We start from the raw sequence: 54,732 nt of genomic DNA on the forward strand, positions 1-54,732 counted from the left end.
GAGAGGAGGAAGAGGAAAAAGGAGAAGAGAGAAAGAAGAAAGAGGAGAAGAAGGGGAAGGGAAGAAGGGAGGAGAAGGAAAGAAGAGGGAAGAGAAGGGGGGGGGGGGGGGGGCGCCCCCCCAACGGGCCCCCCCCCGCCGGCATCCCCCATGACCTCTCCTCTCCTCACATCGACACCGCGATCGTCCGCACGGCTGTTCGATCCGAAGCTGCTCATCGGCGTCCTCGTCGTGGCGGCACTCCTGGTGATGTCTCTCTTCACCGGCGTGTACGACATCGCCGGCGCCGACGACGGCGCGCAGATGTTCCAGATCACCCGCGTTCCCCGCACGATCGCGCTCGTGCTCGCCGGCGCGGCGATGGCGATGGCCGGCCTCGTCATGCAGCTGCTCACGCAGAACCGCTTCGTCGAGCCGACCACCACCGGGACCACGGAGTGGGCGGGACTCGGGCTCCTCGCCGTGATGGTGCTCGTGCCGCAGCCCTCGCTTCCGCTGCGCATGGCCGGAGCCGTGCTCGCCGCGTTCGTCGGCACGATGGTGTTCTTCGCGTTCCTCCGCCGCGTCGCGTTGAAGTCGTCGCTCATCGTGCCCATCGTCGGCATCATGCTGGGCGCGGTGGTCGGCGCCATCACGACCTACTTCGCCCTCGCCACGAACTCGCTGCAGATCATCGGCGTCTGGTTCGCGGGCAGCTTCACGTCGGTCATGCGCGGCCAGTACGAGATGCTGTGGATCGTAGCCATCATCGGCGTCATCGTCTTCCTCGTGGCCGACCGGCTGACCATCGCCGGGCTGGGGGAGGAGATCGCCACCAACGTCGGGGTGAACTACAACCGGATGATCCTGCTCGGCACCGCGCTGATCGCGGTGACGACCGGCGTGGTGACCGTCGTCGTCGGCAACCTCCCCTTCCTGGGGCTCATCGTCCCGAACATCGTCTCGATGGTCCGTGGTGACGACCTGCGCAGCAATCTGCCGTGGGTGTGTCTTCTCGGCATCGCGATCGTCACCGTCTGCGACATCATCGGGCGGACGATCATCATGCCGTTCGAGGTGCCGGTGTCGCTGATCCTCGGTGTCGTCGGCGCGGTCGTGTTCGTGCTCCTCCTCCTTCGGCAGCGTCGTCGTGGCTGAGGCGACGATGACGGCGACCACGGCCCCGCGGACGACGCGGTCGGCCGGGGCGTTCACGACCGCACGGGCGCGCCGCCGCTACATCGTCGTGCTGGTGGTGCTCGGCGTGATCGCCCTCGGTTCCGCCTTCGGTCTCCTCGCCTGGGACAACCCGCTCCCCGTCGGCACCCCCGGCTTCTGGCGCATCGCGCAGCACCGCGCGACCGCCGTGGTCGTGATGGCGCTCGTCGCGGTCGCCCAGGCCGTCGCCACGGTGAGCTTCCAGACGGTCACGAACAACCGGATCATCACTCCCTCGATCATGGGCTTCGAGTCGTTGTACCGCGTCGTGCAGACCACGACCGTGTACCTCTTCGGGGTGGCGGGTCTGGTGGCGATCCAGGGCGTCGGCCAGTTCGCCCTCCAGGTGCTCGTCATGGTCGGGCTCGCCGTCGTGCTCTACGGGTGGCTGCTGTCGGGCCGATACGGCAACCTCCAGATCATGCTGCTCGTGGGCATCGTGATCGGGGGAGGCCTCGGGGCGATCGCCACCTTCATGCAGCGGCTGCTCACCCCCAGCGAGTTCGATGTGCTCGCCGCCCGGCTGTTCGGCAACGTCTCCAACGCCGACCCTTCGTACCTCCCGCTCGCGGTCCCGCTCGTGATCGCGGCGTCCGCCCTGCTGTGGCTGCGGTCCCGGCGGTTGAACGTGCTCGCGCTCGGTCCCGATGCCGCGCGATCGCTGGGGCTCGACCACCGCAGGGAGCAGTTCCTCGTCCTGACGCTCGTCGCGGTGCTGATGGCCACCTCCACCGCCCTGGTCGGACCGATGACCTTCCTGGGCTTCCTCGTGGCGACGCTCGCCTACCAGTTCGCCGACACGCACGACCATCGGCTGATCTTCCCGGTCGCCGTCCTCACCGCGTTCTCGATCCTGGCGGGGGCGTACTTCGTCATGAAGAACGTCTTCTACGCGCAGGGCATGGTGTCGATCCTCATCGAGATCGTGGGCGGCACCGTGTTCCTCATCGTCATCCTCCGAAAGGGCAGACTGTGATCGCACTCGACGGCGTCCGCCGTGACTACAGCAGCGAGGTGGCGATCGGCCCCGTCGACCTCCGGATCCCGACCGGCGGCATCACCGCCCTCATCGGGCCGAACGGTGCCGGCAAATCGACGCTCCTGACCATGATCGGCCGGCTGAACGGGATGGACGCCGGAGCCATCGAGATCGCCGGGCTCGACGTCGCCTCCACGAAGTCGAAGGATCTGGCCAAGGTGGTCTCGATCCTCCGCCAGGAGAACCACTTCGTGACCAGGCTCACCGTGCGGCAGCTCGTGGGTTGCGGCCGCTTCCCGCACTCCCAGGGCCGGTTGACGAGGGCCGACGAGGAGGTCATCAGTCAGGCGATCGACTTCCTCGATCTAGGGGCGCTCGAGGGGCGCTACCTCGACGAGCTCTCGGGCGGGCAGCGGCAGCGGGCCTACGTGGCCATGGTCCTCGCGCAGGACACGGAGTTCGTGCTGCTGGACGAGCCCCTCAACAACCTCGACATGCGGCACGCCGTGCAGATGATGAAGCACCTGCGGCGGGCGGCGGAGGAGCTCGGGCGCACGATCGTCATCGTGCTGCACGACATCAACTTCGCCGGGCACTACGCCGACCACATCTGCGCCATGAAGGACGGCCGGGTGGTGGAGTTCGGCCCGCCGGCGGAGATCATGACGGACGACGTGCTGAGCCGGGTGTTCGACACCCCGGTACAGGTCGTGGAGGGCCCGTCCGGCCCCCTCGCCGTCTACTACTGACGGGCGTCAGAGCTCGACGCCGTGGTCCTCGTCGTTCACGCCCGCGTTGTGGCCGCGGCGGGACTCGTAGCCGAGGAACCAGCCGAACCACACGATCGCGGCGAGCAGCACGCCCAGCCAGACGTTCTGGAAGATGAGGCCGAGGACGACACCGGCGATCAGCAGGCCGACCGTGACGAAGATGCGCAGGGCGGTACGGGACATGCGCTCAGCATACGTCGGTCGCTGCGATCACAGACCGATCAGCGTCGGCGGTGGTCCCCCGGGGCGAGCCGGGGTCCGCGCCGCGCCTCGGCGACGCCGCTCGCGAAGATGAGCCGGATGACGCGCTGCCGGTGGCCGGCCCAGGGTGCGAGCAGTTCGACCATTCCGGCATCGTCCGTGCGGTGCCCGGTCAGGGCATGCCCGACCTCGTGCGCCAGGTGGTAGTCGCCCACGCTGACGGCATCGGGGTCGCCCAGCGCGCGGATCCGGGTCTCCGCAGCGGTCCAGACGCCGACTCCGGGCAGGCTCGTGAGCACGCGGTCACGGTCAGGGCCGGTCGTGGCCGCTCGGACGGCATCGGCGATGCGATCGCCGCGCTCCGCGGCCCGCACGATGGTCTTCGACTGCGGCGGCTCCACGCCCGCGCGATGCCATGCCCAGGACGGGATGCGTCGCCACTGCGCCGCCGTGGGAGCGACGGCCATAGGTCGAGGCGTCGGCCCCGGTGCCGGGTCGCCGTACCGCGAGACGAGGTACCTCCAGGCGCCGAAGGCCTGCATGGAGGTGACCTTCTGCTCGAGGATGCCGCAGGCGAGGGCATCGAAGACCTCGTCCGTGCGTGCGAGCCGGATGCCGGGGTGTCGCCGGGCCGCCTCGGCGATGAGGGGGTGCAGGGAGGGGTCGAAGCCGGTCGGGTCGTCGCCGGCACCGCACAGCGCCGGCACGAGGGCGAGGGCGTGCTCGGCACCCGGGCCCCAGGCGGTCGCCTTGACCTCGTTCCCCGACATCCGCAGGGCGAGGGTCGACGGACCCTGCGGCGTGCGGACCGCGCGCCAGATGACCGGGCCGTCGAAGACCGTCGTCGGATCGGTGCCGCCGCGGCGCAGCATGCCGACGGTGCGCCGGAGATCGAGCGGATGCGGCGGGCGGTACGTCGTCTCCCGCGGAGAGTCCGCGCGGACGGCGCCCGCCGTCGCGGGGGCGGCGGCGAGGGTCATGCGCCCACCCTACGCGCGGCTCCTGACACCGGCCTCCCGGCGACGGGAGCGCGTCAGAAGCGGTCGGGCGACGGGGTTCCGTGGCCGTAGCGGATGACGACGTCGGCGTGACGGTCGAACCGGTAGCCGATGCCGCGCACGGTACGGACGATGTCCTCGTAGCGGCCGAGCTTCGCCCGCAGCCGGCGCACGTGCACGTCGATCGTGCGCTCGCCCGGCGTCTCGTCGTCCTGGGCCTGCCAGAGGGCGGCGACCAGCTCGCTGCGCTCGATCGTGCGGCCCTCGCGGAGGACGAGGTACTGCAGCAGCTCGAACTCCTTGTAGGTGAAGGCGGCGGATTCGCCGTCGATGAGCACGCGCTTGCGGGAGATGTCGACGGTGACACCGGACTCCTCGGGCGTGGTCTCCTCCTCGGCGGCGGCCTTGGTGCGGGCGATCGCGCCGGGCTCCTGCAGGGCGAGACGCACGACGTCGAGGTCTCGGCCGCCGGAGCCGTGCGGGGCGAGGGCGACGGTGGCGTGGGTCTCGGCGCCGGGCGCGAGCTCGGCCAGCGTGCGGCGGAGGGCGTCGACGAGCAGCGGAAGGCTCACACCGGCTTCGGCGGCCTTGATCTCGTCCAGGCCGACGTAGAGGGCGAAGCCGCGGGGCGAACGGACGGCGGGGAGGTCGGCGCCGGCCGGGCCCAGCGGGGCCGACGGCTCGGCGGGTCGGACGGTGCGGTTGGGGGCGGTGACGGCGGGACGCTCGAGAAGGGCGGAGTTCGACATGATGATGGGTCCTCAGGACGTGAGCCCGACGGGAGGGGGCTCGGATGCGTTGCACGAATGACCGGCGGAGCCGGGGAAGCGAGCACGGGTGTGTGCTCGGGACGCTGCTCTCGCAGATGGCGAGGAGTCAGGTCAGGCGAGGTGGCTGTTCGTTCAGCGACACATTCGGCAACACATGTCAACGCGACCGGGCATCATCATCCCGGCAGTCCCGTTCGCCTCCTGGGCGGACAAAGGGCGTGCGTTGATGGTCATGAGGGGATTATGTCCGATCGTGACGGGACATGTCAAAACGCCCGGGCGCGTCGCAAGAGGCGTAACGTGACACGGATGACGATCTCGCACACCGTCGGCGGCTTCATCCTGACCGACGAGAAGGACGCATCGCGGTACAGCCTCACGCGCGACGGGAAGCTCGTCAGCGTGCTCGACTACCGGGACGACGGCCACACGGTCGCCCTCACCCGGGCCTACACGGTCCCGGCATTCCGCGGGAACGGGTACGCCGGGAAGGTGGTCGAGGGGGCCGTGGCCGACATCGCGGAGCGCGGCGACCGCAAGGTGGACGCCGTCTGCTGGTACGTGGCGGAGTGGTTCGCCGCGCACCCCGAGCAGTCGGGTCTTCTCCGCACGCGCTGATCTTCCGGCTGTATGACGAACTGTTACGGCCGCCGCCTGCGAGGATGAGGGCATGAGACTCGCCGAAGCCCTCGCCGCCCGCGCCGACCTGCAGCGCCGCATCGAGCAGCTGCGGGCGCGCATCGTCGCGAACGCCCGGTACCAGGAGGGCGAGGAGCCCGCCGAGGACGCGACGGCGTTGATCGAGGAGGCGGATGCTGCGCTGACCCGGCTGCAGAGCCTCATCCGCCGCATCAACGTCACGAACGCCCGGCTCGACCTCGGCCCGGACGGGACGATGACCGATGCGCTGGCCGCGCGGGACGTGCTGCGCCTGCGTCACGCCGTGCTCACGGATGCGGCGGCCGCGGCCTCGGGGGCGAACGAGCAGTACCTGCGGCAGATGCGCTCGGAGCTGCGGCAGGTGTCCGCGCTGCCCGTCGCCGCGCTGCGTGCGCGGGCGGATGCGGTCGCCCAGGAGCTCCGAGAGCTCGACAACCGGATCCAGCAGGCGAACTGGTCGCACGACCTCGAGGAGGAGAGCGGAAGTCGGTAGTCGCGACGGAGCGGGCACAACCCTCAGCCGGCGGGGCAAGCCCGGCTCCTGTGGGCGGAGGGCAGCCCTGATCTCGCATCGCGCAGCCCCGCACGCCGCACAGGTGAAGGTGCACAGCGCATTTCGCATCACCGCGTGCCGGCCGCCGCGACGAGGGTGGGTCAGGGGACCTTCCGCTTCCTCCTCGTGACTCGGGAGATGGCGCTCCCGGCACGCCTCGGAGGGAATGTCCGAGGGTCTTCGTACCGTGGGGGTATGCGGATCCTGCACACCTCGGACTGGCACATCGGCCGGACGTTCCATGGCAACTCCACCATGGATGCGCTCGCCGAGGTGCTCGCCGCCCTGACCACGCAGGTCAGGGAGCACGAGGTGGACGTCGTCATCGTCGCGGGCGACGTGTTCGACTCCGCCACGCCCTCGGCCGCCGCCTACACCCTGCTCGGAGACGCTCTCGTCGGTCTGCACGAGACGGGAGCGCGGGTGGTCGTCACCAGTGGCAACCACGACTCCGCCGCGCGGCTGGGGTTCCAGGCCCGACTGCTGCGCGACGGCATCCACGTGCTCACCGATCCCCTCGCGGTCGGCACGCCCGTCACGATCGACGATGCCCACGGTCCCGTGCACTTCTTCGGTATCCCGTACCTGGAGCCCGCGATCGTCCGCCAGCACTGGCCGGAGGGCGACGCCGAGGGGCGGCAGCTGCGCACGCAGGCGCAGACCATGACGCACGCGATGACGCTCGTCCGCGCGGGCATGCAGGAGCACGAGGGCCGGTCGGTCGCCATCGCCCACTGCTTCGCCGCGGGCGTGGAGCCGACGGAGGGTCTCGAGCGCGAGGTGCGGCAGGGCGGCCTCGACGTCGTCCCCCTCCGCGCGTTCGACGGCCCCGACTACGTCGCACTGGGCCACATCCACGGTCGCCAGCAGGTGAGCGAGCGGGTGCGGTACGCCGGCGCTCCGCTGCACTACAGCTTCGGCGAACAGCACAAGCCGCGCGGCTCCTGGCTGGTCGACCTGGATGCCGACGGCCTTGCGGGCGTCGAGTGGCTGGAGCTTCCGGTTCCGCGGCGACTGGTCACGCTGACCGGCACCTTCGAGGAGATCCTCTGCGCAGAGAGCGTGGCCGCGCACGCCGACGCCTGGGTGTGCGCCGTCTATACCGACGACGTGCCGCAGACCGAGCCCATACGACGGCTCCGCGAGGCGTACCCGCACTGTGCCATGGTGCAGCATCAGCCCGCTGCGACGGGAGAGGAGCGCGAGCGCTCGTACGGTGAGCGGCTGCGGTCCGCGGTGACCGATGCCGACCGGATCGAGGCGTTCCTCGAGCACGTGCGCGCCGGCCAGGGAGCCACCGAGGTCGAACGCGAGCTGATCCGCGAGGTGCTCGACGACCGCGTCCGCGCGGAAGCCCTCGTCTAGTGCGGCTGCATCGTCTGGAGGTCGAGGGGTTCGGGCCGTTCCGTGCGCGGCAGACCGTGGACTTCGACGCCTTCGCCGACGACGGGATCTTCCTCATCGCCGGCCGCACCGGAGCGGGGAAGTCGAGCATCCTCGATGCGGTCTGCTTCGGGCTGTACGGCGGGGTGCCGCGGTACGACGGCCGGGAGAAGAGGCTCCGCAGCGACCACAGCGAACCGGACGACCCCTCCGAGGTCGTCGTCGAGTTCAGCACGCCGTCCGGCCGTTACCGGGTCACGCGTTCCCCCGAGTACCTCCGGCCGGCCCGGCGGGGAGGAGGCCTGACGAAGCAGGCGGCGGCGGTCTCCCTGGAGGAGCTCACGGACGACGGCTGGGTCGGTCGCGCGGCGCGGGCCGTCGACGTGGCGCACGAGCTCGACGACATCCTTCAGCTCAGCCGCGAGCAGTTCCTGCAGGTGATCCTGCTGGCCCAGAACCGGTTCTCGGAGTTCCTGCTCGCAGGCAGCAGAGACCGGCAGGCGCTGCTGCGCCGGCTCTTCGGCACCGAGCGTTTCGAAGACGTGCAGGCGCGGTTCGACGAGCGGCGGCGCCACGCCGAGCAGAGCCTCGGGGCGCGTCTCGCCACGGTGTCCGCCCGGCTGGACGAGGCCGAGCGCCTCGTGGCGGATGCCGACCTCGGGCGCGACGCCGGCGACGCCGACGGCGAGGTCGGACCGGAGGCGCAGGGGGAGGGCCTCACGACGGCCGATCGCCTGGCGGAGCTGGAACGGGCGCAGGCTCGCGCTGCGTACCGGGCGGAACGGCGCGCTGCCGAGCGTCAGGAGGCGGAGAAGCGGTTCGAGGCCGCCGATGCTGTTCTGGCCGCCGCACGGGAGGATCAACGCGCGCAGAGCGAGCGCGACCGTGCCCGTGCGGCGATGGCGCGTCTGGACGCCGAGGAGGAAGCCATCGCCGAGGCGAAGGCGGAGCTCGCCAGGGCGCGGGCGGCCGAGGTGCTGCGGTCCTCGATCACCGCGGCCGACCGTGCCGTGACGGCGGCTGATGACGCGGTGGCTGCGGAGAAGCGCGCACGCGCGGACTGGGATCAGCTCGGTGTCGAGACCGACGACCTCGATGCGTGGATCGCCGACCGGACACGGGCCTCCGGGGTCTGGGAGCGCGCCGTCGTGCTGGAGGCCGAGGCGCCGCGCCGCGCCGCCGAGCGCGTCACCGCAGAGGAGGCCGTCGCCAACGCCGAGCGCCGGTGCGCCGACGGCGAGGCGGAGCGCGCGGCGCTGCCCGGACGGATCGCCGCCGTCACCGCGGAGCGGGATGACGCCCGTCGGCTCGGCGACCGGCTCCCCGCCATGGAGAGCGCGCGCGTCGCTGCCGAGCTCCGCCGGGAGGCGGCGGAAGAGGCGGCACGTCTGCAGCAGGAGTGCGCCGCGGCCGACCTGGTCCTCGCCGAGGCGACGTCCGCACAGGCCGCCGCGCAGTCGGCTCTGGCCGAGCTGCGCCAGCGCCGGATCGACGGCATGGCCGGGGAGCTGGCGTCCGCTCTGATCGAGGGCCACCCCTGCCCGGTGTGCGGGGCGCGGGAGCATCCGACGCCGGCAGACCACAGCGCCGCGGTCTCCGTGGAGGACATCGCGGCTGCGGAGACTCGGAGGGACGAGGCGGCGCGCCGCGAGCAGCAGGCGAGCTCGACCTGCACGTCGCTGCAGGTCGAGCTCGCTGCGGCTCTGGCGCGCGCGGACGGACGAGACGTCGAGACGGCGAAGGCCGAGCTCGATGCCGCCGTGGCCGCCGAGAAGGAGGCGCTCGCCGCGGCCGAGGCCGCGGGGCTGCGCGACGGCGAGCTCGTCGAACTCAGCGCCCAGCAGAGCGCGCTCGAGGAGCGGCGCGTCCAGGACGAGGCGGCCCTCGCCGAAGCCCGCGAGCAGCTCGCCCTGGTCGTCCAGCGCGACGAGGCCGCCCGTACGGCGATCGACGAGGCGCGAGGGAGCTACGCGTCGGTGGCTGAGCGCATGACGGAGGCCACCACCCACCTCGCCGTCGCACGCCGCCTCCTCGACGCCGAAGCCGAACGGGCGCGGAGGCAGCAGGCGGCCGCGGAGGCGGCTGCCGAGAGGGATGCCGCCCTCGACGCCTCCGAGTTCTCCGACGTCGAGGCCGCCACCGCGGCGCTGCGTCCGCCGGCGGTGCAGACGGAGCTGGACGAGCGGGTGACGACGCACGCCGTGCAACGGGAGAAGGAGCGCGCCCTGCTCTTCGACCTCGAGCTGCGCACGCTGCCGGATGAGCCGATCGACCTCGCGCCCCATGAGCAGGCGGCGCTCGACGCCAGAGCGGCATGGTCCGCCGCCGTCGACGAGGCCACCAGGGCGGCAGGCGACGCGGTGCGGCTGGCCGGCCTCATCGACGCTGCGAAGGACGAACATGCCCGCACGGCGGAGGATGCCGCGGCGTTCGAGGTGCTCCAGGCCCTCGCCGACACGATCGCCGGACGAGGGGCGAACACCCGCAAGATGACGCTGGAGACCTTCGTGCTGGCGGCGGAGCTCGAGGAGATCGTCGACGCCGCGAACCGCCGGCTCCACGACATGTCCGAAGGACGCTACCGCCTGCAGCACTCCGACGCCCTGGCTGCGCGCGGTGCGGCGTCCGGGCTGGGCATCGTGGTCGCCGACGCCTTCACCGGGCAGACCCGTCCGCCGCAGTCGCTCTCGGGCGGCGAGACCTTCCTCACCTCCCTCGCGCTCGCCCTCGGACTGGCCGAGGTCGTGACGGCCCGCGCCGGAGGCATCCGCCTGGACACGCTGTTCATCGACGAGGGATTCGGGTCGCTCGACGGCGACACGCTCGACGTCGCGATGCGCACGCTCGACGAGCTGCGGCAGGGCGGTCGCACGGTCGGCGTCATCAGCCACGTCGAGGCGATGCAGGAGCAGATCCCCGCGCAGCTCACGGTCCGTGCGCTGCCGAACGGACCGAGCGTCATCGAGACGCGCTGAGGTCAGACCCCGTATTCGGCGCGGATCACCTCGCGCAGCTCGATGCTGCACCGGGCGATGGCCTCGCGGAAGTCGGCCAGGGCGCCGTCCTCCGCCTGGTCGGAAACGGCGCGGAAGGCGCGGATCGGCACGCCGAACTGCCCCGCCACCCAGATGTAGGCGTAGGTCTCCATGTCCACCAGGGCGGCACCCATCGGCCGGATCACGGCGGTGACCTCGGCGTCGTTCACGAAGTGATCACCCGTGGCGATCACGACGCCCTCGCGGCCTGTGGTCACCTGCGGCGGAAGCGAGACGTGCCGTCCGACGACGCCGTCCAGGTCGATCACGTCGTGCTGAACCGCGGTCGCGATCTCGTGCACCGCGTACGCACGCCCCTTCTCGATGGAGCCCGCGGTGCCGACCACGACGACCTCGTCGTAGCTCTTCGCGTCGAGGGCGCGGGTCAGGGCGTACGTCGCCGGCAGCTTTCCGGGGCCGGTGACCAGCCGGTCGAAGCCGTCGAGCTCCTCGGGGAAGGCGGACAGTTCGGACTCGAGGGCGGCGACGAGGAGCTTCACCGCTTCAGTCTCTCAGGTCGCGGCCGGATACCGCGTCCCGGCGCAGTGGCGTGACCCGCACGAAACACGGAAGGGGGATACTGGAGCCGAACCGATGAGCGGAGGACAACGTGTCGTTGCAGAAGCAGATCGCGGAAGACCTGGGCGCCCGGCCCGACATCGATCCCGAAGCGGAGGTGGAGCGTCGCGTCGGCTTCCTCGCGGACTACCTGCGCACGACCGGCGCGAAGGGCTTCGTCCTCGGCATCTCCGGCGGACAGGACTCGACGCTCGCGGGGCGCCTCGCCCAGCTCGCGGTGGAGCGCGTGCGTGCGGAGGGCGGGGAGGCCACCTTCCTCGCGGTGCGCCTGCCCTATCGCGTCCAGCACGACGCCGACGACGCGCAGGCCGCGCTGGACTTCATCGCGCCGGACTCCTCGATCGAGGTGAACATCCAGAACGGCGTCGAGGGCGTCGAGAAGGACATCGAGTCCGCCGTCTCCAGCGACATCTCCGACTTCAACCGCGGCAACATCAAGGCGCGCCTCCGCATGGTCACGCAGTACGCGCTCGCCGGGCATGAGGGGCTGATCGTCATCGGCACCGACCACGCCGCCGAGGCCGTCACGGGGTTCTACACGAAGTTCGGCGACGGGGCCGCTGACGTCCTCCCGCTGGCCGGTCTCACGAAGCGACAGGGGCGGGCCCTGCTCCAGTTCCTGGACGCTCCGGAGCGCCTGGCCTTCAAGGTCCCCACCGCCGACCTCCTCGACGACCAGCCGGGGCGAACGGACGAGGACGAGCTGGGGCTGACGTACGAGCAGATCGACGACTTCCTCGAGGGCCGGGAGGTCGATCCCGAGGTCGCCGGCCGCATCGAGGCGCGGTACCTCGCGACCCAGCACAAGCGTCATCTCCCGGTGACCCCCGACGACACCTGGTGGCGCTGACCGGTTCCCCCTGTGCGGGACCGCCCGCTTTTCGCCGTGTCGGATGCCGCGGATAGTGTCGAAGCAGCCGACAGAACGGGAGAATCGTGCGGATCGACACAGAGGCGCAGCGGGTCATCTGGAGCGCGAGCGACCTCAAGGCGGCCGCCGAGTGCGAGTTCGCGTGGTCGCGGGCGATCGACGCGAAACTGGGTCGGGTCCCCGCGGTCGAGGAGCCGGAGGACGCGACGCTCCTCCGCGCCGCCCAGCTGGGAGACGTGCACGAGCAGAACGTGCTCGACCGCTACATCCGGGAGCTCGGCGACGAACGGGTGCACCGGATCGCCAAGGTCTCCTCGAGCGATCCTGAGGCCCTCGCGGCCGCCGTCGACGAGACGCTGAGCGCTCTGCGGTCCGACGCGCTGGTCGTCTTCCAGGCGGCCTTCGCCACCGACGAGTTCGTCGGGTTCGCCGACTTCCTCCGCCGCGATGCGGACGGACGCTGGCGGGTGCAGGACTCGAAGCTCGCCCGAAAGGCCCGCGTGACCGCCCTCATGCAGCTCGCGGCATATGTCGATCAGCTCGACCGGCTCGGCATCCCTCGAGCCGACGAGGTCGACCTCATCCACGGGGACAACAGCGTCAGCACGCACGCCGTCGACGACCTCCTTCCGCTGTTCCGTGTGCGTCGGTCGCGGCTGCGCGCTCTCATCGCGGACCGCGCCGTGCCCGATGGCGCCGCCGGGGCGCCCCTCGCGTGGGGTGACGACCGCGGCGACCTGCGCGTGGTCGCCTGCGGGCGCTGCGCCACCTGCGAGGAGCAGGTGCTGGCCCACCGGGACCTCCTCATGGTCGCCCGCATGCGTCCGGTGCAGCGGGCCCGTCTCCGCGCCGCCGGGATCCTCACGATCGACGACCTGGCTGCGGCGACGCAAGCCCCCGAGGGCATGAACGTCGACACTTTCGAGAACCTCCGCGCCCAGGCCCGGGTGCAGCTGCGGGCGGATGCCGAGGGCGCAGCGACGTACGACGTGCACTACGCCGCGGCGATCCACACCCTCCCGGTGCCCAGCCACGGCGACATCTTCTTCGACTTCGAGGGCGATCCGCTGTACACCGAGCCCGCCCCCGACGGCGAGGCGGAGTGGGGCATCGACTACCTGTTCGGCTGGGTCGACAACGCCGACCAGTACACCGCTCTCTGGGCGCACTCGTTCGCGGAGGAACGCCGGGCGCTGGAGACCTTCCTCGACTTCGTGAAGGTGCGCCGCGCCGCGCACCCCGGCATGCACATCTACCACTACGCCCCCTACGAGACCTCGCATCTGGTCGCGATGGCCGCCCGCCACGGCGTGCGCGAGGGCGAGGTGGACCGCCTCCTCCGTGAAGGCGTGTTCGTCGACCTGTACCCGCTGGTGCTGCGCACCGTGCGGGTCGGGTCGCGGTCCTACTCCATCAAGAAGCTCGAGCCGCTCTACATGGGGGAGGACGTGCGCACGAGCGATGTCCAGAAGGGCGACGACTCCATCGTGCAGTACGTCGCCGCGCGGGAGCTCGCGGCAGCGGGCGCGCAGGCCGAGGCCGACGCCGTGCTCGCCGACCTCGCCGACTACAACCGCTACGACTGCGTCTCGACCCGCCGGCTGCGCAACTGGCTCATCGACATCGCCCGGGCGGAGGGCGTCACGCCGGCCCCGCCGGACGATGCGGACGAGGTCATCTACGAGCCGTCCCCGCGTTCGCTCGCTCTGCTCGGCGACGCGGAGCGTGCGGTGGAGGCCGGTGACGACGGGCTCGTGCACCGGATCGCGGCGGCCGCCATCGACTACTTCCCGCGCGAGGCGAAGAGCTTCTGGGTCGCGCACTTCCAGCGGCTGCGGGAGCCGGTCACCATGTGGGACGGCACGCGCGACGTGGTGAAGGTCGATGCGACCCGCTCGCGGGTGCGCCGCGACTGGAGCATCGGCGAAGGCCGCCGAGTGCTGTCGCGGGAGCTCGAGATCCGCGGCGAGGTGTCCCCGGGCACGACGCTCGGCCCCGGCGCGCAGCCGTTCGCGCTCTACGACGTCCCGGCCCCGTTCGACACCGACGTCCCGTCGCGGGCCGTGCACGTGCCGCACGGGGTCACAGTCGTCGAGGTGCTGGACGACGGGTACCTCGTGGTCGAGTCCGCCGTGCAGGGACAGACCTGGGACGACCTCCCCGTCGCGCTGACCCCTGTGGCGCCGCCTCGCGTGGTGTCGCTGCAGCAGGCGATCGACGAGTGGGCGGACGCGGTGCACGCGGCCGCCCCGGACTTCCCTGAGGACGCGGCCACCGACATCCTCCGCCGCCTGCCTCCGCGCACGGTGTCGGGGAACGCGCTTCCGGCCGCAGGCGACGATCCGATCGACGCGATCGTCCGCGGAGTCCTCGACCTCGACCACAGCTACCTTGCGGTGCAGGGGCCTCCGGGCACGGGGAAGACCTACACGGGCTCCCAGGTGATCGCCCGGCTCGTCAACGAGCACGGCTTCCGCATCGGCGTCGTCGCGCAGTCCCACGCGATCATCGAGACGCTCCTGGAGCGCGTGGTCGCCGACGGCGTCGCCCCGGCTCAGGTGGCGAAGTGCCCCAAGGATGCCGACGCCGATCCCGGCTACACGGTGATCCCGAAGACCGGGATGGCCGCCTTCCTCGCCGAGCATGAGAACGAGGGTGCCGTCGTGGGCGGCACCGCGTGGGACTTCAGCAACACGCAGCGGGTCGCCAGGGGAGAGCTCGACCTGCTCGTGATCGACGAGGCCGGACAGTTCTCGCTCGCCTCCACCATCGCGGTGGCCGCCGGTGCGCAGCGGCTCCTGCTCCTCGGCGACCCTCAGCAGCTGCCCCAGGTCAGCCAGGGCGCCCACCCGGAGCCGGTGGACACCTCTGCGCTCGGCTGGGTGATGGACGGCGATCCCGTCGTGCGTCCGGAGTACGGCTACTTCCTCGCCCGCTCCTGGCGCATGCACCCGTATGTCGCGGCTCCGGTGTCGAAGCTCGCCTACGCCGGGAAGCTCGCGTCCGCTCCCGGTACCGAGCGGCGCGCGGTCGAGGGCATCGACCCGGGCCTGCACGTGGTGCCGCTGCGGCACCGCGGCAACGCGACCCAGTCCCCGGAGGAAGCCGCCGAGGTGGTGCGTATCGTCCGCGACCTCGTCGGCCGCACCTTCCACGACAACGACGCGGAGGGCAGCGTCCGCCCGCTGACGCCGGAGGACATCATCGTGGTGGCGCCGTACAACGCGCAGCGGCAGCTCGTGCACGATGCGCTCGCGGCGGCCGGTTTCGGCGGGGTCCCGGTGGGGACCGTCGACAACTTCCAGGGCAAGGAGGCGGTCGTCTCTATCACGACGCTCGCCGCGTCGAGCGGTCGGGATGCCCCGCGGGGCCCGGAGTTCCTGCTGCTGCAGAACCGGCTCAACGTGGCGATCTCCCGCGCGCAGGTCGTGGCCTACCTCATCCACTCGCCGGCGCTGCTCGACGATCTGCCGTACACGCCCGAGGGCGTCGCGAGGCTCAGCGCCTTCGCCCGCCTGGTGGGTGCGGCCGAAGAGGAGGAATCATGATGTCGTGCGTTCCCGGGCCTGCTGCCGTCGAGACGCCGACGGTCGATGAGGTCCTGCGCGCCGCCGCCGCATGGGCGTGGTTTCCTCGCGGCAGCGAGGACGTCCGCGACAATCTGCTGCTCGTGCGCTACCCGGAGCGGTTCGGAGGCGGCGTCCGCGGCTCCCAGGTGACGTCGACGCGGCCCGCCGCCGAGGTGCTGGACGGAGCGCTGGAACGCACCAGAGCCTGGGGCGAGAACGTCTTCACGTTCTGGACCAACCCCGCGGACGACCCGGACCTCGAGGACGAGCTCCAGCGCCGCGGTGCGGTGCACTTCGACACCGTCACGGTGTTCGCGCGTCCGACCATCGGAGTCGCGGTCGACGTGCCGCCCGGGGTCACCGCTGAGGTCGTGTGCACGAGGGACCAGCTCCGCGAGGTCGACGCGATCAACGTCCCCGTCTGGGAGCAGCAGCCGCTGAACGAGGACGGTCTGGACGCCGAGTTCGCCGAACTCACCGCAGCCCTGTCCACGGGGGAGGGTTTCCGGGTGCTCGGCCGCATCGACGGTCGCGCGGTGAGCACCGGCGGCTGCACGATCGTCGACGGGTTCACCCGGCTGTGGGGAGCGGCGACACTCGCCGCCGACCGCGGGCGCGGTGTCTATCGGGCCGTCCTCGCGGAGCGCCTGCGACAGAGCGCCGCGCGCGGGGCCGCAACGGCGCTCGTCAAGGGCCGCGTCTCGACCTCGGCGCCGATCCTCGCGAGGGCCGGCTTCACGCGTTACGGCGAGGAGCGCGGCTACCGCCTGACCCTCTGACGCGAGTCGAGAGCGCGAGCGAGGTCAGACGGTGCCGTAGAGGCGGTCGCCCGCATCGCCGAGGCCGGGCACGATGTAGCCCTTCTCGTCGAGGCGCTCGTCGAGCGCTCCGAGGACGAGGGTCACATCGCGGTCGCCCGCCATCGCCTCGATCGCTGCCACGCCCTCCGGGGTGCCCAGCAGGCAGATCGCGGTGACGTCCTTCGCGCCGCGGTCGAACAGGAACTGGATGGCCGCGGCCAGCGAGCCGCCGGTCGCCAACATCGGGTCGATCGCGAAGCACTGACGGTCGGAGAGGTCGTCCGGAAGCCGCTCGGCGTAGGTGGTGGGCTCGAAGGTCTCCTCGTCGCGGACCATGCCGAGGAAACCGACCTCCGCGGTGGGGAGGAGCTTGACGAGGCCTTCGAGCATGCCGAGACCGGCGCGCAGGATCGGCACGACGATGGGCCGCGGCTCGGAGATCTTCACGCCCGTGGTCGTGGTGACCGGCGTCGTGATCTCGATCGGCGTGACCTTCACATTCCGCGTCGCCTCGTACGCGAGGAGCGTCACGAGCTCCTCGGTCAGCTGGCGGAAGACCGGCGACGGGGTGCGCGCGTCGCGCAGCACCGAGAGCTTGTGGGTGATGAGAGGGTGGTCGGCGACGTGAACACGCATGGATACAGGCTAATGCGCGCCGCGTCCGCGCACGACATCGGGTGCCGTGGCGGCCGCCTCGTGCTGCCGTAGGCTCGGGGCATGACCGCCGCCGACCGCCTCGCGATGCAGCGGGCGCTCGAGCTCGCCGCCGAGGCCGCCACCGCCGCGGAGATCCCCGTCGGCGCCGTCGTGCTCGACGCGGACGGCCGTGTCGTGGCCGAAGGGCGGAACACCCGGGAGGCTACGCACGACCCGACCGGGCACGCCGAGATCGAGGCGATCCGCGCCGCGGCGTCGGCCCGCGGGTCGTGGAACCTCGACGGCTGCACACTCGTCGTCACCCTCGAGCCCTGCGTGATGTGCGCCGGCGCGATCCTCCAGGCACGCATCGGCCGCGTGGTCTTCGGCGCGTGGGACGACAAGGCGGGAGCGGCCGGCTCGATGTACGACGTGCTGCGCGACCGCCGCCTGCCCTATCGCGCGGAGGTGATCGGCGGCGTGGACGAGCACGCGTCCATCGCTCTGCTCCGCGCCTTCTTCGAGGACCGTCGCTGAACGCTCAGTCCGAGGACTTGAGGACGAACACGTCCGTCGAGGGCTCCGGATCGATCGCGGGACGGTAGACGTCCGGCTCGATGTAGACGACCCGGGCGACCGGCACGGCGGCGCGGATGCGGGCCTCGATCTCGTCGATGTCGTCCGCGACCTCGCGCAGCGGCTTGTCGGCGCTGAGCGCGATCTTCGCGGCGACCATCAGCTCGTCCGGCCCGAGGTAGAGGGTCTTCATGTGGATGATCTTCTCGATCTCCGGACCGTCGTTGATCGCGTCCACGATGCGGTCGTAATCGGCGGGGGTCGCGCCCTCGCCGACGAGCAGGCTCTTGGTCTCCACACCCAGCACGATCGCGATGAGCACGAGCAGAACGCCGATCATCACCGTGCCCAGGGCGTCGAAGACGGGGTTGCCGGTGAGGAGCGTGAGGCCGACGCCGAGCAGGGCGAAGGTGAGGCCGGTGAGGGCCCCGACATCTTCCAGGAGGACCACGGGGAGCTCCGGCGCCTTGGACCGCCGGACGAAGGAGAACCAGGACTGGCCCTTCTCGCGGACGACGTTGCTCTCGCGCACGGCGGTGCGCAGGGAGAACGACTCCAGGCCGATCGCGATGAACAGCACGACGAGCGGGAGCCACCACCAGGTCTGGTCGATCTCATGCGGGTGGGTGAGCTTCTCCACGCCCTCGTAGATCGCGAAGAGCCCGCCGACGGAGAAGAGGATGATCGACACGACGAACGCGTAGACGTAGCGCTCGCGGCCGTAGCCGAACGGGTGCGCGCGGTCCGCGTGACGCTTCGCCTTGCGGCCGCCGAGCATCAGCAGGAGCTGGTTCCCCGAGTCGGCGACGGAGTGGATCGCCTCGGCGAGCATCGAGGCCGAGCCGGAGAGGGCCCACGCGAGGAACTTCGCGAGAGCGATGCCCAGGTTCGCCAGGAACGCCGCGACGATGGCCTTGCTGCCTCCGGATGCACTCATGCGACGAGTCTAGGACGGGAGTCCGAGCGGCACAGGAGCGCCCGCCGTAGGATGACGACATGGCTGATGCGCTCCCGTCCCTCGCGTTCCTCGGTGCCGGATCCATGGGGGGAGCGATCCTCCGCGGGGTGCTCGCCTCTGGCGTCCCGGTGGACGGAGGGATCACCGCGACGAACCGCACGCCGGAGAAGGCGGAGGCGTTCGCGGGCCTCGACGGCGTCACCAGCATCGCGCTGTCCGAGCGGCCGGAGGGCAATGCCGACGCCGTGGCCGGCGCACGGGTGGTCCTGGTCGGGGTGAAGCCGGCGATGGTCCCCGACCTGCTCCGCGAGATCGCGCCGCACCTCAGCCCGGCGACCGTCGTGGTGAGCCTCGCCGCGGGGGTCACGCTGCAGACCTTCGCGGATGTCCTCGGCCCGGAGGCCCGCGTCATCCGCTCGATGCCGAACACCCCGTCGACGATCCGCAAGGGGGTCACGGGGCTCGCGGCCGGCGCCGCGGCGACTCCCGACGACCTCGCGCTCGTGCGCCGTCTGTTCGAGACGGTGGGGGCGGTGGTGGAGGTCCCCGAGTCGCAGATCGATGCGCTCTCGACGATCTCGGGCTCCGGTCCCGCCTACGTGTTCCTCCTCATCGAGGAGTTCACCGCGGCCGCGCGGGAGATGGGCTTCGCCGACGCGGACGCCCGGCTGCTGGCCGAGCAGACCTTCATCGGTGCAACCGCGCTGCTGGATTCGACGGGGGAGGACCCCGCCGAGCTGCGCCGCCGGGTGACGAGCCCGAAGGGGACGACGGAGCGCGCCGTCGCCGTGCTCCAGGACGCGCATCTGTCCGACACCTTCGCCGCCGCTGCCGCCGCCGCCCTCGCTCGCGCAAAGGAGCTCGCCGCCGGCGCCTGATCCCACCCTCGCGGGAACAGGCGATCACGCGAGTTCAGGCGGCCAGCGCCCCTGGAGCCTGAACGCGCGCGAGTGCCTGTTGCGGCGAGGTGCGGCTAGGCCTCGCTGGCGACCTCGGCGAGCACCTCGGGCCAGCGCCGCTGCAGGGTGCGACCGCCGAGCACCGTGCCGCCCCACAGCGCGACCCCACCGAGGACGACGGCGGCTGCGAGGCTCGCCCAGCCCAGGGGCGGGATCCAGATCGACGCGATCGCGAAGCCGAGGGCGGGGCCGCCGAGCAGCAGGGTGATCGGCGACATGATGAGCATCGCGAGGAAGGACTGCGCGCCCCCGGAGGAGCCGCGTCCGAACGGGTTGGCCTCCGGTGCCGGAGCTCGCCCCGGAAGGAACGCGCCCACCCAGGAGCCCGCGCCCGCCGACACCGCCATGAGCCCGAGAGCAGCGCCCAGGCTGCCCGGAAGCAGATCCGGACGCCCGGCCAGCAGACAGGTCACGACGCACAGGAGGATCGTGATCGGCACCGCCACCAGCGCGAACCCGAGCAGGCGTCCGACGCGATCGGCCGTCCCGCTCACCCCGGTCAGGATGTGCAGTGCGACGGCGTCGTTGTCGTAGGCGATCGCCATCTGCACGATGCTGCCGGCGAGGAGGGCGTTGATCGCGGGGATGAGGGTGATCGCGGGCGCGAAGCCGGTACTGTCCTGCTGCAGTCCGTTCATGAGCGCGAGCCCGAGGAAGATCGCGGGGAGCAGCAGGAGCATCACGATGTTGACGACCTGACGCGGGTCGCGACGGAAGTAGCGGAGCGTCCGTCCCGCGATGGCGCCGACGGGCCCCGCGGGAAGAAGACGGTCGAGCACGCCTCCCGAGCGCACGCGTCCGCCCCCGCTCGACTGCAGGGGGGCGACGAGGCGCGCAGCGAGCATCCGGCGCGCGGCGACCCAGAAGACGACAAGGGTGGCGGCGGCGATGAGCAGCCGCAGGGCGGCGGTGACGACGTCGCCCTGTGCCACCGCGGCGGGGACTCCGAACACGGCGGCGACCGGCGTCCACGCGGCGATCTCGGCGACCGCGGTGAAGGCGCCCCCGACGTCGCGCACGGTCGACAGCGCCTGCAGCCCGATGTTCAGGAGGAGGCCGGAGGAGGCCAGCAGCACCACGCCGAGGGTGAGGACGAGGTCGCGCGTCCGCCGACGGGCGAGCCATCCCGCGAGCAGCCCGCTGACGACGCGGGCGCCGAGGACGCAGGTCGCGAGGGCCACGGGGACCATGAGCACCGCGACGAGGAGGGCCGGCACGCTGACCGACCATCCCACGAGCATCAGCAGCAGGGCCAGGGCGGTGCCGATGCCGCCGATCGTCGTCATCCCCGCCACGACCAGTCCGGGGAGGAGAGCGCGGGCGGTCACCGGGAGCAGGGCGAAGCGCTCGGGGGCCAGCGAGTCGTCCGCGCTGACGAGGATCGACCCGATCCACCATCCGAGCACGATGATGGCGCCGGTGAGCACCATCGCGGTCACGGCGGCGTCCGGGGCGCCCACCCGCAGGGCGATCAGCCCCACGGTCAGAAGCCCCAGCATGCTCAGCGCGATGAGACCCACGATCACGAGGGTCACGATCATCCAGGGGTTGCGCCTGAGCTGATGTCCGAGCTGTCGCAGCCGCAGGCCTACGAGGAGCGCAACCACGCGAGCGTCTCCGTTCCGAGGTCGTGCGCGCCCACGAGGGTGAGGAAGCGCTCCTGCAGTGTGAGCCCGGCCCGCACCTCGTCGAGGGCGCCGTGGGCGAGCAGACGCCCCTCGGCGACGATGGCGACGCGGTCGCACAGCGACTCGACGAGCTCCATGACGTGGCTGGAGAGGACGACCGTGCCGCCACCGTCCACGAAGGAGCGCAGGATCTGCCGGATCGTCTGTCCGGAGACCGGGTCGACGGCTTCGAGGGGTTCGTCGAGGATCAACAGCCGGGGCGCGTGGATGAGCGCGCAGGCCAGGCCGATCTTCTTCTTCATGCCCGCCGAGTAGTCGACGACGAGGGTGTCGCCCGCCTCCGTCAGGCCGAGCGCGTCGAGGAGCTCACCGGAGCGGGAGACGACCTCTGTCTCCGGCATGCCGCGCAGCAGGCCGGTGTAGCGCAGCAGCTCGGCGCCGCTGAGCCGGTCGAGCATCCGGATGCCGTCGGGGAGCACGCCCATCCGCGCCTTCGCGGCGGCAGGGTCCTGCCAGACGTCGGCGCCGAGCACCCAGGCCGTCCCGGCGTCCGGGCGCAGGAGCCCGGTGGTCATCGCGAGCGTTGTCGTCTTGCCGGCACCGTTCGGGCCGAGCAGCCCCAGCATCGAGCCCGCGGGGACGTCCAGCGACAGCGCGTCGACGGCGACCTTCTGGCCGAACTGCTTGCGGAGCCCGCGGAGGGCGAGGACGGGCGGTGCGGGGGCGTGATCGCTCATGCCCCCATCCCACCACGCCTGCCGCGACCGGCGCATCCGCCGCGGGGAGGACCCGGCTCAGCGGTCGAGGGCGGCGAAGCGCTCGATGTCGCTGTTCGTCCCGGAGACGATGATGAGGTCGTGGTTGGTCACGATCGTGTTGGCCTCCGCGTAGCGGAACGGCTTGCCCGGGCTCTTCACCCCGACGACGGTGACCTTGTACTTCGAGCGCACGCCGGACTCGTTCAGGCCGACGCCGCGGATGAACTTCGGCGGGTACATCTTGGCCAGGACGAAGTCGTCGTCGAAGCGGATGAAGTCGAGCATGCGCCCGCTCACGAGGTGGGCCACGCGCTCGCCGGCCTCGCGCTCGGGGTAGATGACGTGGTTGGCGCCCACGCGGGCCAGGATCTTGCCGTGCGACTGGGAGACCGCCTTCGCCCAGATCTGCGGCACCTTGAGGTCGACGAGGTTCGCCGTGATGAGCACGGACGCCTCGATCGAGGAGCCGACGGCGACGACCGCGACCTGGAAGTCCTGGGCGCCGATCTGGCGGAGGGCGTCGATGTTCCGGGCGTCGGCCTGCACCGTGTGCGTGACGCGGTCCGACCACTTCTGCACGAGCTCGAGGTTGTCGTCGATCGCGAGCACCTCGCGGTCGAGGCGGTCGAGCTCGCCGGCGCAGGCGGCGCCGAACCGGCCGAGACCGATGACGAGGACGGGAGCGTCCCCCCGAAGGACTTCAACCAACGATCGGCCTTTCCACGGGCAGTGAGTAGTACTGCGTGCGCGATGTCGCGGCGACTGCCGCAGCGAGAGTCACTGTACCAACGCGGCCCATGAAGATCGTCGCGGCCATGACGTACGAGGCGGAATCCGGAAGCTCCCCGGTGAGGCCCGTCGAGAGCCCGACCGTGCCGAACGCGGAGATGACGTCGAAGAGCACGTGGCTGATGTCGGCCTTGGTGATCTGCGCGATCACGATGGTCGACAGCGCGACGATGGTGGCGCCCCAGGCGACGACGCTGAGGGCGACCCGCTGCACGTCGCTGGGGATGCGGCGGCCGAACGCCTCGACGGACTGGCGGCCCTTCGCCTCGGACCAGACGGCGATCGCGAGGACCGCGAGGGTCGTCACCTTGATGCCGCCCGCCGTCGACGCCGACCCGCCGCCGACGAACATGAGCATGCTGGCGGCGAGCAGCGACGAGCCGTTGAGGTCGTCCATCTCGATGACGTTGAAGCCGCCGGAGCGGGTCATCGCGGAGAGGAAGAACGCCTGGAAAGTCGTGTCCGCCGCGTCCATCGACCCGAAGGTCTTGGGATTGTCGTATTCGAGGATGAGGAAGGCGGCCGCGCCGAGGATGAACAGCAGCACCGTGGTGACGATGGTCAGCTTCGAGTGCAGCGACCACCGCTTGACGTGCCAGACGTGCTTCGCGAGCGTGTAGATCACCGGGAAGCCGATGCTCCCGAGGAACACGCCGACCATGAGCAGCGACAGCACGAGGTAGTCGTCGGCGAAGACGGCCACTCCGCCGTCGTTCGGGGCGAAGCCGGTGTTGGTGAACGCCATCGCCGAGAAGTACGGGGCCTCCCAGAGCGCGGCGATCGGGTCCACCCCCGCCATCACCAGCGCCGGATACAGGAGGGCGGCGAGGGCCGCTTCGATGAAGAGGGCGGAGAGGGCGACCGTGGTGAGCAGCTGGCCCACCTCGCCGAGGCGCACCGTCTGGCTCTCGTTGACCACGCCGCCGTGCGCGCGGAGCGGGTTCGTGTCGCCGGCCGCCATGAGCTTGGCCCGCAGCCCGAGGCGCTTCGAGATGAGCATCCCCATGAGGGAGGCGAGGGTCAGCACACCGAGGGCGCCGATGTTGACGCCGATGAACACGACGACGTGCCCGAACGGCGACCAGTGGTTGGCCATGTCGACGGTCGCGAGGCCCGTCACGCAGATCGTGGAGACGGCGGTGAAGAGCGCGTCGCTGAGCGGTGTCACCGTGCCGCTGGCGGACGCGATCGGCAGCGAGAACAGCACCGTGAACACGAGGATCAGCAGCGCGAAGACGGCGATGGCGAACCGGGACGGCGACGAGGTGATGAGGTGCTTCACCCGGCCGGCGGCTCCGGGAAGACCGGTGCGAGGAGACGACGCCGAAACGATGCCCGACATCGCTGCCCCCTTCTTCCGCGCCGTCCGTTCCACGGCCGCAGCACGGCGCCTCTCGCCGAGCCTTCGTCATGGTACTCCGTGCCGGGGCGCACTACCCTGATCACATGACGGACATCTTCGACGTGATCGCAGACGGTACGAGGCGCGACATCCTCCAGCTCCTGCTCCGACGCACGTCCGAAGGCGAGTCCGGCACGAGCGTGAGCCAGATCGTGGCCGACCTCGGCATCAGTCAGCCCACCGTCTCGAAGCACCTCAAGGTGCTCCGCGACGCCGATCTCGTCACCGTCCGCGAAGACGGGCAGCGCCGCTTCTACAGCCTGTCCGTCGCGCCGCTGGAGGCCGTCGACGACTGGCTGGTCCCGTTCCTCGTCGATGCGTTCGGCGATGCGGCACCGGACATCGCCTATCCGGGCGCCCCGATTCCCGACGGCGCCGCGCACGCGGCCGAGGTCGTCGGGCGTGCGGCCGCCTCCGCCAAGCACGTGGTCACGAACGCGCTGAAGCGTCTCGGCGCCTGATCCCGCGCCCCGCACAGACGGAGAACCGCCCCCGACGGCAGGGGGGATGCCGTCGGGGGCGGTGTGCGGACCCCAGATCCGCGCGGACTCGGCAGGTGCCGGCACGGGTCCTGCAGCCGACCCTGGCAGGGCTGTCTGAGCGATCGGGCAATGCGGGCTATGCGCGGGCTGGGCGTCGGCTCATCGTCGTCCGGCCTTTCGTCGAAACAGCCACGCGCCCCACAGCGCCGCCACGAGGAGGATCGCCACGCACCAGCCGATCGCCCACCATGCCTCCGCCTGCATCGGGGTGTCCATCAGGAGAGCGCGGATGGTCTCCACGATGGGCGTGATCGGCTGGTGGGCGGCGATCGCCTGGAGCCAGTCGGGCATGCTCGCGACGGGGACGAAGGCACTGGAGAGGTACGGCAGGAACAGCAGGACGAAGCCATAGCCGTTCGCTGCTTCGGGGCTGCCGGCGGCGAGGCCGATCGCGGCGAACAGGTAGGTGATCGCGAGGATGTAGAGCGCGATCATGCCGGCCAGGGCGACCCACTCGAGCGGAGTGGCCGATGGGCGGAATCCGACCAGTACCCCGACGCCGATCACGACGGCGGTCGCCACGAGGTTGCGGAGGACACTGGCGACGACATGCCCGGTGAGCACGGCGCCGGCGCGCAGGGGCATGGTACGGAACCGGTCGATGATCCCCGTGCGCATGTCGTTCGCGACGTACACGGCGGTGGAGGAGGCGCCGAAACCGGCGCACGTCAGGATGATGCCGGGGACCACGTAGTCGACGTAGGCGCCGGAGGGATCGATGGCCCCGCCGAACACCCACGTGAACATCAGCATCAGCATGACGGGGAGCAGGATCGCCATGAGGAGGGACTCGCCGTCCCGGAGGGAGTGGCGGAGGCTGCGCCCGACGAGGACGGTCTCGGCGGTGAGGCCGCGGAGGGGTGGCCGCGGGGCGGGGGCCGCCGCGGGCCCGGAGGTTCCGGGCACAGTGGCGTGGGCGATGTTCATGCGGGCTCCTTCCGGGGCGCGGCGCCTGCGGTCGCGGCGTCGGGGGCGGTGACGGCGAGGAAGACGTCGTCCAGGGTGGGGCGACGGAGCGTGACGGTGCCGGCGCCGCCGTCCTCGTCCAGGAGGTCGAGCGCTCGGCGGAGACCGCTCACCGAGCCGTCGGTCGGGATCTCCCGCTGAAGCTCCCCGCGGTCGTCGCGGAGCTCCACCGTGTCGCCGCCGACCCGGGCCTTCAGCGCCGCGGCCGTTCCGAGCGCCGCGATGCGACCGTCGTGAAGCACGGCGATGCGGTCGGCGAGCTGATCGGCCTCCTCGAGGTACTGCGTCGTGAGGAACACCGTCGTGCCGCTGTCCGCGAGGACCCGGATGATGTCCCAGAGGTCGCGCCGACTGCGGGTGTCGAGCCCTGTCGTCGGCTCGTCGAGGAAGAGGACCTCTGGGGCCACGACGAAGCTGAGGGCGAGATCGAGACGCCGACGCATGCCGCCGGAGTAAGTGCGGACGGCGCGGCCGGCGGCCTCGCCGAGATGGAAGCGATCGATGAGATCCGCGGCGCGACGCCGCGCGCCGGCACGACCGAGCCCGGACAGACGGGCGAACATCACCACGTTCTCGGTCGCGCTGAGGGCGTCGTCCACGGCGGCCGACTGACCGGTGAGGCTGATCCGTCGCTGCACCTCCCGCGGGTGAGTCCGCACATCCCAGCCGGCGACGCGCGCCGTGCCTCGATCCGCCGCAGTGAGGGTGGTGAGGATGTTGATCGTCGTCGTCTTGCCGGCGCCGTTGGGCCCGAGCAGAGCGAACACCTCGCCACGGGCGACGGTGAGGTCGAGATCACGAATGACGGTCTTCGCGCCGAAAGCCTTGTGCAGGTCGTGGACGTCGATGGCTCTGTCCATCAGGGTTCCCTTCTGTGTATCTCCAAAACTGTGTATGTGCAACGCAATCGTGTATGACCGTAACACACTGTTTAAGTAATAAACAGAAGTAGGATGAAAGCCATGACCGAGAAGGAGCCGCCCGAGCTGCCGCGCGGGATCGCGCTTGCCTGGGGTGTCGCGGCCGATCCGCAGCGCGGCCCGAAGCGGGAGATGAGCGTCGAGAAGATCGTGGAGGCGGCGGTCGCCCTCGCCGACGCCGACGGGCTCGGTGCCGTCTCGATGGCTGCGGTCGCCGCGCGTCTGGGATTCACGCCCATGTCGCTCTACCGGTACGTCTCCGCCAAGGACGACCTCCTGCTCCTCATGCAGGAGGAGGCGACGGGCCTGCCGCCGGAGAGCCACCTCGAGGTCGAGGGGTGGCGCGAGCGGCTGCTCGCCTTGTACGAGGCGCAGATCCTCGTGTATCTGCGGCATCCCTGGATGCTCTCGCTGCCGATCTCGGGCTCGCCGATCACACCGAACAGCTCCGCCTGGCTGGATGCCGGCCTCGCCGCCCTCGATGGCACCCCGCTCACGGCAGAGGAGCGGATCGCCGTCGCACTCGCCGTCACCGGCCATGCCCGCTGGTGCGGGATCGTGCAGGCCGGATACACCGAGCAGTCGCGGTCGTCCGGTCTGAGTCCGGACGAGGTCGCGGCCCGTGAGGCCTCGCTGTTCGACCGGGTCATCACCGCTGACGAGTTCCCCGCCCTGCGGCGGGCTATCGAAGACGGAGTCTTCCTGTCGTCGGCCGACCCGTTCCGCTTCGCGGTGGAACGCACCCTCGACGGCGTCGCCGCGTACATGACGGGCCTCGAACGCGGGGAGCGGCACATCGTCGCGGAGGAGTGGGTCGATCTCGACGTCGCCGAGCTTGCTGGAGACAAGCGGCTCAAAGAGGCGCAGAAGGCCAGCCGTGAGGCGGAGAAGGCCCTTCGCGCCGCGCGCAAGGTCGAGCGGCAGGCCCTACGGGATGCGCGCGAGCGGATCGCCAAGGCGAAGAGATCCGCCTGAGTCCTCCGGTCCGGCAGGATGGGCGCATGACGGACGAGTACCGCGCGCATTTCGACTTCGCGATCACCTTCGCCAACGGCGGCGGGCTGCAGGGGCAGGGGTTCCGACTCGATCTGCCACGGGAGGACGTGACCGCGGACGAGGTCGCAGCCCTGCTCATCGCTCATCTCGGTCTGGCGCTCGTGGGCGAGGTCGAGCTCAGTGATCTGCGGATCGTCGCCGAGCCGCACCGGGGCAGCCGAGGCGTCGCGGCTCCGGCTCGTGGAGACCGCACCGAACGGGTCGTGGACCTGAGCCACCCGATCGCGGAAGGCATGGTCACCTATCCCGGGCTGCCGGCGCCGACCATCACCCCGCACCTCACCCGCGCGGCGTCGCGCGAGCGCTATGCGCCGGGGACGGAGTTCGCGATGGACGTGATCACGATGATCGGCAACACGGGTACTTACCTCGACGCGCCGTTCCACCGCTATGCGGACGGGGCCGACCTGGCGTCGCTAAACCTCGACACCCTCGTTGACCTGCCTGCCGAGGTCTTCCACCTCCGCGACGCGTGGACGCCCGAACGGCGGGGTATCAGGGCGGCGACGCTCGCCGATCGCGAGCTCCGCGGCAGCGCGGTGCTCCTGGACACCGGCTGGAGCCGGCTGTTCGGCACGCCCGCCTACGGCACCGGCTCGCCCTTCCTCACCGACGACGCGGCGCGCTTCCTCGTGGACGCCGGGGTGCGCCTCGTCGGCATCGACGCGCTCAACATCGACGACACGGAGAGCGGCGGGGAGCGACCGGCGCACAGCATCCTCCTCGCGGCGGGCGTGCACGTCGTCGAGCACCTCACCGCTCTGGATCGCCTCCCCGCGCGCGGGGCGCGGTTCACCGCGGCCCCTCCCGCGATCCGCGGGTTCGGGACGTTCCCGGTCCGGGCGTTCGCGACCGTGCCGACATCCCACTGATCACAACAGCCACGCGGGTTTACACGCGTCCCAGCGACCCCATAGAGTGTGCTCATCGAGAAAGGGGTACGTGGGATGCCCGAGGTTCCAGACGTCCGATTCCTGACGGTGGCCGAAGTCGCCGAGCTCATGCGCGTGTCCAAGATGACCGTGTACCGGCTCGTGCACGCCGGTGACCTCCCCGCCATCCGATTCGGACGGAGCTACCGCGTGCCGGAGTCCGCCGTCGCGGAGGCTCTGCAGCGGCCCATCGCCGACGCCGGCTGACGGAGGGGCGCGGGGCACCCTCCTGAGTTTGCTAGGATGATCCGAGGCATTTTTCGTGCTCGTACCCGGGTGTCCGATTCCGGCGACACCCAGCCCCTGACTTAGTGAGGTTTCCGTGGGTTCTGTCATCAAGAAGCGCCGCAAGCGCATGGCGAAGAAGAAGCACCGCAAGCTGCTTCGCAAGACTCGCCACCAGCGCCGCAACAAGAAGTAAGCGGCCAGACACCGAGCGCCTGTCTTCGGACGGGCGCTTTGTGTCTCTGCGCGCCGTTCCGCACCGCCGAGAGGATGTCATGAAGTCGATCACCGTCGCCGAACTCGCCGAGCGCTCCGGCACGCCCCTCATCGATGTCCGGGAGGTGCACGAGTTCCAGGCCGGCCACGTCCCCGGCGCCGTGAACATCCCGATGTCCGAGATCGGCAACCGCCTGGGCGAGCTCCCGGCCGAGTCGTTCGACGTGATCTGCCAGGCCGGCGGCCGCTCGGCTCGCGTGGTCGAGGCGCTCGAGGCCCGCGGCTACGACGCCACCAACGTCGAGGGCGGAACCGGCGAGTGGATCGCCCAGGGACGCGAGGTGGAGGTCCCGTCGTCGTGACGACGCTGACCCTCATCGGCAAGCCCGACTGCCATCTGTGCGCCGTGGCCTCCGAGGTCGTCGACGCGGTCGTCGCCGAACTGCCGGACGCCGCCGCGGAGCGCATCCAGATCGTCGAGGCGTCGATCCAGGACGACCCCGCCCTGTACGAGCAGTGGTGGGAGAAGATCCCTGTCGTCCTCATCGACGGACGACTGCATGCGCACTGGCGCGTGTCCCCCGACCGGCTGCGCGAGGCGCTGGAGGAAGCCGTCGACGCGGAGGCCCGTGCCGACCAGAAGGAGCTGCGATGACCATCCGCCATGTCGTGACCTGGAAGCTCGCCGCGGAGGACGCGGGGGAGCGGCAGGCCCAGGCGGCCGAGGTCGCCCGTCGGCTCAACGCCCTCGACGGCGTCGTGCCGCAGCTGCGCAGCATCTGGGCCGGTGCGAACGACGTGTACCCCGACGCGAACTGGGACGTGACCCTGGTCGCGGACTTCGACTCCATCGCCGACCTCGAGCAGTACCAGGTGCACCCTGCGCACGAGGAGGTCGCCGGGTACATCCGCTCGGTCGTCTCCGGCCGTGTGGCGGTCGACGCCGAGCTCTGAGCGTCGAGCGTCGTCCCCGCGGCACCGAAACACAAACGTGATGCGGCGCGAGGGGATGTCATTGGTCACGCGACGAGCCGCATGTTTAGATGAACTCCTACCCGTCCGTGGGCTCACCCGCCCCCCGACTCCCAGGAGCCGACATGTCCCGTCGTAACCTCTTCGCCGGCCTCGCGATCGCGGCCACCGCCACCCTCGCGCTCGCCGGATGCGCCGCCGGCTCCTCCGATGCGGGCAGCGGCGGCGAGCCCGCCGCCGGCGACGAGTACGGCCTCGTCGAGGCGGGCACGCTCACCGTCTGCTCCGACATCCCCTACCCGCCGTTCGAGTTCGAGGGCGACGACGGCGAGTACACGGGCTTCGACATCGACCTCCTCGGCGCGATCGCCGAGCAGCTCGACCTCAAGCTCTCCGTGCAGGACGTCGGCTTCGATGCGCTGCAGTCGGGGACGACCCTCGCCGCCGGCACCTGCGACGTCGGCGCCTCGGCCATGACGATCACCGACGAGCGCAAGGCCAACATCGACTTCTCCGACCCGTACTACGACTCGCTGCAGTCGCTGCTCGTGCGCACCGACTCGGGCATCGAGTCCATCGACGACCTCGACGGCAAGAACGTCGGCGTGCAGCAGGGCACCACGGGCGAGGCGTACGCGACCGAGAACGCGAAGGGCGCGCAGCTCGTGCAGTACCCCTCCGACGGCGAGCTGTGGCCGGCCATCCAGGCGGGGCAGATCGACGCGATCCTGCAGGACCAGCCCGTCAACCTCGAGCACGAGAAGGCCGACTCCTCCTACGAGATCGTCGAGACCTACGAGACCGACGAGTCCTACGGCTTCGCCTTCGCGAAGGGCGAGAAGGACGAGCTCCTGGACGCCGTGAACGGTGCGCTCGCGGAGCTGAGGGACAACGGCGAGTACCAGAAGATCTACGACCAGTACTTCACGGCGAACTGAGCCGGGGAACACGGAGGTCGGGAGGACCTTGACAATGGCGTTGAGGCGCACCACCAAGCAGAAGCTCTACCGGTACACCGTCTATGCGGTGCTGATCGCGATCGCCGTCTGGATCGCGTTCAGCACCGACTGGGCCCGGCTCGGGCAGCTCTTCTTCAACCCCGAGGTCGCAGCCAAGATGCTGCCGGGGATCATCACGACCGCGCTCGTCAACACGCTGTGGTTCACGGCGGTGGCGTTCACGGGCGGCCTGCTCCTCGGCGTGATCCTCGCGCTGATGAAGCTGTCCGAGATCGGTCCGTTCCGGTGGATCGCGACCGTCTGGATCGAGCTGTTCCGCGGACTCCCCGCCCTGCTCACGATCTTCGCCATCGGGTTCATCGTGCCGATCGCGCTCGGTGTGCGGGCGCAGGAGCTCGGCGGTCCCGTGGTGCTCGGCCTGATCGGGCTCGTGCTCGTGGCATCGGCCTACATGGCCGAGACCATCCGCGCGGGACTCCAGGCCGTGCCGAAGGGACAGACCGAGGCGGCGCGTTCGCTCGGCATGTCGCCCATGAAGACGACCTTCTGGATCGTGGTCCCGCAGGGCTTCCGGATCATCATCCCGCCGCTGACGAACGAGTTCGTGCTGCTGCTGAAGGACACGTCGCTGCTGTTCGTCGTCGGCACGTTCGTCTGGTCGAAGGAGCTCACCACCTTCGCCCGTGACGCCAGTACGCAGAACGCCAACGGAACGCCGCTCATCATGGCGGCGATCCTCTACCTGATCGTGACGATCCCGCTCACGCGTTTCAGCGCGTGGCTGGAGCGTCGGATGGCGAGGACACGATGAGCACCGACCTGATCGACGTCCAGGCCCCCGCGATCGCGATCCAGGACCTGCACAAGAGCTTCGGCGACAACGAGGTGCTCAAGGGCATCGATCTGACGGTGCTCGCCGGCGAGGTCGTCTGTGTGATCGGCCCGTCCGGTTCCGGGAAGTCGACGCTGCTCCGCTCGGTGAACCTCCTGGAGGAGCCCACGGGCGGCAAGGTGCTCATCGAGGGCATCGACATCACCGATCCCGACATCGACATCGACCGCGTGCGCACCCGCATCGGGATGGTGTTCCAGAGCTTCAACCTCTTCCCGCACCTCAGCGTGCTCGGCAACCTCACGATCGCGCAGCAGCGGGTGAAGAAGCGCTCGAAGGCCGAGGCCGACAAGGTCGCCCGCGCCATGCTCGAGCGCGTCGGTCTCGCGGAGAAGGCCGACGCGTACCCCGGGCACCTCTCGGGTGGGCAGCAGCAGCGCGTGGCCATCGCCCGGGCGCTGTGCATGAACCCCGACATGATGCTGTTCGACGAGCCGACGTCGGCCCTCGACCCGGAGCTCGTCGGCGAGGTGCTGCAGGTCATGCGGTCGCTGGCCGACGAGGGCATGACGATGCTCGTCGTCACGCATGAGATGGGCTTCGCGCGCGAGGTCGGTTCGCGGCTGATCTTCATGGACGGCGGACACATCGTCGAGGAGGGCGACCCCCGCGAGGTGCTCGCCAATCCGCAGCATCAGCGCACGAAGGACTTCCTCTCCCGCGTCCTGTAACTCTCCCCGCCCCGGTGTCGCCGAGACCCCGGGCATTCGTCGAGACCCCCGGCTGCCGACGTCTGCAGCCGGGGGTCTCGACGTGAACCCGGGGTCTCGGTCAGCCGCGGGGGCGCGCGACCACCGGGGCGGGGGTCACCGCGATGCGGACGCGGTCGCCGAACGACGGGTGCACGGCGGGATCGTGCTGCACGCGGACGAGCTCGCCCGACTCCGTGCGCACGAGGGTCCGCCGCATGCTGCCGAGGAACGTGCTCTCCTCCACGAGGGCATCGGTGGCGGCATCCTCCGCGGAGGTGAAGCGGACGTTCTCCGGACGGAGGTACACGTCGACGGGGCCGTCGGCGGGGGTCTGCAAGGGGAGACGCTGCCCCCACACGACGACGTGCTCGCCGTCCGCGACGCCGGACACGACGCTGGAGAGGCCGACGAACGAGGCGACCTCGGCGGTCGCGGGAGTCGTGTACAGCTCTTCCGGGGACCCGATCTGCTCGATGCGACCGGAGTTCATGACCGCGATCCGGTCCGACACCGCGAGGGCCTCCTCCTGGTCGTGCGTGACGAAGACGGTCGTGATGCCCAGCCGCAGCTGAATGCGCCGGATCTCGTCGCGGAGCTGCACGCGCACCTTGGCGTCGAGCGCCGACAGGGGCTCGTCGAGCAGCAGCACCCGGGGTTCCGTGACGAGGGCGCGAGCCAGGGCGACCCGCTGCTGCTGTCCGCCGGAGAGCTGATGCGGGAACCGGTCGGCGAGGTCGGCGAGGCCCACGAGGGCGAGCGCATCGAGGGCACGCCGCGCCGCCTCGGTCGTGCCGACACCCCGACGACGGAGCCCGAAGGCCGTGTTGTCGAGGACGCGGAGGTGCGGGAAGAGCGAGTACGACTGGAACACCATCCCGATGTCGCGCCGGTTCGTCGGCACCCGCGAGACGTCTCCGCCGCCGAGGAGCACCGTCCCCTCCTCGGCGCTCTCGAGTCCCGCGAGCACGCGGAGCAGCGTCGTCTTGCCGCAGCCGGAGGGGCCGAGCAGCGAGACGAACTCCCCGGGGGCGATGTCGAGGTCCACGCCGTGCAGCACCCTCGTGCCGCCGTACCTCTTGACGATGCCGTGGAGCTCGACCCGCGTGCCGTCGCCGGCCTGGGCGAGCAGCAGGTTGTCCTTGGTGCGCGGGAGTGCGTGATCGAGGGTCATGAGCGGGCCTTTCGCGGACCGCGGGCGACGCGGCCGATGAGCAGGAGCAGGAGGAAGACGAACGACAGGGCGAGCAGCGTGAAGATCGCGGGGGCATACGGGTCCTGCTTCTGCACCACGACCATAGCCGTCTGGAAGACCTGCCGGTTGAGGAGGGACGCGATCGTGAACTCCCCGAGCACCACCGCGATGGAGATCAGCGAGGCGGCGAGCAGGCCCTGGCGGAGGTTCGGCGCGAGCACGCGGAGCACGACCGTCGGCCAGCCCGCCCCGAGCGAGCGCGCGGCCTCGGACAGCGTGCGCAGGTCCGCGGCATCGATCGACGCCTGGATCGAGCGGAAGGCGAAGGGGAGGACCGTGACACCGTAGGCGAAGGCGAGGGTCCAGGTGCCGGTGCCCACGGTCCGACCGATCTGCAGGTAGATCGGCGCGAGCCCCACGACGAGCACGATGGCGGGGATCGAGATCGGCAGGAGCGCGACGAACTCGAAGGCCGCCTTGAGCCGCGGGAAGCGGAGGTTCACGAGGATCATCGTGGGGGCCAGGAGGAACAGCACGATCGCCACGGTCACCACCGCGAGGATCAGCGAGTTCCCGAGCCCCGTCCAGAGGGGCTTCAGGGCCGCCGACGCCGCGGGGTCGAAGAGGGCGGTCCAGTGCGCGAACGAGAGGCCGTCGGTGTCGCGCAGCGTGAAGAGGAACGTCGACACGAGGGGCACCGCGAAGAACGCCCCGACGACGATGCCGATCACCGCACGGGTCGCGCGGGACGGGGCGAGGCCGTTCATGCCTGCCACCGCGAAGCCCGTCGCTGGATCAGGGAGTACAGCGCCATCACGACCCCGACCACGATGATCATGCCGAGGGCGAGAGCGCCGGCGAGGTTCTCCCGACCGAGCAGGGTCTCGCTGGTGATCGCCGTGCGGATCTGCAGCGGGACGATCTGCGAGCCCTGACTCGCGAGCGCCGCGGCCGTGGCGTACGAGGAGAACGCGTTCGCGAAGAGCAGCAGCAGGCTGGCGAGGAACGACGGCGCCAGCACCGGAAGGCCGATCCGCAGCCAGAAGCTCGCCCTGCTGCCCCCGAGGGTGAGGTTCGCCTCGACCCACTGCGGCTTCAGTGCAGCGAGGGCGGGCAGGAAGGTGATGACCATGAGCGGCACCTGGAAGTAGATGTACGGGAGGATGAGGCCGGGCAGCTCGTACAGCCAGGTGCCTTGGGCGAAGATGTCGATGCCGAACGTGTCGCGGAGGACGACCGTGACCACGCCCTGGATGCCGATCGTGGCGATGAAGGCGAAGGCGAGCATGACGCCGCCGAACTGCGCGAGGACCCCGGCGGCCGCGTCCACGGAGCGCCGCACGACGCCGTCCGGGTTCATGCCGAGCAGAGCGTAGGAGACGAGGGCGCCGACGAGGGCGCCGACCGCTGCGGTGAGCAGCGACAGCCCCGCCGAGTTCGCGAAGGTCGTGAGCACGACGGGGTCGCCGAGGGCGGCGACGTTCGTCCAGGTGAAAGCACCGTCGCCGTCGAAGAACCCGGAGCCGATCGCGAGCACGGTCGGCACGGCGAGGAAGAGCAGCACGTAGGCGGCGAACGGTACGAGCCCCAGCCATGCCACGGACGGCGCCGACCGCCGGGCCCGCGTGTGCGACGCGGGTCCGGCGGCGGTGGCGGGGGCGGACGCCGCGGCCTCCACCCCCGGTGCGACGACGGTGGTCACTGGACCGCCGCTGCCCACTTCTCGCCGAGCAGCGTGCCGGCGTTCTCGGACTGCTCCTCGGTCGGCACGACGGTCTCCTCCGGGGCCTCGGGGAGAGCGGCCGCGAGCTTCTCGTCGATCGTGCCGGCCTCGGTCATCGCCTCCATGCGCACCGGACGGGCGCCGCCCTTCAGCCACAGGTTCTGCACCTCGTCGCTGTAGAGGAACTCCTGCCACAGACGCGCGGCGGCCGGGTTCGGAGCGTCGACGTTGATGGCCTGGTTGTAGTAGCCCGCGTAGCCGGTGCCGTCGAAGACCACCACCTTCCAGTCCGGGTTGTCGGCCGTGTGCGCCGCGTTCAGGTAGTCCCAGTCGAAGACGACGGGGGTCTCGCCGCTGGCGACGGTCGCGGTCGTGACGTCGACCTTGAGGAGGTTCCCGGCCTTCTGCAGCTCGGAGAAGAAGTCGATGCCCGGCTGGAAGTCGTCGAGCGTGCCGTCCGACTGCACCGTCGCCAGGCCCACGGCGGCGAAGGCCGCTCCGGCCTGCGTCGGGTCGCCGTTGATGGCCACGGCGCCCTTGTAGTCGGCGGAGAGGAGATCGGACAGCTCGGCCGGCGCCTCGAAGGCCGAGGAGTCGTAGCCGATCGACATGTAGCCGCCGTAGTCGCCGACGAAGAGACCGGTGGGCTCCTTCAGCTCGTCGGGGATGTCGTCCCAGGTCTGGACCTTGTACGGGGCGAAGGCGTCGGTGTTCTGCAGGGCGACGGTCAGGCCGAGGTCGAAGACGTCGGGAGCGGTGTCGAGGCCCTTGTTCGTCTCGGCCGCCTGGATCTCCTCGGCGCTGGAGACGTCGGGCGAGGCCTCGTTGATGGTGATCTCGGGGTACTTCTCCGCGAACAGGTCGAGGATCTCGCCGTAGTTCGCCCAGTCGCGGGGGAGGGCGATGACGTTGAGCTGACCCTCCTCCTTCGCGGCCGCCTCCAGGTCGGCGAACGAGCCGAAGTCCTCGACGGAGGTCGCGCTCGCCGCGTCCACGGCGTCGTCACCGGCGGCCGGGGTGTCGGTCGCGGAGGCGCAGGAGGTCAGAGCGATGACGGCCGTGGTGGCCAGGGCGATGCCGGCGCCGATGCGTGCGCGGCGGATGGAGCGTGCCATGAGTGTCCTCTCGGTGTCCGGCGCTGTGAGCCGGTATCGGGTTGCGAGAGGACACTACGAGTCCGAGGTGGCCACGCGGAGCGGTGCGGGTGAACGGTCGGTGTCGGGCGGGTGGCGCGGGGATGCGCTCCGGATTCAGCGCTGCGGGACGGTGTACTTGAAGCCGCGGTGCGAGCCCACGTAGCCGAGGCGCTCATAGAACCGGTGCGCGTCGGTGCGGGCGGCGTCGGAGGTGAGCTGCACCATGGCCGCACCGAGGGCGGGCGCCGCGGTGTCGCCGACCCAGCGCATGACCGCGGAGCCGATGCCCGAGGACCGGAGGTCGCTGCGCACCCGGACCGCCTCGACGAGCAGCCGCCGAGCGCCGCGGCGCGCCATGCCGGGGATCGAGGTGAGCTGGAGAGTGCCGACCACGGCGCCCTCGAGCTTCACCACGAGGAGGTCGTTCGAGGGGTCGGCCAGGATCTCGCGGAGGCCGCGCTCGTACGCCGGACGGTCCTCGTCGGACGCCACATCTCCGCGGGCGGCGCTGATCGGGTCGTCGGCGAGCAGCGCGATGACGGCGTCGGCGTCGGCCTCGGTCGCCCGCCGGAGCACGGCGTCCCCGCTCCTCGACGCGAACGGATGCGGAAGCGGGAGAGCGGCGAGCATGAGCCCAGTCTGCCAGCGGTGGATGCGGGACGGCGCCCGCGGGTCTGGAATCATGGCGGAGTGGATATCGGCAGCCTCCTCGGACTCGAGCAGCTCACCTGGGGGATGCTGATCCTCATCATCGTGGCGGCGTTCAGTGCCGGGTGGATCGACGCGGTCGTCGGCGGCGGAGGGCTGCTGCAGCTCCCGGCGCTGCTCCTCATCCCCGGCATCGCCCCGGTCCAGGCGCTCGCGACGAACAAGCTCGCCTCCGTGTTCGGGACCGCGACCAGCAGCATCACCTACTACCGCCGCGCCAAGCCCGACCTCCGCACAGCTCTGCCGATGGCGGTGATCGCGTTGATCGGCTCGTTCGGGGGCGCGGCGGTCGCCACGGTGCTGCCCCCGGCCGCCTTCAAGCCCATCATCGTGATCGCGCTGCTGGCGGTGGCCCTGTTCACGGCGCTCCGGCCGCAGCTCGGGGCCGCGACGCAGCTGCGCTTCCACGGGCACAAGCACCACATCATGGCCGGGCTGGCCGGGCTCGGCATCGGGTTCTACGACGGGATGATCGGTCCGGGCACGGGCACCTTCCTCGTGATCACCCTCGTCGCGCTGCTGGGCTACGACTTCCTGCAGGCGAGCGCGAAGGCCAAGATCGTGAATCTCGCGACGAACGCGGGGGCGCTGCTCCTCTTCATCCCGCACGGCTCGGTGCTGTGGCTGCTCGGGGGCATCCTCGCGGTCGCGAACGTCGGCGGCAGCTACCTGGGCTCGCGGATGGCCATCTCCCGCGGGACGACGTTCATCCGCGTGGTGTTCCTCGTCGTCGTGGTGGCTCTCATCGCGAAGCTCGGCGTCGACGTGTGGAACGAGAACCTCGCCCCCCTCTTCGCCTGATTCCCCCTTCTTCTTTCTTCGCCGAGACCCCGGGTACGCGACGAGACCCCGGGCTGCCAGCGGCAGTGTCCCGGGGTCTCGGCGGCAAGTCGAGGTCTCGGCGGGTCAGGCCTCGTCCTCGGGAGTGAAGTCCACACCGGCCTCGGCGCGCTGCTCGGGGGTGATCGGCGCGGGAGCGGAGGTGAGGGGATCGAAGCCGTTCCCGGACTTCGGGAAGGCGATGACGTCGCGGATCGACTCGGTCTTCGTCAGGTGCTGGAGCACGCGGTCCATGCCGAGTGCGATGCCGCCGTGCGGGGGAGCGCCGAACTTGAACGCGTCGAGGAGGAAGCCGAACTGCTCCTGCGCGACCTCGTCGCTGATGCCCATGACCTCGAAGACCCGCTTCTGGATGTCCTCGCGGTGGATGCGGATGGACCCGCCGCCGAGCTCCGAGCCGTTGCACACGATGTCGTACGCGTAGGCGAGGGCCGAACCGGGGTCGGTGTCGAACGTGTCCTCGAACTCGGGCTTCGGACCCGTGAACGCGTGGTGCACGGCCGTCCAGGCACCCGCGCCGACCGCGACGTCACCGGAGGCGACCGCGTCGGCGGCCGGCTCGAACATGGGGGCGTCGACGACCCAGGTGAAGGTGAACTCGTCCGGATTCAGGTACCCGAGGCGACGGCCGATCTCGACCCGTGCGGCGCCGAGCAGCGCCCGGCTCTCCTTGGCGGCACCGGCGGCGAAGAACACGCAGTCGCCCGGCTCGGCGCCGACGAACTCCGCCAGGCCCGCCTGCTCGGCCTCGGACAGGTTCTTCGCGGCAGGCCCACCCAGGGTGCCGTCCTCGTTGAACAGCACGTAGGCGAGACCGCGCGCGCCGCGCTGCTTGGCCCAGTCCTGCCACGCGTCGAGCTGCTTGCGTGGCTGGCTCGCGCCGCCGGGCATGCGCACCGCGCCGACGTACTCGGCCTGGAACACGCGGAACGGGGTGTCCTTGAAGTACTCCGTCGCCTCGACGAGCTCGAGTCCGAAGCGGAGGTCGGGCTTGTCGGAGCCGTACTTCGCCATGGCGTCGGCGTACGTCATCCGCGGCAGCGGGGTCTGCACCTCCACGCCGATCGTCTTCCACATCGCCACGATGAGCGCCTCCATGAGGGCGATCACGTCCTCCTGGTCGACGAAGCTCATCTCGATGTCGAGCTGCGTGAACTCGGGCTGGCGGTCGGCGCGGAAGTCCTCGTCGCGGTAGCAGCGGGCGATCTGGAAGTACTTCTCCACACCGCCGACCATGAGCAGCTGCTTGAAGAGCTGCGGCGACTGGGGCAGGGCGTACCAGCTGCCCGGGTGCAGACGGGCCGGGACGACGAAGTCGCGGGCGCCCTCCGGCGTGGAACGGGTGAGGGTCGGGGTCTCGACCTCGGTGAAGTCCTCGGCGTGCAGCACGTCCCGGATCGCCTTGTAGACGTCGGACCGCAGGCGCAGCGCGGAGGCGGCGGCCGGGCGGCGGAGGTCGAGGTAGCGATACTTCAGGCGCGCCTCCTCGCCGACGGTCTCGGTGTCGGCCAGAGCGGTCGAGACCTGGAACGGCAGCGGCGCCGACTCGTTCAGCACCTCGACGTCGGCCGCGATGACCTCGATCTCGCCGGAGGGGAGGTTCGGGTTCGCGTTGCCCTCGGGGCGCCGCGACACCTCGCCGGTGACCTTGAGGACGAACTCGTTGCGCAGCGGGTGGGCGATCTCCTCGTCGCGGATGACGACCTGGGCGATGCCGGACGCGTCCCGCAGATCGATGAACGCGACGCCTCCGTGGTCACGACGACGATCGACCCACCCGGTGAGGGTGACGGTCTGACCGATGTTCTCGGCGCGCAGGGAGCCTGCGGAGTGGGTGCGCAGCACGGAGGATTCCTCCTGATCCGGGGAAAGATGAACCCGCCCAGTCTACGCGGGCGTCCCGGCCCTTCCCGGCCGGGTCGCCAGCGCGGAGCAGCGGCACCTCAGTAGGATCGCCACGACGAAAGGCGGACCCCCATGCACCTCTCCATCTCGGACGGCAACGGCCTTCCCGACCTGTTCGGCGCGATCTTCTCCGGCACGACGGGACTCATCGCCCTCATCTTCTACATCCTCGTCGTGGTCGGACTGTGGAAGGTCTTCACGAAGGCGGGGTACCCCGGCATCCTCGCGATCATCCCGATCGTGAACGTCGTGTTCCTCGTGAAGATCGCCGGGATGTCGGGCTGGTTCGCCCTGCTCTACCTCGTGCCGATCGCGAACTTCATCCTCGGGGTCATCGTCGCGTTCAAGCTCGGCGCGCGCTTCGGCAAGGGCGGGGTGTTCTCCTTCTTCCTGCTGTTCCTGTTCCCTTACATCGGCTATCTGATCCTCGGGTTCGGCGACTCCCGCTACCGCGAGGTCTGACGTGGCGGCATCACTTCTGCACCTCGTTCGCCACGGTGAGGTGCACAACCCGTCCCGCGTGCTCTACGGACGGCTGCCCGACTACCACCTCAGCACCGCGGGGGAGGAGATGGCTCAGGCGGCGGCGGAGCACGTGGCGGGGCTCGGCGATCCGGTGACCGCCCTGTTCGCGTCACCGCTCGAGCGTGCGCAGGAGTCGGCCGCCCCGTTCGCGGAGGTGTTCGACCTCGAGCCCGAGACGGACATCCGTCTGATCGAGCCGACGAACGTGTTCGAGGGCACCCGGATGCGGCGGTCGCTCATGAACCCGATGAACTGGTGGCACCTGCGTCAGCCGTCGCTGCCGAGCTGGGGGGAGCCGTACGCCTCGATCGCGGAGCGCATGCTCGGTGTGATGGACGAGGCATGGACGGCCGCGGCCGAGATCCCGACCGCGGGGGACATCGTGATGGTGTCGCATCAGGCGCCGATCTGGATCACGCACCTCCGGGTCGCCGGCCTGCCGCTGCAGCACGACCCGCGGACCCGCCGCTGCGCCCTGTCGAGTGTGACCTCGTTCGCGCGCGTGGGCGACGTCTGGCGCGAGGTCTCGTACGCCGAGCCCGCCGCGACCGGCGGTGCTGTCGACGTCGGGGCCGTCTGATCCCCGTTCGAATCGCCTGAATGGCCCCATCCGGCCCGGAAATGGGACCAATCGGGCGATTCGAAGTCAGAGGGACTGGAGCACCCCCACCGCGGCGAGCTGTCCCGCGGCGGCGGCGAGGAGGACCGAGGCCATCGGGCCGGGGAGGGTCGCGCGATGGGCGAGGTCGCCCGCGGCGAAGACCCCCGGAAGCGACGTCCGCCCGAACTCGTCGATCTCGATGGACCCCGACTCCAGGAGCCGCAGCCCGAGGTCCGCGGCGAAGGGCGCCCGGTGCCGCATCGTGCCGGAGGCCACGAACACGCCCGCGACGTCGAGGTCGCCCTCGGCGCTGTGCACCCGAACCCCGCCCTCGTGAGCGGCGACAGCCTCGACCGGAGCGGAGGCCACCCGTACCCCGAGCTCCTCCAGCGCGGTACGGTCCTCTGCGGCGAACGGCTCTCCCACCGGGACCACCGTGATCTCGCCGACGATACGGCCGAGCAACCCGATCAGATGGGCCGCCCGGGGAACCGCCCCGAGGATCGCGATCGGCTTGCCGGCGTGCTCGTGTCCATCGCAGAACGGGCAGCTGAAGACCCGGACGCCCCACAGTTCGGCGAGACCCGGCACCGGCGGGAGGTCGTCCGCGACGCCGGTCGCCAGGATCACCCGTCGGGCGTCGGCCGCCGACCCGTCGGCGAGGCTCACCGTGAAGCCCGTCTCCGCGTCGCCCGAGATCCGCTGCGCCGCGACGTCCCGCGTCTCGACGTCCGCATAGGCCGCGAGCTCCGTGCGGGCCTCGGCGCGGAGGTCGGCCGGGGCCTTCCCGTCGGCGCCGATCATGTTGTGCATGTGTCGCACGGTGCCGTTGCGGTACTCGCCCGAGTCCAGCAGGAGCACGGGCCGGTGCATCCGTCCGAGGGTCAGCGCGGCCTGGAGTCCGGCCGGACCGGCACCGATCACGATCGCGTCGTACATGGGGTTCCCTTCTCGCGTCTTGCGTTCGGCACCAGTCTGTGACTTCATGTCAACATGAAGTCAAGCGACCCGCACCCGTGGTCCGTCGGCGAGGTCGCCGCGCGGTTCGACCTGCCGACGAACGTGCTGCGGCACTGGGAGACCGTCGGCCTGCTCCGGCCGCCCCGCGACCCGGCGGGCCGGCGTCGGTACGGCGAGGACGAGGTCGTGCGCATCGCCGTCATCCAGCGCAGCAAGGCCGCCGGGATGAGCCTCGACCAGATCGCCGTGCTCCTCGACGACGGCAGCGCCGGGCGGCATCAGGTGCTGCAGCAGCATCTCGACGACCTCGACCGGCGGATGGAGGAGATGCGGCGATCGCGGGAGATGACCGAGCACGCCATGGGGTGCCGGGCGCACGACATCGCGACCTGTCCGCGGTTCCGCGCCGGCGTGGACGACGTGCTCGCGCGCTTCTGACTCCCCCGGGGGGTACCCGGCCGATGCATAGGAAGCTCTGCGTAAACTCGGAGACGTGTCCCGCGCTTCCAGGATTCACCCGATCCGCAACGGCCGCCCCACCCGTCTTCGGCCCCTCGGCCGCCTGGGCGGAGCCGCGCTCGCTGCGGTGCTCGCCGTCGGTCTGAGCGCCTGCGCTCCCGACGCCGTGAGCGAGTCGTTCCTGAACGGCGAGAACACCGGCTACGTCGCCGCCGACGGCGCGATCGTCGAGATCCCCGTCGCCGAGCGCGGGGAGCCGGTCGAGTTCGCCGGGGTCACGGAGCACGGCGAGGACTTCGACAGCGCCGACATCGCCGGGAAGGTCGCGGTCGTCAACTTCTGGTACGCCGGCTGCGCCCCGTGCCGCGTCGAGGCGTCCGACCTGGAGGCGGTCTGGCAGGAGCACAGCGACGCGGACGTGCAGTTCATCGGCATCAACACGCGCGACCAGGCGGACACGGCTGTCGCGTTCGCCGACGAGTTCGGGATCACGTACCCGAGCCTCATCGACGTCGACACCGCCCAGGCCAAGCTCGCCTTCGCCAAGGTCGTGCCGATCTCGGCCACCCCCACCACGCTCGTGCTCGACAAGCAGGGCCGCGTCGCCGCGAAGATCATCGGGCCGATCGACGGCACCTCCGTGCTCTCCACGCTCGTCAAGGACGCGCTGGCGGAGGACTCCTGATGTCCGCGAGGTCGTCGTGAACCCCGACGCGATCATCGGATCCGGAGCCCTCTGGATCGCGGTCCCGGTGGCGATGCTCGCCGGACTCGTCTCGTTCCTCTCGCCGTGCGTGCTCCCACTCGTTCCGGGTTACCTCGGCTTCCTCGGGGGAGCCGTCACGCCGCGGAACACCTCGACGACCGGCGACGGCGCCACCCAGACGGCGACGCGCAGCCGCCTGGTCCTCGGCGTGCTGCTGTTCATCCTCGGCTTCACCGTGGTCTTCATCCTCTACACGGTGCTCGGCGGCACCGCCGGCGTGTTCCTGCTCCAGTGGGGCGACCTCATCACCCGGATCCTCGGCGTCGTCATCATCGCGATGGGCCTGGTCTTCCTCGGGCTCTTCGGGTTCGCGCAGAAGGAGCTCCGCTTCCACGTCGACTCGAAGGCCGGGATGGTCGGTGCCCCGCTCCTCGGCGTCGCGCTCGGCATCGGCTGGGCGCCCTGCATGGGCCCCACGCTGGCCGCCATCCTCGCGCTCTCCTTCAACGCGGGCGACCCCGTGCGGGCGGGCTTCCTCGGCCTCGCGTACTCCCTCGGCCTCGGCATCCCGTTCCTGCTCGTCGCCCTCGGCTTCGGCTGGGCGACCAAGGCCATCGGGTTCCTGCGCCGCCACATCCGGGTCGTGAACATCCTCGGCGGCGTGCTGCTGATCCTCCTCGGTGTCCTGATGGTCACCGGCCTGTGGACCGACATCATGTCCCGATTGACGGCGGTGATCGGCAGTGTCATCCTCCCGCTCTGACCGCTCCGAGACGACCATGACGAAGAACAAGGGTGCCGTGACCACCGACTCCAGCGATCCGCTCCGCCCGTCCGACCACGTCGACGGCGACGACACGATCACCCAGCCGCGGCTCGGGTTCGTCGGCTGGCTCCGATGGGGGTGGCGTCAGCTCACCTCTATGCGCACGGCGCTCGTCCTGCTGCTCGTGCTGGCGATCGCGGCCATCCCCGGATCGATCTTCCCGCAGCGGATGGCCGACCCGAACGGCGTGACGCAGTGGGAGCGCGACAACCCCGACCTGTTCCCGGTGCTCGACGCGCTCAAGCTCTTCGACGTGTACCTGTCGCCCTGGTTCTCGGCGATCTACCTGCTGCTGTTCACCTCGCTCGTCGGCTGCGTCATCCCGCGCATCAAGCACCACGCCAAGGCGCTGCAGGCCCGCCCGCCGCGCACGCCCGCGCGGCTGCGACGCCTGGAGGACTACCGCGCCGTCACCCGTGACACCGTCGCCGACTCCGGCACGCGCACGGGCGACGCCGCCGCGGAGGCCGCCGCCTCGATCGACGTCGCCACGAAGCAGCTCAAGGCGCTCGGCTACCGCGTGGAGCGCTACGACCGCGGGCACACGTACTCGGTGTCGGCCGAGCGCGGCTACTGGCGGGAGACGGGCAACCTGCTCTTCCACCTCGCCCTCGTCGGCGTGCTCGTGACGATCGGCGTCGGCGGCGGCTTCGCGTACACGGGCCAGCGCGTGCTCGTCGAGGGGGAGACCTTCGCCAACACGCTGCTCGACTACGACTCCATGAACCGCGGACGCTTCGTGGCCGACGACTCCTTCGCGCCGTACTCGATGCGGCTGGACTCCTTCGACGTCACGTATCAGCCGTTCGGCGAGCCCGGCTCCGGCCAGGCCGGGAACTTCTCCGCGAACATGACCATCCAGGAGAACGGCGAGGAGCGCGAGGGCGCCGTCAAGGTCAACGAGCCGCTGGGCGTGGCCGACGACGACGTGTTCCTGCTCGGCAACGGGTACGCCCCGACGGTCACCGTGCGCGACCCCGAGGGCAACGTGGTGTTCCACAACAGCACGCCGTTCCTCCCGCAGGACAACAACATGACCTCGCTCGGCGTGCTCAAGGTGCCGGACGGCCTGGCCGAGCAGGTGGGCCTCGTCGGCTTCTTCTACCCGACCACCGGCGTGCTCGACACGGGCGCCTTCTTCTCCGCCTACCCCGACCTCACCAACCCGACGCTCACGCTCGACGTGTACACGGGCGACCTCGGGATCAACGACGGCGTGCCGCGCTCGGTCTACGTGCTCGACACCTCCGACATGACCAAGCTCACCGGACGCAGCACCGACGTGGAGTCGATCGAGCTGTCACCGGGTGAGACCGCGCAGCTGCCGAACGGCCTGGGGTCGGTCACCTTCGACGACGAGTCGCCGGAGGGCGCCACCGACGCCTCGGAGTCCGTCAAGCGCTTCGCCTCCCTGCAGATCCACCGCGACGAGTCCGGGGTGTTCGTGCTCGGGTTCGCACTGCTGGCGCTCGGTGGCCTCATGCTCGCCCTGTTCGTGCCGCGTCGGCGCGTGTGGGTGAAGGCCACCGCGGCGGACGGCGCGGTCGACCTCGAGTACGCGGCGCTGGCCCGAGGGGAAGACCCCACGCTCGCCCGCGCCGTGGACGACCTCCGTGCCGGCCACGCCCGGCTGCTCGACGCCGCGGGCGGCACGATCGCCCGTACCCCTGAAGACGCCGACGAGGATGCCGCGGACGCCGTCGCGGACCCTGCGGCCCCGGCACCCGGAAAGTAGACTGACACCATGCTCGAGCTCACCGTGATCTCGCCCGTCCTGCTGTGGACGGCGATCGCGATCTACGCGGCGGCCTTCGTGGCCTACGCCTTCGATCTCGCGCGCCGCTCGCAGGCGACGGCCGACGCCCACACCGTCCGCGAGGGCGAGCTTGTGGCCGCCGGTCGTTCCGGTGGCGTCTCGGCTTCCGCGCCCGTCGATGCGCCCGGAGCCCCGAAGCCGCAGCGCTTCGTCATGGCGCGAATCGGCACCTCGCTCACGGTGCTGGGCTTCGTGTTCCACCTCGCCGCCGCTGTGACGCGCGGCATCGCGGCCGGTCGGGTGCCGTGGGCGAACCTGTACGAGTTCGGCATGGTCGGAACGCTGCTCATCATCGCCGTCTACCTGGCGGTGCTGACCCGCCTCGACCTGCGCTTCCTCGGCACCTTCATCACGGGACTCGTGGTGGTCCTCCTGGGCCTCGGCGCGACGAACTTCTACGTCGAGGTCTCCCCGCTGATGGACCCGCTGAAGAGCGTCTGGCTCATCATCCACGTGTTCGTCGCCTCGCTCGCGACCGCGTTCTTCGCCCTCGCCTTCGCGCTCTCGGTGATCCAGCTCATGCAGGCGCGACGCGAGCGGCTGCTCGGCGAGGGCGCGGCGAAGACCGGCCCCGGCTTCCTGCGCACCTTCCCGCCGGCGGAGCGCCTGGAGAGCCTGGCGTACCTGTTCACGATCATCGGCTTCATCCTCTGGACCTTCACGCTCATCGCCGGGTCCATCTGGGCGTACTACGCGTGGAGCCGCTTCTGGGGCTTCGACGTGAAGGAGACCTGGACCTTCGTGATCTGGGTGCTCTACGCCGGGTACATCCACGCCAGGGCGACGCGCGGCTGGCGCGGCAACCCCTCGGCCTGGCTCTCGATCGTCGGCTTCACCGCCGTGATCTTCAACTTCACCATCGTCAACGTCTTCTTCAAGGGCCTGCACGCATACTCCGGGCTGAGCTGAGTCCATCGGGACGGAGCGTCAGCCGCCGAGGGGGATGACCTCGGCGTGCTCGACGCCGCCCTCGTACCAGACGAACTCGACCTCCGTGACGACCTCCGTCGGCGCGGGAAGGAGCGGACGGACCTCGATGGCGGCGAGCTGCTGCCATGTCTCGGCATCCAGCGTCTTGCCGTAGAGCACCGAGAGGTGGAAGGTCCAGTCCTCGACGGAGAGCTCGTCGAGGCGGCGGAAGTCCGTCGGCCGGAGCACCTCCGTCAGCAAGGCGTAGGCGTGCACGAGCGCGGGCGTGCGGGCGAGGCGCAGGATCACGATCTGCCACGGCGCGGGGAAGACGTCCACGGCGTCGGCGGTGAGCTCGAGAGGACCCTGTTCCGCGGCCCAGGCCCGGATCACGGCCCGCAGCTCCTCCCGACGCTCCGGCTCGAAGAAGCCGCGAAGGGTCACGTGCTCCGTGTGCGGATGCCGGAGCGGCGTGTCCAGACGACCGAGCGCGGCCTCCTGGATGGCCCGGTATTCCGCGGCGACGGCCCCGGTCGGCCGGAGCACGAGATACTGCTGTCCTTCGAGGCTCGCGAGCTGGTCCGGAGTGTCCATGAACGGTCGGCGCATGGCACGAGGGTACGGGGTACCGTCGTCGCGTCCGGGCACTGTTTCGGAGATCGCCACACGACACGCCGCCGGAGCGGGGTGCCCGGCGGCGTGTCGTGCGTGATCTCCGCAGCTGTGCCCGGGGTCAGGCGGTGACGACGGCACGCGCCGTGGTCGTGCGGCGGACCGCGACGACCACCGTCGTGGCGACGAGCGAGAGCACGCCCCAGACGACGAGGGCGGCGACGGCGGCCCCGCTCGCCTCCACGAGACCCGCGAAGGCCGGTGCGGTCGGGAGGGCGGCCCCGATGCTCGCGAGCCAGTCGGGCACGGTCGAGATGAGTCCCGTCGCCACGGCGATGACACCGATCAGTGCGGCGATCCAGCGTCCGATGCCGCCGAACACCGCCACGAGGGCCTGGTTCACCGCGGCGAACACCACCCCGGCGAGGACGGCGGTTCCCGCGAAGGCCCACCACTCCGCGACGTCGTAGTCGGCCACGATCTGCACGATGAGCGAGACGAGCAGACCCTGGGCCGCGCCGATCGCCGCGGCCGGCCAGAACGCGCGGAGGGTGAGGGAGGCGGAGGAGCGTCGTGAGGTGAGCGTGCGCGCCGTGTGCGCGCGGAGGACGAGGAACGACGCGAGACCGCCGAACCACAGCACCACCGCGGTGAGCAGCGGGATCGCGGTGGGGCCGAAGAGCGAGCCCATCGAGGAGTCGGTCGCCACCGGATCAGCGATCACCGACGCCAGCGACGTCGACTCCTCGTCGCTGAAGGACGGGAGGGAGTCGGCCGCGGTGCGCAGTCCGCCCGCGAGGTCGCCGGTGCCGGTCGCGAGGGTGTCGAGGCCGGTGGCGAGCTCCGTGCTGCCGTCGGCGAGCTGGGTCGCACCGTCGGCGAGCTGCGTCGCGCCGGACGACAGTGCCCGCGCTCCTGCGGCCGACTGGTCCACGCCCTCGGTCGCGAGGCGGTTGAGCCCGCCGGCGAGCTCGGTCGCCCCGGCACCCGCCTGGCCGAGCTGGGTGGCCAGCGTGGAGAAGGACCCGGGAAGCGCGGCCACGCCCTCGGCCACCTGCTTGTCGTTGAGGATGCCGGCGGCGGTCCCGGCCGAGGTCGCTGCTGCCACCGCCTGCTTTGCGAGGGCGGAGAGCTGCTCGCACTCCGCCGAGCTCGGATCGGCGGCGCACGCCGTGGCCGCCATCGTCCCGAGACCCTGCGCGACCGCGGCGGACTCGCCCGCAGCGGATCCGGCGGCCGCGGCCGCCGACTGGATCCCGCCCGTGAGCTGCTGCACGTCGGCGACCCGGCCCTGGAGCTCGGTCGCGCCGGAGGTGAGTCCCGCCCCGATGGTGCCGGCGCCGGTCGCCGCCTGCCGCGTCTGCCCCGCGATCGTGTCGAGGCCGGACGCGAGGGTCGAGGCCCCGGTACCCAGCTCTCCGGCACCCGCGGCGAGCTGCGTCGCACCCTCCGGGAGGGCCGCAGCGCCGGTCGCCGCGTCACGGGCCCCCTTCGCCAGCTCCAGGGCCCCATCCGCCGCGTCGCCGATCTGGTCCCCGATGGTGGTGAAGCCGACGAGGATGTTCTCCGTTGTGGCCTCGGACAGCGTGGTGCCGAGCGTCGAGGCCGCCACGTCGGCGATCTGCCCGGTGATGAGGTCGTCCGCCACGAGGCCGTCGTCGGGCGTCGTCACCTGGATCGTCGCCTGCTCCGCGTCCCCGCCGCCGTCCGCGACCGCCTGACCTGCGGAGGTCGCCGCGGCCGAGAAGTCCTCGGGGATCGTGATGACGGCCTGGTAGGTGCCGTCGGCGAGCCCGTCGGCGGCGTCCTCCTCGTTGGAGATGACCCACGTGAGGTTCGAGTCGAGATCGTCCGAGCCCTCGACGAGCCCGGACGCGAGCTGCCGCCCGAGGGGAGCGGTCTGGCCGTCGATCTCGACGGGTTCGTCGAGGTTCACGATCGCCGCGGTCATGGAGTCGAGGCGCTCGGTCGGGTTGTAGAGCGCCGCCATGAGGATGCCGCCGATCGCGGCGGGCAGCAGCAGGACGCCGAGGATCGTGAGCCAGGTGATGGGCTTACGTGAGCGGGCGCGCTCGAGGGGGAGGGTCATGCGGGCACCTCGGTCGTTTCTGCGGCGCTCGGGCGGGGCGCGCGCGTGTCGAGTACGTCGGCGGACGGCCATCCGGCGTCCGCGAGGAGGGAACGGGCCGCGTCGGGATCGACGGCGGTGGCGAAGACGGCGAGCTCTCGGCGCGACCTCGCGTCGCGCAGCATCGCGGCGACCTGGTCGCGCTCGCCGGCGCGGAGCCGGTCCGCGCCGTCGATCACCACGAGCTCGGAACGACCGCGGAGGGCTTCGCGGAGGTCGGCGAGCACCGGGGCGTCGTCTCCCGCGAGCACGCAGCCCACGTGGGAACGGACCCAGGCCGCACGACCGGGGAGCAGGTGTCCGGCGACACGGAGGCGTCCGTCGGCCGGGGCGATGCGGGCGCCGACGGTGAGAGCGAGGGCCCGCAGCGTCCCGGCGTCCGCGCCGCTCGCGACCAGGGCCGCGCCGGGTGCGAGCCGCAGCGACAGTCCCTCCGTCGTCGAGGGGCCGGCGCCGAACTCCAGGTCGTCGGCCGCGACGAGCGACCCGTCGCCCGGCCACGCCTCGAGGTGCCGTTCGCGTTCCACCGCCTCGCCCTCGATGTCCACGCGGGGGAGGATCCGCTCCAGCCAGGACGGGATCTCCCAGGCGCGCTCGCCGAGGATCGCCATGAGCGCCGGGATCAGCGTCATACGCACGAGGAAGGCGTCGAAGGCGATGCCGGCGGCGAGTCCGAGGGCGATGGGCTTGAGGGAGGAGTCGCCCTCGGGCACGAAGGCGACGAACACCGCGAACATGATGAGGCCGGCCGCCGTGACGACCTTCGCCGAACCGGTGAACCCGCTCCGTACGGCGCGCAGAGCTGCGGCCCGTCGGGTGGCGCGGTTCACCGATCCCGCACCCGGCCGGAGGTCAGGATCGTGCACGAAGTCCTCGCGCATCCGCGACACGAGGAACACCTGGTAGTCCATCGCCAGGCCGAAGAGCACGCCCATGAGGATGATCGGCATGAAGCTGATGATCGGGCCGACCTTCGCGACGTGCAGGAGGTCGGCGAACCAGCCCCACTCGAAGACCGCCCCGACGACGCCGAAGGCGGCGACGATCGACAGCAGGTAACCGGCTGCGGCGGTGATCGGCACCCAGAGGGAGCGGAACACGATGGTGAGGAGGATCAGCGAGAGACCGATAACGAAGATCCCGAAGGGCAGCAGAGCCGCCCCGAGCTGATCCGAGATGTCGATGCCGACGGCGGTGAAACCGGTGACCTTGAGGTCGATGCCGAACTCGTCCAGCCACTCGTCGTGGTGGCTGCGGAGCTCGCGCACGAGGTCGGCCGTTGCGGGGTCGTCGGGAGCCGTCTCCGGGATGATCTGGACGATGCCGGTGTCGGCGGTCTCGTTCGGCGTCGCGAGGGCGACCTCCTTCACGCCGGGAACCTCGGCCACCGCGTCTCCGAGGTCTTCCATGAGACCGAGGGGGTCGGTGGAGGTGACGATGGTGCCGGTGAGGATGAGGGGGCCGTTGAAGCCGGGGCCGAACTGCTCGCCGACGAGGTCGTAGTTCTGCCGTGCCTCGGAGTCCTTCGGCAGGACGCCGGCGTTCGGCAGGGCGAGGTCGAGGCTGAGGGCGGGGACGGCGACGATGCCGAGTCCGAGGACGACCGCGAGGGAGACGAGGACGGGGTGCTTCGTCACGCCCTCCACCCACCGACGGCTGCCGCGGGGCTTCGTGACGGCGTCCTTCGCGGCCGCCTTCTTCGGGGCCTTCGCGCGCTTCGGCCGTCCGGCCACGCGGCCCTTGAGGAATCCGAGCAGGGCGGGGGTCAGGGTCACCGCGATCGCCACGGCGACCGCGACGGCCACGGACGCCGCGACGCCCATGGTGGTGAGGAACGGGATGCCCGCGAAGCCCAGGCCGATCAGCGCGATGAGCACGGTGACGCCGGCGAAGACGACCGCCGATCCCGCCGTGCCGACCGCGCGGGCGGCCGACTCCTCAGGTTCAACGCCGTCCCGGACCTGGTCCTGGTGGCGCGCGACGATGAAGAGCGCATAGTCGATCCCGACCGCGAGCCCGAGCATCAGGGCGAGCAGCGGCGTGGTGGAGGAGACGGTCGCGAAGGCGGTCGCCGTGAAGATCCCGGCCATGGAGATGCCGACGCCGAGGATGGCGGTGAGCAGGGGGAGTCCGGCGACGACGAACGAGCGGAACGTGACGATGAGCACGAGGAGCGCGATGAGCAGGCCCACGGCCTCGGTGAGCGTGACGCCGGGGATCGAGATCGCGAAGAGGTCGCCGCCGAGAGAGGCCTGCGCACCGTCGGGGAGCTCTGCCGCGAGCTCGTCGACGGTGGAGCGCAGGGCGTCCTTCGTCTCCTCGGAGACGTCGGTGGACTCGCCGTCGAACTGCAGCCGCACGATCGCCGCCGTGTCGTCGTCGTTGATCATGCCGTTGACCATCTCGTCGTACGGCGAGGTGGCGGCGAGGACCTCGTCGAGGTCGCCGAGCTCCGACACGGCGTCCGCGATCGGCTCGCGGTACGCGTCATCGGTGATCTCGTCGCCGTCCGCGGCCACGACGATGAACTGGGCGTTCGTGCCGCTCACCTGGGGGAAGGAACGGGAGAGCTGCTCGAGGCCGGCCTGGGACTCGGTCCCGGGGATGGAGAACGTGTTGTCGGTGCCGGCGCCGAGGACCACGGCTCCAGCTCCGGCGATGCCGAGGGCGAGGAGCCAGGAGACGAGGACGCGCCATGGGTGGCGGAAGGACCAGCGTCCGAGGGACGAGAGGAGTGTGGACACGCGAATCTCCGTGGGGTGCCGGGTGGATACACAGGTGTATCCGATACATAGATGTATCGTAAGGTCATCCGCCATCCGGAGTCTGTGCACCGGGTGTGAATCGCCGAGAGGGAAGGCCAGGAGGTTCCGATGTCGTCACCCGCCACCCGCAGCCGGGAGAACACGAAGGCGCGTCTGCTGGAGGCTGCCGCGCAGGTGTTCGCCGAGGTCGGCCTGGACGGTGCCTCGGTCGAGGCGGTCTGCGAGCGCGCCGGCTTCACGCGCGGGGCGTTCTACTCGAACTTCGACTCGAAGGACGAGCTGTTCCTGACCCTCGCGGCCGGGGTCGCCGACGCGAGGGTGGCAGCCGTGCGGACTCGCGTGGAGCAGATGCGGGCGGACGGTGAGCTCGCCGACGACTGCGACCCGAAGGATCTCGTCCAGCAGATCATGGAGCTCGGCAGCGACGACCGCCTGGGTGTGATGCTGATGAGCGAGATCCGCATCCGCGCCCTGCGCGATCCGCAGTTCGGCGAGGCGTACCTCGCCCAGGAGCGCGAGATGGTGGCGAGCATCGCGCGCATCGTGGAGGACATCGTGGAGGCGGCGGGCACGCTGCGTCTCCGGCTGCCCGCGACCGATGCGGCGCGCATGCTCATGATCATCTGGGAGGGCATGACGGTCCGCGGTGCCATGGCCGGTCGTGACGACGCGGCCCTGCGGCACTCCGGCGGCGAGGAGCTCGGGCGGCTCGTGGAGCTCCTCGTCGAGTCCTAGGCGCTGCGGGCTGCGAGCAGCTCGTGGTGGCAGCGGGCCAGTCGGGCCAGCCACCACTCCCGACGCTCGTCCGCGGCGGCGAGCCGGGTGAGCGCTGCCGGGTCGGGGGACAGGCGCCCCACCGGGATCGCGCCGTCCACGGGGCGGAGGTCGGCGACGTCGTCCTGGAACAGGGAGGCCGTGCCCAGACCGCAGTCGTAGTCGAGGGTGGGGAGCGCGGCGGCCAGCGCGGCCCCCTGCGACAGGCCGATCGCGGTGTCCAGGGCGCTGGAGACGACCGCGGGGAGGCCGGCCGCGGTGACGATCTGCAGGGCATGGGTCAGGCCGCCCAGCGGCTGGGCCTTGATGACGACGATGTCCGCCGCGCCCGCGCGTGCGACGGCGAGGGGGTCGCCGGACTTCCGGATGCTCTCGTCCGCGGCGACCGGGATCCCCATGTAGGCGATGCGCCGGCGCAGCTCGACGAGCTCGGGCACCGACGCGCACGGCTGCTCGACGTACTCCAGGTCGAAGGCGGCGAGGGCGTGCACGGCGTGCTCGGCCTCGTCGACGTTCCAGAGGCCGTTCGCGTCGATCCGGATGCGACCCTCCGGCCCGAGCGCCTCGCGGACCGCCTGGACCCGGGCGACGTCGTCCGCCAGCACCTGTCCCGGCTCGGCGACCTTGACCTTCGCGGTCCGGCACCCGGAGAACCGCGCGAGGACCTCGGGCACGCGGGCGGCGTCGACGGCGGGCACGGTGGCGTTGACGCCGACCCGCTCCCGCAGCGGCGCGGGCTGCGGCGCGTAGGCGTAGTCGATCGCGGCGGCCAGCCAGGTCGCGGCCTCGGCATCGTCGTACTCGACGAACGGGGAGAACTCCGCCCAGCCCTCCGGCCCCTCGAACAGCAGGGCCTCCCGGGTGTCGACGCCGCGGAAGCGGGTCTGCATCGGCAGGGCGACGACGCGGGCGGAATCGAGGAGCTCCGTGACGGCGGGGATCATGACCCCATTGTGCGCCACGACCCCTCGACAGGATGTCGCGCGTATATGTGCCGTTGACAATGGTGTGTGACGCACACTACTGTGATCGACATGAACGAGACGCTCGACACGCATCTGCAGGAACTGCGCCGCGGCACCGTGGTGCTCGCCTGCCTGCAGCTGCTGCGCACGCCGGAGTACGGGTACGCGCTGCTCGAGCAACTCGAGAGCCGCGGGTTCGCCACCGACGCGAACACGCTCTATCCGCTGCTCCGCCGTCTGGAGAAGCAGGAGTACCTGACGAGCGAGTGGAACACCGACGAGGCCCGGCCCCGCAAGTTCTACCGCACCTCGGAGGCCGGGACCCGGCTGGCCGACACCCTCACCGACGAATGGCGCGCGCTCACCACCGCGATCGCCTCCCTCACCCCCGAGGAGAACTGACATGACCGCGAGCACCCTCACCGAGCGCTACATCAGCGCCACGATCCGCAGCCTCGCGCCGGATACGCAGGACGAGGTCCGCGCCGAACTCGAAGCCGCCATCGCCGATGCCGTCGACGCGCGGCGGGAACAGGGCGAGAGCCCGGAGGAGGCGGAGCGCGCCGTCCTCACCGACCTCGGCGACCCGGGCATCCTCGCCGCCGGATACGCCGACCGCCCGCTGCACCTCATCGGCCCTCGGTACTACCTCACCTGGTGGCGGCTGCTGAAGCTGCTCCTGTTCATCGTGCCGCCGTTCGCCGCGGTGGGCGTCGCGATCGGGCAGCTGATCGCCGGC

General features: G+C 70.9%; 57 protein-coding genes (1 of these 57 running past the window's edge). 34 read left to right on the plus strand and 23 right to left on the minus strand.

What is annotated here, in order from left to right; translation table 11 throughout:
* The first annotated feature begins 150 nt into the window (after positions 1–150).
* The 3 genes from ACFU8V_RS05470 to ACFU8V_RS05480 are packed head-to-tail and all read left to right on the plus strand — an operon-like array spanning position 151 to position 2,925.
* Positions 151–1,137 carry an ABC transporter permease gene (locus ACFU8V_RS05470; protein ID WP_378869612.1) on the plus strand — a complete coding sequence of 329 codons (987 nt, stop codon included), beginning with the start codon at positions 151–153 and terminating at the stop codon, positions 1,135–1,137.
* A gap of 7 nt (positions 1,138–1,144) precedes the next feature.
* Entirely contained in the window at positions 1,145–2,173 is a 1,029-nt protein-coding gene (locus ACFU8V_RS05475; protein ID WP_025104489.1) for an iron chelate uptake ABC transporter family permease subunit, read from the plus strand.
* Positions 2,170–2,925, plus strand: a complete 756-nt coding sequence (locus ACFU8V_RS05480) for an ABC transporter ATP-binding protein (RefSeq protein WP_378869615.1) — start codon at positions 2,170–2,172, stop codon at positions 2,923–2,925. The genes ACFU8V_RS05475 and ACFU8V_RS05480 overlap by 4 nt, the downstream gene beginning before the upstream one ends.
* A gap of 6 nt (positions 2,926–2,931) precedes the next feature.
* On the opposite strand, the gene ACFU8V_RS05485 is transcribed toward ACFU8V_RS05480, so the two are convergent.
* Genes ACFU8V_RS05485 through ACFU8V_RS05495 form a run of 3 tightly spaced genes read right to left on the minus strand, consistent with a single transcriptional unit; the run spans position 2,932 to position 4,894 of the window.
* Positions 2,932–3,129, minus strand: coding sequence for a hypothetical protein (locus ACFU8V_RS05485; RefSeq protein WP_025104487.1), 198 nt, complete (start codon positions 3,127–3,129; stop codon positions 2,932–2,934).
* A gap of 38 nt (positions 3,130–3,167) precedes the next feature.
* Positions 3,168–4,127 carry a DNA-3-methyladenine glycosylase family protein gene (locus tag ACFU8V_RS05490; protein ID WP_378869618.1) on the minus strand — a complete coding sequence of 320 codons (960 nt, stop codon included), beginning with the start codon at positions 4,125–4,127 and terminating at the stop codon, positions 3,168–3,170.
* 53 nt (positions 4,128–4,180) lie between these two features.
* Positions 4,181–4,894 carry a winged helix-turn-helix domain-containing protein gene (locus tag ACFU8V_RS05495; RefSeq protein ID WP_378869621.1) on the minus strand — a complete coding sequence of 238 codons (714 nt, stop codon included), beginning with the start codon at positions 4,892–4,894 and terminating at the stop codon, positions 4,181–4,183.
* Positions 4,895–5,224: 330 nt separating this feature from the next.
* Here ACFU8V_RS05495 and ACFU8V_RS05500 point away from each other — a divergent pair, with 330 nt between their 5' ends.
* The 4 genes from ACFU8V_RS05500 (at position 5,225) to ACFU8V_RS05515 (ending at position 10,486) form a co-directional block, all read left to right on the plus strand.
* A complete protein-coding gene (locus ACFU8V_RS05500) occupies positions 5,225–5,533 on the plus strand; it encodes a GNAT family N-acetyltransferase (protein WP_378869624.1) in 309 nt (102 codons plus the stop codon).
* A 52-nt stretch (positions 5,534–5,585) separates the two neighbouring features.
* On the plus strand, positions 5,586–6,068 hold the full coding sequence (locus ACFU8V_RS05505; protein ID WP_085603871.1) for a DIP1984 family protein: 483 nt from the start codon (positions 5,586–5,588) through the stop codon (positions 6,066–6,068).
* A gap of 255 nt (positions 6,069–6,323) precedes the next feature.
* On the plus strand, positions 6,324–7,493 hold the full coding sequence (locus tag ACFU8V_RS05510) for an exonuclease SbcCD subunit D (RefSeq protein ID WP_378869627.1): 1,170 nt from the start codon (positions 6,324–6,326) through the stop codon (positions 7,491–7,493).
* Entirely contained in the window at positions 7,493–10,486 is a 2,994-nt protein-coding gene (locus tag ACFU8V_RS05515; RefSeq protein WP_378869629.1) for an AAA family ATPase, read from the plus strand. Before ACFU8V_RS05510 ends, ACFU8V_RS05515 begins: the two co-directional genes overlap by 1 nt.
* Positions 10,487–10,488: 2 nt before the next feature.
* Here ACFU8V_RS05515 and ACFU8V_RS05520 read toward each other — a convergent pair whose 3' ends face one another.
* A complete protein-coding gene (locus ACFU8V_RS05520; protein WP_025104480.1) occupies positions 10,489–11,046 on the minus strand; it encodes a nucleoside phosphorylase in 558 nt (185 codons plus the stop codon).
* A gap of 110 nt (positions 11,047–11,156) precedes the next feature.
* Here ACFU8V_RS05520 and nadE point away from each other — a divergent pair, with 110 nt between their 5' ends.
* The 3 genes from nadE (at position 11,157) to ACFU8V_RS05535 (ending at position 16,344) form a co-directional block, all read left to right on the plus strand.
* Positions 11,157–11,975 (plus strand): ammonia-dependent NAD(+) synthetase, encoded by an 819-nt coding sequence (gene nadE / locus ACFU8V_RS05525; protein WP_025104479.1) that lies wholly within the window; start codon positions 11,157–11,159, stop codon positions 11,973–11,975.
* An 86-nt stretch (positions 11,976–12,061) separates the two neighbouring features.
* The gene (locus ACFU8V_RS05530) at positions 12,062–15,544 is read left to right on the plus strand and encodes a TM0106 family RecB-like putative nuclease (protein ID WP_378869634.1); all 3,483 of its coding nucleotides are present in this window, start codon (positions 12,062–12,064) and stop codon (positions 15,542–15,544) included.
* Positions 15,541–16,344, plus strand: a complete 804-nt coding sequence (locus ACFU8V_RS05535; RefSeq protein WP_378869637.1) for a GNAT family N-acetyltransferase — start codon at positions 15,541–15,543, stop codon at positions 16,342–16,344. The genes ACFU8V_RS05530 and ACFU8V_RS05535 overlap by 4 nt, the downstream gene beginning before the upstream one ends.
* A 24-nt stretch (positions 16,345–16,368) precedes the next feature.
* On the opposite strand, the gene upp is transcribed toward ACFU8V_RS05535, so the two are convergent.
* Positions 16,369–17,001, minus strand: a complete 633-nt coding sequence (gene upp, locus ACFU8V_RS05540; protein ID WP_025104476.1) for a uracil phosphoribosyltransferase — start codon at positions 16,999–17,001, stop codon at positions 16,369–16,371.
* A gap of 81 nt (positions 17,002–17,082) precedes the next feature.
* Between upp and ACFU8V_RS05545 the strand changes: the two genes are divergently transcribed.
* The gene (locus ACFU8V_RS05545; RefSeq protein ID WP_036292935.1) at positions 17,083–17,538 is read left to right on the plus strand and encodes a nucleoside deaminase; all 456 of its coding nucleotides are present in this window, start codon (positions 17,083–17,085) and stop codon (positions 17,536–17,538) included.
* A 4-nt stretch (positions 17,539–17,542) separates the two neighbouring features.
* Here ACFU8V_RS05545 and ACFU8V_RS05550 read toward each other — a convergent pair whose 3' ends face one another.
* On the minus strand, positions 17,543–18,514 hold the full coding sequence (locus ACFU8V_RS05550) for a cation diffusion facilitator family transporter (RefSeq protein ID WP_126894011.1): 972 nt from the start codon (positions 18,512–18,514) through the stop codon (positions 17,543–17,545).
* Positions 18,515–18,573: 59 nt separating this feature from the next.
* Between ACFU8V_RS05550 and proC the strand changes: the two genes are divergently transcribed.
* Positions 18,574–19,413 (plus strand): pyrroline-5-carboxylate reductase, encoded by an 840-nt coding sequence (gene proC / locus ACFU8V_RS05555; protein WP_378869642.1) that lies wholly within the window; start codon positions 18,574–18,576, stop codon positions 19,411–19,413.
* 95 nt (positions 19,414–19,508) lie between these two features.
* On the opposite strand, the gene ACFU8V_RS05560 is transcribed toward proC, so the two are convergent.
* From ACFU8V_RS05560 to ACFU8V_RS05575, 4 genes are read right to left on the minus strand one after another with little or no spacing between them, the layout of a single operon-like run.
* Positions 19,509–21,101 carry a hypothetical protein gene (locus ACFU8V_RS05560; protein ID WP_378869645.1) on the minus strand — a complete coding sequence of 531 codons (1,593 nt, stop codon included), beginning with the start codon at positions 21,099–21,101 and terminating at the stop codon, positions 19,509–19,511.
* The gene (locus ACFU8V_RS05565) at positions 21,083–21,859 is read right to left on the minus strand and encodes an ABC transporter ATP-binding protein (RefSeq protein WP_085603845.1); all 777 of its coding nucleotides are present in this window, start codon (positions 21,857–21,859) and stop codon (positions 21,083–21,085) included. The genes ACFU8V_RS05560 and ACFU8V_RS05565 overlap by 19 nt, the downstream gene beginning before the upstream one ends.
* A 57-nt stretch (positions 21,860–21,916) precedes the next feature.
* Complete coding sequence (locus ACFU8V_RS05570) at positions 21,917–22,588, minus strand: TrkA family potassium uptake protein (RefSeq protein WP_025104470.1); 672 nt, start codon at positions 22,586–22,588, stop codon at positions 21,917–21,919.
* Positions 22,581–24,011: a TrkH family potassium uptake protein gene (locus ACFU8V_RS05575; protein WP_025104469.1), complete on the minus strand. Its 1,431-nt coding sequence runs from the start codon at positions 24,009–24,011 to the stop codon at positions 22,581–22,583. Before ACFU8V_RS05575 ends, ACFU8V_RS05570 begins: the two co-directional genes overlap by 8 nt.
* Positions 24,012–24,115: 104 nt before the next feature.
* Between ACFU8V_RS05575 and ACFU8V_RS05580 the strand changes: the two genes are divergently transcribed.
* Positions 24,116–24,532 carry an ArsR/SmtB family transcription factor gene (locus tag ACFU8V_RS05580; protein ID WP_378869649.1) on the plus strand — a complete coding sequence of 139 codons (417 nt, stop codon included), beginning with the start codon at positions 24,116–24,118 and terminating at the stop codon, positions 24,530–24,532.
* 180 nt (positions 24,533–24,712) lie between these two features.
* Here ACFU8V_RS05580 and ACFU8V_RS05585 read toward each other — a convergent pair whose 3' ends face one another.
* Both ACFU8V_RS05585 and ACFU8V_RS05590 read right to left on the minus strand, forming a co-directional pair.
* A complete protein-coding gene (locus ACFU8V_RS05585; protein WP_338565446.1) occupies positions 24,713–25,540 on the minus strand; it encodes an ABC transporter permease in 828 nt (275 codons plus the stop codon).
* The gene (locus ACFU8V_RS05590; protein ID WP_378869652.1) at positions 25,537–26,439 is read right to left on the minus strand and encodes an ATP-binding cassette domain-containing protein; all 903 of its coding nucleotides are present in this window, start codon (positions 26,437–26,439) and stop codon (positions 25,537–25,539) included. The genes ACFU8V_RS05585 and ACFU8V_RS05590 overlap by 4 nt, the downstream gene beginning before the upstream one ends.
* 102 nt (positions 26,440–26,541) lie before the next feature.
* Here ACFU8V_RS05590 and ACFU8V_RS05595 point away from each other — a divergent pair, with 102 nt between their 5' ends.
* From ACFU8V_RS05595 to ACFU8V_RS05640, 10 genes are all read left to right on the plus strand, one after another.
* Positions 26,542–27,474, plus strand: coding sequence for a TetR/AcrR family transcriptional regulator (locus ACFU8V_RS05595; protein ID WP_085603839.1), 933 nt, complete (start codon positions 26,542–26,544; stop codon positions 27,472–27,474).
* Between the two features lie 26 nt (positions 27,475–27,500).
* Positions 27,501–28,427, plus strand: coding sequence for a cyclase family protein (locus ACFU8V_RS05600; RefSeq protein WP_378869656.1), 927 nt, complete (start codon positions 27,501–27,503; stop codon positions 28,425–28,427).
* A gap of 75 nt (positions 28,428–28,502) precedes the next feature.
* Positions 28,503–28,694, plus strand: coding sequence for a helix-turn-helix domain-containing protein (locus tag ACFU8V_RS05605; protein WP_025104463.1), 192 nt, complete (start codon positions 28,503–28,505; stop codon positions 28,692–28,694).
* A gap of 115 nt (positions 28,695–28,809) precedes the next feature.
* Complete coding sequence (locus ACFU8V_RS05610) at positions 28,810–28,908, plus strand: 30S ribosomal protein bS22 (protein WP_003792170.1); 99 nt, start codon at positions 28,810–28,812, stop codon at positions 28,906–28,908.
* A 79-nt stretch (positions 28,909–28,987) separates the two neighbouring features.
* Complete coding sequence (locus ACFU8V_RS05615; protein ID WP_303708487.1) at positions 28,988–29,290, plus strand: rhodanese-like domain-containing protein; 303 nt, start codon at positions 28,988–28,990, stop codon at positions 29,288–29,290.
* Positions 29,287–29,583 (plus strand): glutaredoxin family protein, encoded by a 297-nt coding sequence (locus ACFU8V_RS05620; RefSeq protein WP_025104461.1) that lies wholly within the window; start codon positions 29,287–29,289, stop codon positions 29,581–29,583. The genes ACFU8V_RS05615 and ACFU8V_RS05620 overlap by 4 nt, the downstream gene beginning before the upstream one ends.
* A complete protein-coding gene (locus ACFU8V_RS05625; RefSeq protein WP_249521723.1) occupies positions 29,580–29,882 on the plus strand; it encodes a Dabb family protein in 303 nt (100 codons plus the stop codon). Before ACFU8V_RS05620 ends, ACFU8V_RS05625 begins: the two co-directional genes overlap by 4 nt.
* 143 nt (positions 29,883–30,025) lie before the next feature.
* Positions 30,026–30,838 carry a basic amino acid ABC transporter substrate-binding protein gene (locus ACFU8V_RS05630; RefSeq protein WP_378869662.1) on the plus strand — a complete coding sequence of 271 codons (813 nt, stop codon included), beginning with the start codon at positions 30,026–30,028 and terminating at the stop codon, positions 30,836–30,838.
* 34 nt (positions 30,839–30,872) lie between these two features.
* On the plus strand, positions 30,873–31,670 hold the full coding sequence (locus tag ACFU8V_RS05635; protein WP_025104458.1) for an amino acid ABC transporter permease: 798 nt from the start codon (positions 30,873–30,875) through the stop codon (positions 31,668–31,670).
* Positions 31,667–32,422, plus strand: coding sequence for an amino acid ABC transporter ATP-binding protein (locus ACFU8V_RS05640; protein ID WP_025104457.1), 756 nt, complete (start codon positions 31,667–31,669; stop codon positions 32,420–32,422). Before ACFU8V_RS05635 ends, ACFU8V_RS05640 begins: the two co-directional genes overlap by 4 nt.
* Before the next feature lie 100 nt (positions 32,423–32,522).
* Here the strand turns inward: ACFU8V_RS05640 and ACFU8V_RS05645 are convergent, their stop codons facing one another.
* The 5 genes from ACFU8V_RS05645 to ACFU8V_RS05665 all read right to left on the minus strand — a co-directional run bounded on the left by ACFU8V_RS05645 (position 32,523) and on the right by ACFU8V_RS05665 (position 37,124).
* Complete coding sequence (locus ACFU8V_RS05645) at positions 32,523–33,614, minus strand: ABC transporter ATP-binding protein (protein ID WP_378869666.1); 1,092 nt, start codon at positions 33,612–33,614, stop codon at positions 32,523–32,525.
* Positions 33,611–34,402, minus strand: coding sequence for an ABC transporter permease (locus ACFU8V_RS05650; RefSeq protein ID WP_085603818.1), 792 nt, complete (start codon positions 34,400–34,402; stop codon positions 33,611–33,613). The genes ACFU8V_RS05645 and ACFU8V_RS05650 overlap by 4 nt, the downstream gene beginning before the upstream one ends.
* A complete protein-coding gene (locus tag ACFU8V_RS05655) occupies positions 34,399–35,337 on the minus strand; it encodes an ABC transporter permease (RefSeq protein ID WP_378869668.1) in 939 nt (312 codons plus the stop codon). The genes ACFU8V_RS05650 and ACFU8V_RS05655 overlap by 4 nt, the downstream gene beginning before the upstream one ends.
* Positions 35,334–36,473, minus strand: a complete 1,140-nt coding sequence (locus ACFU8V_RS05660) for an ABC transporter substrate-binding protein (RefSeq protein ID WP_366216337.1) — start codon at positions 36,471–36,473, stop codon at positions 35,334–35,336. The genes ACFU8V_RS05655 and ACFU8V_RS05660 overlap by 4 nt, the downstream gene beginning before the upstream one ends.
* A gap of 135 nt (positions 36,474–36,608) precedes the next feature.
* Positions 36,609–37,124 (minus strand): GNAT family N-acetyltransferase, encoded by a 516-nt coding sequence (locus ACFU8V_RS05665; RefSeq protein ID WP_378869671.1) that lies wholly within the window; start codon positions 37,122–37,124, stop codon positions 36,609–36,611.
* Between the two features lie 105 nt (positions 37,125–37,229).
* Between ACFU8V_RS05665 and ACFU8V_RS05670 the strand changes: the two genes are divergently transcribed.
* Positions 37,230–38,003, plus strand: coding sequence for a TSUP family transporter (locus ACFU8V_RS05670; protein ID WP_060921721.1), 774 nt, complete (start codon positions 37,230–37,232; stop codon positions 38,001–38,003).
* Between the two features lie 105 nt (positions 38,004–38,108).
* Here ACFU8V_RS05670 and aspS read toward each other — a convergent pair whose 3' ends face one another.
* A complete protein-coding gene (aspS, locus tag ACFU8V_RS05675) occupies positions 38,109–39,887 on the minus strand; it encodes an aspartate--tRNA ligase (protein WP_378869674.1) in 1,779 nt (592 codons plus the stop codon).
* Positions 39,888–40,019: 132 nt separating this feature from the next.
* Between aspS and ACFU8V_RS05680 the strand changes: the two genes are divergently transcribed.
* Both ACFU8V_RS05680 and ACFU8V_RS05685 read left to right on the plus strand, forming a co-directional pair.
* Positions 40,020–40,409 carry a DUF5684 domain-containing protein gene (locus tag ACFU8V_RS05680; RefSeq protein WP_025104449.1) on the plus strand — a complete coding sequence of 130 codons (390 nt, stop codon included), beginning with the start codon at positions 40,020–40,022 and terminating at the stop codon, positions 40,407–40,409.
* A 1-nt stretch (position 40,410) separates the two neighbouring features.
* A complete protein-coding gene (locus tag ACFU8V_RS05685) occupies positions 40,411–41,052 on the plus strand; it encodes a histidine phosphatase family protein (protein ID WP_025104448.1) in 642 nt (213 codons plus the stop codon).
* A gap of 66 nt (positions 41,053–41,118) precedes the next feature.
* Here the strand turns inward: ACFU8V_RS05685 and ACFU8V_RS05690 are convergent, their stop codons facing one another.
* The gene (locus ACFU8V_RS05690; RefSeq protein ID WP_378869677.1) at positions 41,119–42,060 is read right to left on the minus strand and encodes an NAD(P)/FAD-dependent oxidoreductase; all 942 of its coding nucleotides are present in this window, start codon (positions 42,058–42,060) and stop codon (positions 41,119–41,121) included.
* A gap of 6 nt (positions 42,061–42,066) precedes the next feature.
* Here ACFU8V_RS05690 and ACFU8V_RS05695 point away from each other — a divergent pair, with 6 nt between their 5' ends.
* Genes ACFU8V_RS05695 through ccsB form a run of 5 tightly spaced genes read left to right on the plus strand, consistent with a single transcriptional unit; the run spans position 42,067 to position 46,749 of the window.
* Positions 42,067–42,471, plus strand: a complete 405-nt coding sequence (locus ACFU8V_RS05695; RefSeq protein WP_060921714.1) for a MerR family transcriptional regulator — start codon at positions 42,067–42,069, stop codon at positions 42,469–42,471.
* Positions 42,472–42,526: 55 nt separating this feature from the next.
* A complete protein-coding gene (locus ACFU8V_RS05700; protein WP_378869680.1) occupies positions 42,527–43,177 on the plus strand; it encodes a TlpA family protein disulfide reductase in 651 nt (216 codons plus the stop codon).
* A 16-nt stretch (positions 43,178–43,193) separates the two neighbouring features.
* On the plus strand, positions 43,194–43,961 hold the full coding sequence (locus ACFU8V_RS05705; protein WP_025104444.1) for a cytochrome c biogenesis CcdA family protein: 768 nt from the start codon (positions 43,194–43,196) through the stop codon (positions 43,959–43,961).
* 16 nt (positions 43,962–43,977) lie between these two features.
* Positions 43,978–45,759 carry a cytochrome c biogenesis protein ResB gene (locus ACFU8V_RS05710; protein ID WP_378869683.1) on the plus strand — a complete coding sequence of 594 codons (1,782 nt, stop codon included), beginning with the start codon at positions 43,978–43,980 and terminating at the stop codon, positions 45,757–45,759.
* A 9-nt stretch (positions 45,760–45,768) separates the two neighbouring features.
* On the plus strand, positions 45,769–46,749 hold the full coding sequence (ccsB, locus tag ACFU8V_RS05715) for a c-type cytochrome biogenesis protein CcsB (RefSeq protein ID WP_025104442.1): 981 nt from the start codon (positions 45,769–45,771) through the stop codon (positions 46,747–46,749).
* 18 nt (positions 46,750–46,767) lie between these two features.
* Here the strand turns inward: ccsB and ACFU8V_RS05720 are convergent, their stop codons facing one another.
* The 3 genes from ACFU8V_RS05720 to ACFU8V_RS05730 all read right to left on the minus strand — a co-directional run bounded on the left by ACFU8V_RS05720 (position 46,768) and on the right by ACFU8V_RS05730 (position 52,233).
* Entirely contained in the window at positions 46,768–47,358 is a 591-nt protein-coding gene (locus ACFU8V_RS05720; RefSeq protein WP_378869686.1) for a 2'-5' RNA ligase family protein, read from the minus strand.
* A 124-nt stretch (positions 47,359–47,482) separates the two neighbouring features.
* On the minus strand, positions 47,483–49,450 hold the full coding sequence (locus ACFU8V_RS05725; protein WP_378869689.1) for a YhgE/Pip domain-containing protein: 1,968 nt from the start codon (positions 49,448–49,450) through the stop codon (positions 47,483–47,485).
* Complete coding sequence (locus ACFU8V_RS05730) at positions 49,447–52,233, minus strand: efflux RND transporter permease subunit (RefSeq protein ID WP_378869692.1); 2,787 nt, start codon at positions 52,231–52,233, stop codon at positions 49,447–49,449. The genes ACFU8V_RS05725 and ACFU8V_RS05730 overlap by 4 nt, the downstream gene beginning before the upstream one ends.
* 129 nt (positions 52,234–52,362) lie before the next feature.
* On the opposite strand from ACFU8V_RS05730, the gene ACFU8V_RS05735 reads away from it, so the two are divergent.
* Positions 52,363–52,989, plus strand: a complete 627-nt coding sequence (locus tag ACFU8V_RS05735) for a TetR/AcrR family transcriptional regulator (RefSeq protein WP_378869694.1) — start codon at positions 52,363–52,365, stop codon at positions 52,987–52,989.
* On the opposite strand, the gene ACFU8V_RS05740 is transcribed toward ACFU8V_RS05735, so the two are convergent.
* The gene (locus tag ACFU8V_RS05740) at positions 52,986–53,972 is read right to left on the minus strand and encodes an o-succinylbenzoate synthase (protein WP_378869697.1); all 987 of its coding nucleotides are present in this window, start codon (positions 53,970–53,972) and stop codon (positions 52,986–52,988) included. The two genes, ACFU8V_RS05735 and ACFU8V_RS05740, sit on opposite strands and share 4 nt — an antisense overlap.
* 90 nt (positions 53,973–54,062) lie before the next feature.
* Here ACFU8V_RS05740 and ACFU8V_RS05745 point away from each other — a divergent pair, with 90 nt between their 5' ends.
* Positions 54,063–54,395: a PadR family transcriptional regulator gene (locus ACFU8V_RS05745; protein WP_029989612.1), complete on the plus strand. Its 333-nt coding sequence runs from the start codon at positions 54,063–54,065 to the stop codon at positions 54,393–54,395.
* A 1-nt stretch (position 54,396) separates the two neighbouring features.
* A protein-coding gene (locus tag ACFU8V_RS05750; protein WP_378869700.1) for a permease prefix domain 1-containing protein crosses the window boundary here: on the plus strand, positions 54,397–54,732 show its start. The gene runs 624 nt beyond the window's last position; only the first 336 of its 960 coding nucleotides appear in the window; its start codon is at positions 54,397–54,399; its stop codon lies off the right edge, out of view.

This window comes from Microbacterium sp. NPDC057658, from assembly GCF_042799975.1.
GTDB lineage: Bacteria > Actinomycetota > Actinomycetes > Actinomycetales > Microbacteriaceae > Microbacterium.

What these genes read in the sequence shown, in the direction of transcription:
- ACFU8V_RS05575 (WP_025104469.1), bottom strand. Translation starts at nt 24,011, where the DNA reads ATGTCGGGCATCGTTTCGGCGTCGTCTCCTCGCACCGGTCTTCCCGGA.
- ACFU8V_RS05630 (WP_378869662.1), top strand. Translation starts at nt 30,026, where the DNA reads ATGTCCCGTCGTAACCTCTTCGCCGGCCTCGCGATCGCGGCCACCGCC.
- ACFU8V_RS05710 (WP_378869683.1), top strand. Translation starts at nt 43,978, where the DNA reads ATGACGAAGAACAAGGGTGCCGTGACCACCGACTCCAGCGATCCGCTC.
- ACFU8V_RS05505 (WP_085603871.1), top strand. Translation starts at nt 5,586, where the DNA reads ATGAGACTCGCCGAAGCCCTCGCCGCCCGCGCCGACCTGCAGCGCCGC.
- ACFU8V_RS05495 (WP_378869621.1), bottom strand. Translation starts at nt 4,894, where the DNA reads ATGTCGAACTCCGCCCTTCTCGAGCGTCCCGCCGTCACCGCCCCCAAC.
- ACFU8V_RS05650 (WP_085603818.1), bottom strand. Translation starts at nt 34,402, where the DNA reads ATGAACGGCCTCGCCCCGTCCCGCGCGACCCGTGCGGTGATCGGCATC.
- ACFU8V_RS05660 (WP_366216337.1), bottom strand. Translation starts at nt 36,473, where the DNA reads ATGGCACGCTCCATCCGCCGCGCACGCATCGGCGCCGGCATCGCCCTG.
- ACFU8V_RS05625 (WP_249521723.1), top strand. Translation starts at nt 29,580, where the DNA reads ATGACCATCCGCCATGTCGTGACCTGGAAGCTCGCCGCGGAGGACGCG.
- ACFU8V_RS05490 (WP_378869618.1), bottom strand. Translation starts at nt 4,127, where the DNA reads ATGACCCTCGCCGCCGCCCCCGCGACGGCGGGCGCCGTCCGCGCGGAC.
- ACFU8V_RS05585 (WP_338565446.1), bottom strand. Translation starts at nt 25,540, where the DNA reads ATGAACATCGCCCACGCCACTGTGCCCGGAACCTCCGGGCCCGCGGCG.
- ACFU8V_RS05695 (WP_060921714.1), top strand. Translation starts at nt 42,067, where the DNA reads ATGAAGTCAAGCGACCCGCACCCGTGGTCCGTCGGCGAGGTCGCCGCG.
- ACFU8V_RS05535 (WP_378869637.1), top strand. Translation starts at nt 15,541, where the DNA reads ATGATGTCGTGCGTTCCCGGGCCTGCTGCCGTCGAGACGCCGACGGTC.
- ACFU8V_RS05740 (WP_378869697.1), bottom strand. Translation starts at nt 53,972, where the DNA reads ATGATCCCCGCCGTCACGGAGCTCCTCGATTCCGCCCGCGTCGTCGCC.
- ccsB (WP_025104442.1), top strand. Translation starts at nt 45,769, where the DNA reads ATGCTCGAGCTCACCGTGATCTCGCCCGTCCTGCTGTGGACGGCGATC.
- ACFU8V_RS05720 (WP_378869686.1), bottom strand. Translation starts at nt 47,358, where the DNA reads ATGCGCCGACCGTTCATGGACACTCCGGACCAGCTCGCGAGCCTCGAA.
- proC (WP_378869642.1), top strand. Translation starts at nt 18,574, where the DNA reads ATGGCTGATGCGCTCCCGTCCCTCGCGTTCCTCGGTGCCGGATCCATG.
- ACFU8V_RS05635 (WP_025104458.1), top strand. Translation starts at nt 30,873, where the DNA reads ATGGCGTTGAGGCGCACCACCAAGCAGAAGCTCTACCGGTACACCGTC.
- ACFU8V_RS05590 (WP_378869652.1), bottom strand. Translation starts at nt 26,439, where the DNA reads ATGGACAGAGCCATCGACGTCCACGACCTGCACAAGGCTTTCGGCGCG.
- ACFU8V_RS05510 (WP_378869627.1), top strand. Translation starts at nt 6,324, where the DNA reads ATGCGGATCCTGCACACCTCGGACTGGCACATCGGCCGGACGTTCCAT.
- ACFU8V_RS05645 (WP_378869666.1), bottom strand. Translation starts at nt 33,614, where the DNA reads ATGACCCTCGATCACGCACTCCCGCGCACCAAGGACAACCTGCTGCTC.
- ACFU8V_RS05600 (WP_378869656.1), top strand. Translation starts at nt 27,501, where the DNA reads ATGACGGACGAGTACCGCGCGCATTTCGACTTCGCGATCACCTTCGCC.
- ACFU8V_RS05545 (WP_036292935.1), top strand. Translation starts at nt 17,083, where the DNA reads ATGACCGCCGCCGACCGCCTCGCGATGCAGCGGGCGCTCGAGCTCGCC.
- ACFU8V_RS05745 (WP_029989612.1), top strand. Translation starts at nt 54,063, where the DNA reads ATGAACGAGACGCTCGACACGCATCTGCAGGAACTGCGCCGCGGCACC.
- ACFU8V_RS05605 (WP_025104463.1), top strand. Translation starts at nt 28,503, where the DNA reads ATGCCCGAGGTTCCAGACGTCCGATTCCTGACGGTGGCCGAAGTCGCC.
- ACFU8V_RS05550 (WP_126894011.1), bottom strand. Translation starts at nt 18,514, where the DNA reads ATGAGTGCATCCGGAGGCAGCAAGGCCATCGTCGCGGCGTTCCTGGCG.
- ACFU8V_RS05735 (WP_378869694.1), top strand. Translation starts at nt 52,363, where the DNA reads ATGTCGTCACCCGCCACCCGCAGCCGGGAGAACACGAAGGCGCGTCTG.
- ACFU8V_RS05470 (WP_378869612.1), top strand. Translation starts at nt 151, where the DNA reads ATGACCTCTCCTCTCCTCACATCGACACCGCGATCGTCCGCACGGCTG.
- ACFU8V_RS05680 (WP_025104449.1), top strand. Translation starts at nt 40,020, where the DNA reads ATGCACCTCTCCATCTCGGACGGCAACGGCCTTCCCGACCTGTTCGGC.
- ACFU8V_RS05595 (WP_085603839.1), top strand. Translation starts at nt 26,542, where the DNA reads ATGACCGAGAAGGAGCCGCCCGAGCTGCCGCGCGGGATCGCGCTTGCC.
- upp (WP_025104476.1), bottom strand. Translation starts at nt 17,001, where the DNA reads ATGCGTGTTCACGTCGCCGACCACCCTCTCATCACCCACAAGCTCTCG.
- ACFU8V_RS05580 (WP_378869649.1), top strand. Translation starts at nt 24,116, where the DNA reads ATGACGGACATCTTCGACGTGATCGCAGACGGTACGAGGCGCGACATC.
- ACFU8V_RS05670 (WP_060921721.1), top strand. Translation starts at nt 37,230, where the DNA reads ATGCTGATCCTCATCATCGTGGCGGCGTTCAGTGCCGGGTGGATCGAC.
- ACFU8V_RS05615 (WP_303708487.1), top strand. Translation starts at nt 28,988, where the DNA reads ATGAAGTCGATCACCGTCGCCGAACTCGCCGAGCGCTCCGGCACGCCC.
- ACFU8V_RS05640 (WP_025104457.1), top strand. Translation starts at nt 31,667, where the DNA reads ATGAGCACCGACCTGATCGACGTCCAGGCCCCCGCGATCGCGATCCAG.
- ACFU8V_RS05475 (WP_025104489.1), top strand. Translation starts at nt 1,145, where the DNA reads ATGACGGCGACCACGGCCCCGCGGACGACGCGGTCGGCCGGGGCGTTC.
- ACFU8V_RS05690 (WP_378869677.1), bottom strand. Translation starts at nt 42,060, where the DNA reads ATGAAGTCACAGACTGGTGCCGAACGCAAGACGCGAGAAGGGAACCCC.
- ACFU8V_RS05485 (WP_025104487.1), bottom strand. Translation starts at nt 3,129, where the DNA reads ATGTCCCGTACCGCCCTGCGCATCTTCGTCACGGTCGGCCTGCTGATC.
- ACFU8V_RS05725 (WP_378869689.1), bottom strand. Translation starts at nt 49,450, where the DNA reads ATGACCCTCCCCCTCGAGCGCGCCCGCTCACGTAAGCCCATCACCTGG.
- ACFU8V_RS05500 (WP_378869624.1), top strand. Translation starts at nt 5,225, where the DNA reads ATGACGATCTCGCACACCGTCGGCGGCTTCATCCTGACCGACGAGAAG.
- ACFU8V_RS05665 (WP_378869671.1), bottom strand. Translation starts at nt 37,124, where the DNA reads ATGCTCGCCGCTCTCCCGCTTCCGCATCCGTTCGCGTCGAGGAGCGGG.
- ACFU8V_RS05565 (WP_085603845.1), bottom strand. Translation starts at nt 21,859, where the DNA reads ATGAGCGATCACGCCCCCGCACCGCCCGTCCTCGCCCTCCGCGGGCTC.